Origin of the sequence: Mangrovibacillus sp. Mu-81, from assembly GCF_036867415.1 — a bacterium.
GTDB lineage: Bacteria > Bacillota > Bacilli > Bacillales > Bacillaceae_B > Rossellomorea.
In genome coordinates this window covers 1-57,671 of sequence record NZ_JBAJHU010000011.1, presented here as the reverse complement: position 1 = coordinate 57,671, position 57,671 = coordinate 1, and the positions used below count along the sequence as shown (strand labels likewise).

Here is a 57,671-nt window from a genome sequence, read left to right as displayed (position 1 = left end):
AGAAATGCCATTGAGTGGCTTTGTAGGAATTTCTTTATTAAAAAAGTCGGAAGCCGATGCCAAGTTAATGTTTATAAAGTAATGGTTGTCCCCGATTATCACTTGCCTACTGACACGTATTATTCAAACGAGCAGATTCAACGAGATCGGGTTACAATGAAAAGCACTCAAAATGGTTACTGTGAGTTTCCAATTGAGGTAATGCAAGGATCTATCTTAAGAAATCAGACTAAATGGACAGACAGGAGGGTCAAGCTTTTAGGACAACTTTACCTTTATCACTGGATTGATATATACGGTGGTGTTGATCCAGAGGCTGCTCATTTTAAAAACAATACGATGCATATAAGTGAACTCCTTACCTATACATTAGGTTGTCACACAAATGATATTAAACATATCGTCAAGTGGCTCCAAAGAGAAGGTTATTTAACTAGAGTTAAAACCGTATATAGAGAAAATCAAAATTCTTGTCATAAAGAATTACAATTTATTGGTGATGCAATAAAGACTAATCAGCAACCTGGTGATTTTCTTATAGATGTAATTAGACTCACCTGTATCCCCGACTTAAAACTGAACGATGCACAAAACAGGACAGGAGGAAAGCTTGCAGTATGAAACAGGCAAACCCGTTACACCCACCAGAGTTAAAGATAAAAGAAAATCAAGCGGGAATGATTATGCAGTTAATACACGAGCCAAAAACACTAGAAAGGCCGTCTACAAATGATAAATTGATCCAATATCATTCCATGATGTATTTTCAACAGTTAATAATGAAAAAGGCACGTGCAGCACTTAGAGCAAAATCCCTCTCTATATTCAAAAATGACATAGCAGTAGAAATAGAAATTGTATCTGTTCAGTCACCTAATTCACTCAAACTAGAGTTAGTCTTGAAGTCGATCTTCGATGCATTAAATAAAAGCGTAATAACAGATGATCATTTAATATCAAACGCTCAAGTATGGCTATATAGCGGGCAGAAGCGCTATCCTAAAACTAAAATTCATGTAAGAGTTGAAGATTTAGCTACTAGGGACTACTTTCACTTTTCTTGTGAGATACCTGCTATTGAGAAAAGAGAAGCAGTTACATATAACATTGCTTCGACCATGCATCGCCACGCCTCGAGTGCAGCGGAGATAAAATTGATCGAGCAAGCTTTTTCTAATCTGCAAACGGGCTCTACCAAACAACATGAAATATGTCATATGCTCTTCCTGACAAGCGATCCTAAAAAGGATGTCGATAATATGCTTCTCATGTATATAGATGTATTACGTAGACAAGGCTACTTGAGTCGTGCTGATAACATCGGAATTGGCATGTACAAAAGACATGTAGACAAGAGTGATGAGCGGGTACATATTAACCTTGTATCCAAGTGAAATGCGTATAGAAAGAACCTATATGTACCAAGTGATAAAAGAAGATTTTACACTGTACATTGGGCAAGGAATGACAGAGTGTGTATAGATCAAAAATGAGCTATTGTTTTGAAGGTAAGTAAAAAAATCTTTCAATTCAATGTTACAATTTCGATGTGTAAGGGATTAATACATAGTAAAACAGTATTTTGAACAACTAGATTTATTTGTATTGCAAAGGTTATTTACAAGGAAACCTGTTATATCAACGTTTAGGCATGGTTTAATGGTGGGGTTAACAGAGAAAAACGCCACTATCTTTAAAGTTAGCCCATTAAGCAAAAGATAAGAGACAGCAACAATCACTGTCTCTATCTGATATATCTTATAAATATCCTTTTTCCTTTAAGGATACATATGACTGGGCACCTACGATGATATGATCTAAGACATCAATTCCAAGAATTTTCCCAGCCTCACTTAACCTTTTAGTTACTTCGATATCTTCACGACTAGGATCCGGCTGGCCTGATGGATGGTTATGTGCGACGATGGCACTTGCGCAGCTGCGACGGATTAAGTGTTTAAATGTTTCGCGCGGATGTACAATGGATGCATTCAATGATCCAATAAAGACAGTCTCTTTGAAGATGATCTCATTTTTTGTATTTAATCCTAGAACCACAAAATGCTCTTGGCTAAGGTACTTCATTTCATTAAGGTAATTATAAGCATCTTCAGGTGAGCGAATGGTAAAACGGCTTTCAACAGGACATGGATTCATACGTGCGAGCTTTAACGCAGATAAGATTTGTTTAGCTTTTACTTTGCCGATACCATCGATTTGTAGTAACTCCTCCTCTGTAACATCAAGTAATTCCTGAATAGAAGGATACCTAGTGAAGATTTCGTTTACGACATAGCCATCTTCCTTTTCACGAATAGTTGAGGCCAGCAATAGTTTAAAAGTAACTTTATCAAATATGTTGTTCATTATATGTTCCTCCAATTAGTTTAGTAGAAATAAAAAAGGAGAGACGATGATCGTCCCTCCAATTGAGTGAATGCTTTTGATGCGATATACTGTTGTTAAGAATTCTAGTTGTAGATGAGTTCATTGGCGGGTGAATTCATCTATTTTTGTGCAATAAAAAAGCCCATCGACTGCAGATGCAATCCATGAGCTTCATTTATTATATTGTTGCTTATCCAATTCTTTTAGCTCCTTAGAGACATCCTTTAACTGAAGTAAGTCTTGAATGAAACTAGATGCCTGCTTTTTTGTTAGTTTTGTGCTGTGATCGACTTGGTACATCATCTGCATCATCTCTTTTGCAACTTCGGGACGCATATTGAGTTCAGCGACGATGCGGAAAATTGTCTGTAACTGGTACTTTGTTGCTAGTTCGTCACCTCCTTTAATTGATAGTTGTTTTGGAAAATCTTCGATGTCTTGTGTGAAGATACCACTAGAACGAGTTGCTGATAATACTGCATCAATCAATGCCCGTTTCTTTGCCATCTTCAAAACGGTGTTGACGATGGTAAATGGATTCTGCTGTTGGAAGGCAGCTTCTTTGCTATTGCATGATCCAAGTCCTTCAGCCTCGATAATGCCATTATCTTTTCGTGTAAGTGTCATCTTTACTTCATAAGCAAAAATACCAGTATCCCATTGTTCGATGCGGTTGACCACGTCAACGGACTTTGAAAACCCAAAAACATCACAAAGCTTTTCAGCACCAGGCTTTAACAATGTTGGCTTTGAGAAGCCATCTATTAAACCATAGTCGATACCCTTAACCATTACCTCTTCAACAAATTTTCCTAGCTCCTCAATTCGACGTTTGGACTCTGATGATGATACAACCACGTTTGGCAACGAAGATGTGCTAGAGTATTCACTAGTAGCAAATGGAACTACATTATTAATCGATGAATGAATCTTTGGTTTCATATGAATGTTTTCACCTCCTTTCAATTGATTAAGATCTTTTTTGAATGATAGTAGCCAATCTTGATAAGCCTTCAGATGTTTTATTAATAAGTAATCTGCCGGCATCATGACTTAGTTGGTTTCCTTTGCTAATAGTTTTATTAGAGAGGGCTGTTGCAATTGTTATTATAGTGTGTGTTGAGTCATTTAATTTTTCTAGATTGCTGGTTACCTTAAACAACATGTCTTCGCCTTTAGATTCCATCTTCTTAGCAGCATCCTTCAGTGCATTACTAATACGATGATACGTTTGAACTTGTTTATTAAACTCTGACTGGTAAGCTGACTCAATCTCATTTATTGCTGTTTCAATCTTGGATCTAGTAACAAGTAAATGAGCAAGTTTCACATAATCGTTTTGTTCCACTACATCTGCTATTTCATTCGAAATGTCTGCATGTTGGTTTAATAGATTCTGGTGTATTTCCTTTACCTCAATAAGTGATATGCTTCGCTCATTAGATGATCCACGATGGTATTGCTTTACACGTGTCATATTTTTCTCCATAGTGATTTTCCTCCTAATAAAGTTTTGATGGTTTCCAATTACTTTTGATTAAAGAAGTGATAGCCTTTTAAAGTTAACTTTAGTAGTAAGCCATCTGATTTACTTCTCTTGGTAAGAATGAGGTAAGATTCCTCAAGTTCTAATAGATTTACACTCTGGATGTCATACTTTACTAGTAACCTGGCTGGAACCCATTTGTTTAGCTCCTTTGCATTGACTAAAATTGTTACTAATGTTGGATTCATCTTTCTTCTCCTTTCCTTATGCGCTCCTCTCACCACGCATGTCTTCTCTGTAAAATAAAACAACCGCTATCTATCCAAATGGATAAACAACGGTCTAAATAAAAAGGGGTGGGGCATGAAACGGGAGGGTACCCCTTATGTATAAGGAACTGTGGTGCTGGGAGAAAATTCACTATATTTTTTTGATTGTATAAACCATTACAAAAAATGGAATAGGTCATCTGGCATAATATTCTTTGTAGAGTTTCCAGGAATCCATTTAAAAGAATTGACTAATACTGTAAAATAGGTTAATAGACATATAGCGTAAAGAGGTGTGAAAAATGAGCCTTCGTGAGCAATTAGAAACAAATATTGAAGCTATAAAAGGGCAAAGGCATCAATTTATACTATTAAGTTTTCAAGCTAACAATGAATCGAAAATCATTGATGTTCTTAAAGAAGTAGGAATAACTACTTTTAACGTAAATTTGCTGTTAGCAAATAAACTCAAGGAGTTACCTGTTTCTAAAAGAAAAAGAGCTGTAAAGGACATACTAAGAGAAGCACTAAATGAAGTGAAGGACGAAATTGTTTACTTAGAGAGAATAGAGTATTTATTTGATGAAGAATTAAATCAAGATCCACTAAAACTTTTTGAGTATTTAAGTGGCAACAAAGTATTGTTAATAAAATGGCCTGGCGATGTGAGGGGTAATGGGATGAGTTATGCTACTCCAGACCATCCAGAATATTACCAAGTTGATGGTTATCAAGATCATTTAGTAGTTATATAGGAGGAGTGAAGAGATATGAAATATGGTGAGTTAATTCAATTTGATCCAGTAGAAACAATTGTGCAATTAAAAGAAGCTTCTGATTTGGATAAGGCATTTCAGTTGGTGGATACATATGTTATTTCTGATCGTATGGCAGAGGTTATTAACGATACAATTATTGAGCAGCTCCAATTTGAGCGTCCAGCTGATAATAAAGGTCTATTGGTAGTAGGTAATTATGGAACCGGTAAATCTCATTTAATGAGTGTCATTTCAACAATTGCTGAACTTGATAATTCTGCTCAACGAGTAAATCATCCGCAAGTATCAGAAAAGGCAAAAGAAATTCAAGGGAAATTTAAAGTCCTCCGAACAGAATTAGACGGAATTCGCATGTCTCTGCAAGAGTTTGTTTATGAGGAGATAACAGAATACTTACACTCGATTGGAGTTGATTATGAGCTACCTGATATTGAGAAAATTAGAAGTAACAAGGACGAGCTATCTAAGATTATGGCTGCTTTTGAAGCTGAATATCCGGGGCAAGGTTTTCTGCTAATCATAGATGAGTTACTTGATTTCTTGCGTTCCAGAAAAGAACAGGAGTTAATGCTAGACCTCAACTTTCTACGTGCAATGGGAGAAGTATGTCGTACATCACGGTTTCGTTTTATCACAGGTATTCAGGAAATGTTATTTGATAATCCGAAATTTGCATTTGTTGCAGAGCAATTAAATCGGGTGAAAGAACGTACGGAACAAGCGGTAATAGTTCGTGAAGACATTGAGTATGTAGTTTCGAGACGCTTGTTAAGAAAAGACGACAAACAGAAGGCTACAATTCGTGAGCACTTAAAAAAGTTTACTAATTTTTATGGCAAACTTAATGAACAGTTAGAAAAGTATGTCGAGTTGTATCCAATTCATCCGGCTTATTTAGCGACATTTGAAAAAGTAACGGTTGCTGAGAAACGTGTGATATTAAAGACTTTAAGCCGTGAAATGAGACAATTGTTAAATGAGGAAGTCCCTAATGATCAGCCTGGCTTCCTATCATATGATAGCTATTGGCCGTATATAGAAGGAGACAAGGCGCTAAAGTCTAATCCTAGTGTTAAAGAAGTTATGTCTAAAGCATCTACTTTACTAGACAGAATTGATAACGCGTTTACTCGTCCAACTTACCGTCCAATGGCAAGACGAATTGTTCAAGCATTATCTGTATTCCGTCTGACAACTGATAATATTTACTCAAAAGTGGGCGTGACGGCAGATGAGCTAAGAGATCATTTATTTCTATACCATCCTGGATTTGAGGGAGAAGATAGTAAGTTTATCAGCAGTAGTATAGATTCGGTGTTAAAGGCTATACTTAAGACCGTTAGTTACCAGTACATCTCAGTAAATCAAGAAAATGGCCAATATTATCTAGATTTACAAAAGGATATTGATGTCGATAGCTTAATTGAACAAAAAGCTGAGGTTTTAAGTAATGATCAACTAGATCGTTATTATTTTGAGTTTCTAGCATTAGCAACAGAGACTACTTCAAACACTTATAAAACGGGTTACCGCATTTGGCAGCATGAGCTTCCTTGGTACGATCGTAAGGTTACACGTCCGGGATATTTATTTTTTGGAGCACCTAATGAGCGTTCGACTGCACAGCCAGAACGAGATTTCTATATCTATATGCTACCAGCTTTTGAGAAAAAATCTTTTAAGGATGAACAAAAGCCTGATGAAGTATTCTTCGTTCTTGATACAAAGGATGAAGAGTTTTACCGTTATATGAGTTTGTATGCTGGTGCTAAAGAGATGTCTATCTCTGCTTCAAGTGGTTCTCGAAATTTATATGAAGATAAGGCTAGCGAATACTTGAAGAAACTAACTGCTTGGATGAAGGTAAATATGCCTACAGCATATAAAATGACATACAAAGGAGAAACAAAAAAGATAGCGGAATGGAGTTTCTCTGCACAAGCTAATGAAACTATAAGGGAGATTATAGACGCAGCTTCGGATGATTGCTTAACATCTTGGTTTAATGAGAAATACCCGGACTATCCAACATTCCGAAATGTAAAAACCCCTATTACACGTGAAAGTATGAGAACAACGTATATTCCTGAGGCTTTACGTAATATTAAAAAGCCTACGACTAAGAATGGAATTACTATTTTGGACGGTCTGGTACTACTAGATGAAAATAATAAGTTAAACGTTCGAAAATCCGGTTATGCAAGATGGGTATTAGAGGAACTAGAATCAAAGTCTGAAGGACAAGTTGTTAATGCTTCTGAATTGCTTGATATCATTCAAACTTATAACAAAAATGAAGAAGTAAAACGTACAACAAACTTTGATTTAGAGCCTGAGTTATTTTCTGTGCTTCTTGCTGCATTAGTATTTAGTGGTGATATTGTAATCACGATCAATAATGTCACTTATGATGGAATGAAGTTTGATGAATTAATAAAACTATCTGCTGAGCAAATTGCAGATTTCACTCATATAAAGAAACCAAGTGACTTGCCTTTAGCTGCTCTTGGAGAGCTCTTTGATCTGTTTGAAATAGGTAGAGGATTATTGCAGACAAATGCTTTACAAACTGCAGTAGGGCAATTAAATAAAGAGTCAAGAACACTTCTCGATCAAGTTGTACGTTTAGAACATGAAATTAAAGACGGTATACCAATTTGGGAGGGTACCCTTTTTAATGTAGATCAAGTTAGTGAACTAAGAGATGAGCTAGGGATGTTGAAAACATTCTTAAACGATTTACAAATTTATGATACTGCGGCTAAACTTAAAAATTTCAAGTTTACCGTGGAGCAAGTACAAAATCAAGCAGAGCGCATCAAACTATCCAATAAACTTATGGATCAGAAAAAGCTTGCACTGGAGCTGTCACAAGAAGCAGCGTATCTTGTGAATGCTCAGAATCATTTACCAATCTCATATAATTGGCATGCCAAAGTAGAAGGTGCGTTAGAAGATCTGCTTCATGCTTTAAGAAAGAATGAAGATTGTCAAATAGAACGGAATGAACTGAAGAAATTAAAAGGTGAATATCAAACCATTTATTTAAGTCTGCATGATAAGACCAGGTTGAATGCTACGGAAGATAATAAAAGAAATGCTTTACTAAGTGATGGTAGATTAGATGCGTTAAGAAAACTTTCTAGTATTGATTTATTGACCGTTCAAACAGTAGATCGTTGGCAGGAAGACATAAATAAGAAGAAAGCATGTTGGAACCTTACAAAAGAAAAGCTTGAACATTCACCAATTTGTACAGACTGTCGTTTTCGTCCAAAAGATGAATCGTTTGTTCAGAGTAAAACATTAGAAGAACTAGATCAGGAATTAGAAGCACTTCTTGCTAATTGGACTGAAACACTGTTAACTAACTTTAATGATCCAGATATTAAAAATAATATTGAGTATTTGCGAGAAGAACACAAATCACTTATTGAAGATTTCATTACTAGAAAAGAGATTTCTCTTCCAGTTAATTTAAAGCTTATTGATGCTATTAACGAATTGTTACAAGGAATTGAAAAGGTTTCTATATCTGTTCATGATCTAGAGCAAATGATGAATAACGGAAGTCCTCTAACGATTGATGAGTTAAAACGTAGATTTGATCAACTATTGCGGGAGAAGGTTGGATCTCAACCTAAAGGGAATGTTAGAGTACTGCTAAATAAATAAATGGAGGAGAGGAATTATGTCTGCAAAAACAGATCAAACATCATTGTTTACTGAAGATGATATAACAGGCCCAGTAACTTGTCTGGGCCTTACCTTTAAAACCGATAGTGAACGAAGGGAATACTTTCGAGAAGAACTTAGAAAAAAACTCCCGGAATTAAAAACAATTGAAGGATTCCCAATTGGAAGTGATGAAGATATTATTGCACTTTCTGATCCTCCTTACTATACATTTTGCCCAAACCCCTGGTTAAATGATTTTATTCATTACTGGGATAACGGTGACAATAATAAAATTGATAATAAAGAACCGTTTACAGCTGATGTGAGTGAAGGGAAAAATGAACCTATTTATTCTGCTCATACTTACCATACAAAAGTCCCTTATAAAGCGATTATGAGGTATATTTTACATTATACTGATCCTGGAGATGTAATATTAGATGGATTCGCTGGAACTGGGATGGTTGGGGTAGCAGCTAATATGTGCGGAGTAGATAATGCCTTAAAGGAACTAGGATATTTAGTAGACGGTTCAAGAATAATCGATAACAACAAAAATATTATTTCCACAAAAGGATCAAGAAAAGTAATATTAAATGATTTATCACCAGCTGCAACATTAATTTCAAAGCATTACAATACACCAATCCAGAAAGGAAAATTATTAAATGATTTTGAAGAAATTATCAACAAGGTTGAAAAAGAGATTGGATGGGTTTATAAAACAAAACATACAGTAGGTAGCAATAAATTGTATGGAAGAATAAATTATGTTATTTGGAGTGACGTTTATACTTGTCCAAACTGTACGAAAGATATTATTTTCTATAAAGAGGCAGTGGATCAAGAAGGAAATAAAGTAAAAGATGATTTTAATTGTAAAAACTGTGGAATAAATTTATCGAAAAATAATCTTGAGAGAGTATTCGAAACTAAATTTGATGACGTATTGCAGGTTAATGTTAAGCACGCAAAACAAATTCCCGTTAAAATTAACTATATATATAATAACAAATACTTTACAAAAGAATTAGATGATGTTGATTTAGATTTAATAAATAGTATCAATGATTACAAAATTACATCGGAGATACCTTTAAATGCTATCCCAGACGGTTTAAATACTTCTCAGCCAATGAATAGTCATGGAATCACACATGTCCATCAGTTCTATTTTAAGAGAGCGTTGATAGTTCTATCAAAATTGTATGGGGAAGTAAATCAAAGAAAAAACAATGCAAGTATGAAGTTAATATTACAATCTATAGTTGGAACTCTAGTATCCAAGTTAGTTAGATATAATATGGGTAATAGGGGTAATGGTGTATTAAACGGAACATTATACGTTGCTTCAATGGTTGCAGAACCAGATGTTCTTAAAGTTTTAAAAGGAAAGCTAAGAGATTTAACAAAAGTTTTATTTGTGGAGAATTATAATGTAATAAGTGGTGTTCAGTCGACCAATAGCCTTCAACTGAACGAAAATTCCGTTGATTATATATTTACTGATCCACCTTTTGGAGCTAATATTAATTACTCTGAACTAAACTACATTTGGGAATCTTGGATTAATCTTCATACAAACACAAAAAATGAAGCCATCATAAACTCAAAACAAGAAAAAGGTATAGTTGAATATCAACGATTATTGGAATCATGCTTTAAAAAATATTATGAAGTATTAAAATCAGGAAAATGGATGACAGTCGAGTTTAGTAACTCAAAGGCTTCGATTTGGAACGCTATACGTGAGGCCATTGAAAAGGCTGGATTTGTAATAGCGAATGTATCCGCACTAGATAAAAAACAAGGAAGTTTTAAAGCAGTTACGACAACTACAGCAGTAAAACAAGACCTAGTAATTACTGCTTATAAGCCATTGCAGGAGAATATTGAAAAAATGCGTAACCACCAAAATACTCCTGAATCAGCGTGGGTATTTATTACGCAACATTTGTCAAAATTACCTGTGGTTATGGATAATAATGAAAACTTAGGTATGATTGTTGAAAGGACTCCGAGAATACTCTTTGATAGAATGATTGCCTATCATGTTCAGAACGGATTACCTGTTCCAATTTCATCTGCTGAATTCCAGAATGTTTTGGCAGAAAAGTTCTCAATGAGAGATGGAATGGTATTTTTAGATGAGCAAGTGATTGGTTATGATAAGAAAAAAATCTCAAAAAAAGAGTTTATACAAATGAGTTGGTTAATTACGGATGAAACAAGTGCAATTGAATGGATAAGACAACAATTACTAAATAAACCTCAGACTAGACAAGATTTACATCCTAATTTCATGAAAGAGATACAACATATTGCAAAGCACGAAATCCTCCCGGAGTTAGATGCATTGCTAGAACAAAACTTCCTAATTTATGAAGGAAAAGAGGAAGTCCCAAGTCAAATTCATGGTTACTTAAGTTCAAATTATAAGGATCTTCGAGGATTACAAAAAACTGATTCTAAGCTAAAGGAAAAGGCTAAAAATCGTTGGTATGTTCCAGATCCAAATAAGCAAGCAGACCTAGAAAGGTTACGTGAAAAATCGTTGCTGCGTGAATTTGATAGTTATAAGACAGAAATTGAAGGTAACAAGAAAAAGCTTAAACAATTCCGAACTGAAGCGATTCGCACAGGATTTAAGAAAGCATGGAGCGAAAAAGATTACGAAGCAATTGTTAATATTGGTGAGCGGCTCCCAGAGAAAGTATTACAAGAAGACGATAAGTTGTTAATGTACTTTGACAATGCACAAATTCGGTTAGGAGTTTAAGACAGGGGTTGGGTTTATATGGATGGATGGCGTAAAAAAATTATTGATCAACTTCCTTTTTCTTATCACTCTGCGATTTTTCTAAAAGATGTGGATAATTTATTATCAGATGAAGATATTATCCTGTTTTTGCAGATGGAGAATATTTCTCTTGTTCAAGTTGATGATCGAGCAGAATTGAGAAGAATATATGAAGGTAATCGAGATGAAAAAGGGAATTGGATTTACCGTGTTACAGGTAATAAAGATTTTACATTTCCGTTTGATATGCTACAACAAGGATATTATGTAGAATTAAATATTCATGATATTATGCCTTCCTTTTCCGCCCAAATTATACGACAACTAGATTCCGAAGTGTTAGATGCCTTGTATGCTGTTTCTTCACAGCAGCAAGGCTCTCTTTCTAATAAGGACACTTGTAATTTTATATTAAAGCGAATATATAAGCTTGCTTATGATTTGGTTGAAACAGAAGAGGAATGGATGAATTTGCTTATAAAGATACATGAGAGTAGATATCCATTAGCTCCTATTTTAAAGGACTATATAAAAGAGACAATTGAGAGAAAAGGAATTTCAAAAGAAAAATTATCACTTATTGAAAGTAAAGGTATTTTTTATCAGTATCTTCAGAGTCAATGGGAAGAATTCGTTAAGCAAAATATAAATAATGATATTTCGGTTAAAGATGGCTATCTAGATACATATCATAAGGAACATTTTCTGCAGTCAGAGCATATTCAAAGAGCTATTCAGCATCTATTCATTGAGGGAAGATTACAAGCAGTGGAAATAGATGTTGAAAGGAACATTCCTTTATGGGCACAAAACGGAGTGAAGCAGAGGTCGTATAATCCTTTGAAAGACATCCAGTATCTTGTTGATAAAGTTGATTCGAAATTATCAATTGAAAAAAAACATCATAAAGACTGGATAGAAATAATAGACACATTTAGTCAGATAAAGGACTTACAACTTCATTACAATACGGAAAAAGAAACAGTGGACTCGTTAACTAGTCAGGTAGACGCACAATTTAAAGAATGGATGTTAACAGACTACAAAGCATTAGCAGGTCTATCACCATATATTAAACCAGCTATGGTACATCATATCCTACCTCACCTTCAATTGAAGGATGAAAAGAAACAAGCATTAATAATAATGGATGGGATGAGTTTTATTCAATGGAAACAAATTAAGCGTGCACTAGAGTCAAACTTTACATTTGAGGAATATGGAGTCTTTGCTTGGGTACCTACTATAACAGAAATAAGTCGAATGTCTATCTTTCAAGCAACTATTCCTAGATTACAAGAATCAATCAGAGAAGAAAAAGCGTGGAAGCAGTTCTGGAATAAAGAGTCTATCTCTGATATGCATATCACTTTTGAAAATATTCTTGCACAAGGAGATTTCAGTTCAAAAGAACTTTCAGCATTAGAAAGAAGTAATAACAAAAAGGCTGCAATTATCTTGAGAAATATAGATAAACTTACACATGGTGCTATCCAAGGATTAGAAGGAATGTATGCTGAAATAGTCGTATGGTTAAAGACCAACTATCTTCAAGATCTTCTCCGTCATCTAAAAGAATCAGGATACTCTACGTATATCACATCAGATCATGGAAATAAAGAGAGTGTAGGGATTGGAAAAGTAAAACAAGGGTCTCTAGTTGAAACCAAAGGGGAACGTGCTAGAATATATTCAGACCTTGTTTTTAGAGATGATGCGGCAACACAATATTCTTCAGTAAAATGGCCCAATTATGGTTTCTCTGATGATCAACATTTTTTAGTTGCTGAAAGCGGAGAAGCGTTTGTAACGAAAGGCCAGCATATCGTTAGTCATGGTGGTATTAGTATTGAAGAAGTGATTGTGCCGTTTATTAAGGTGTATTAATGATAGAGGATTGATAATTATGAAAAAAGCTGTTGGATTTGATCAAAAAATTCTCCTTCATCAGTTAGATTTTATGGCTAGAGAGATTCCAAGAAGCGAAACTAGACAAGAACTATATGAAAAAGCGGATGAATTTTTAACTGCTGATATAGCAGGATATAAGTCTCGAATGAATGCACGAACCATCCTATTTAAAATTTGGTATCTTGTTGACGATGACTATAAACATTTACAGCAAGAAGCTCTTCGATTAATGGATGAGGTCTCACAAAACGAGAGAATTGTTATCCATTGGGGTATGACAATGCTGGCATATCCATTTTTTAAAGATTTAATTAATGAGATGGGTATGTTGTTTAAACTTCAACAAGAAGTGTCATCTGATCAAATTTCACGTAAAATAAAGGCACTGTATGGAGACCGAAGAAGAGTAGAAGTGTCAATTAGTGCCTCATTAACAAGTCTGAGGGCATGGGGAGTTATTGTAACAGAAAAAAGGAACATGCAAGAAATTACGAAAGAAAAGATTTCTATTCAATCTAATGCCTTAAAGCAGTGGATAGCGGAAGTTTTAATTCATGTTTTAAGTGTTGATGCATTGCCGATTGAATATTATAGGAATAATTCACTATTGTTCCCATTTAACTTAGACTTATCAACAGATGATCTTGAGAAACAACGTTTTAATGTAATTAGACAAGGTGTAGACATGAGAATGGTAAGTCTACAGAAATAAATATAATGTCACGCGAATCTAGACCTTTTACTTCACATAAAAGGTCTTTTTTTGTCGAAAAACACAATAAACTGGTGTCTTTTAATATAATTATAGAAAACGAGATAGTAAGGTGGTTTTATGATAAAAGTAGGAGATATTGTTTTTGGCACGCATTTTCCGGAAACTGTAGAAGTAATAAAAGTAGAGAGTTTTGGAGACGAATATTTCTCTGTAGCTGCAACAGGGAGAGAATCTCATACATACTATGAACGAATGCTTGATCATCAAGAAATAGAGTCCTTAACAAAAGTCACTAATAAGTCTATTAGTAAGGAAGAAATGGATGCTAGAGATATTCAACATATCCTTCAATACTATTCATTACAAGTAGAGCAAAGATATTCTAAAGGGAGGTCACTAGGAAACAAAAATCTTATGCCTCTCCCTCATCAAATTGAAGCAGTATATAGCCGAATGCTTCAAGTACCTCAAGCCCGTTTCCTTTTAGCCGATGATCCGGGTGCGGGTAAAACGATTATGTCTGGAATGCTAATTAAGGAGTTAAAAGCACGAGAAAGTGTAAAAAGAATTTTGATCTTAGTACCTCCACTCGTCTTAAAACAATGGCAGGAAGAATTACATGAGAAGTTTGAAGAACATTTCTTTATTATTAATCGATCAGTAATGCGGCAATATGGTGGGAAGAATCCATTTATTGAACACGATCTTTGTTTAACATCCTTATACTGGGCTTCTAGGGATGATATTAAATCATATTTGCAAGAAGTTGACTTCGATTTAATAATTGTGGATGAAGCACATAAAATGGCAGCATATACACATGGAGCCATTAAAAAGAAGACAAGCAAAACAAAGTTATACCATCTTGGAGAATCACTCCTAAGAAAAGTGCCACATTGTGTTTTATTAACAGCGACTCCACATAAAGGTGATATGGAAAACTTTCGCCACCTTATGAGATTAATTGACAACGATATATTCTCTAGTGTCACAGTTAATGAATCGTTAAAGGAAAAGTCTAACCCTTTTATTATTAGACGATTGAAGGAGAGTCTTACAAATTTTGATGGTACTCCACTTTTCCCTAAGAGGACGACTAAATCGTTACAATTTGACTTGACTGAAAAAGAGTTGGAACTTTATGAGTCTGTTACTGAATATGTTCGTAACCATTTTAATAGAGCCATGAATAACGGAAATAATAGTACAGCATTTGCCATGATGCTTCTACAACGTCGTTTATCTTCGTCCATTGAAGCAATACATCTTTCACTTATACGTAGAAAAGCCCGTTTAGAGATACTCCTTAATGAAACCGAACAAGAACGTAAGAAGATATTTAAGAAGATGAGTAAATTAGAATTTGATGAGTATGATGAAGAAAGTATAGAAGAACAACAAAGACTCGAAGAATCGCTTGAATATGCGGTAGACCTAATCGATACAGAAGAGTTAAAGATTGAAATTAAAGAACTCGACAAACTAATCATCCAAACCTCTTACCTTCGGGCAAATATGATTGAGAGAAAATATGATGAACTGGAACGTACATTATTTGGAACTAATGGATTGCTTGAAAAAGGCGAAAAGATATTAATATTTACAGAATCAACAGATACGTTGAATTATTTAGAACAACGTTTAAAAGACCGTGTTACACAGATCGCAAAGATTGTAGGACGTTATTCAATGGATGAAAGGAGAAGGCAAGTAGAGCTTTTCCGAAATGAATGTCAGATTATGCTTGCAACAGATGCAGGAGGAGAATCGATTAATCTTCAATTTTGTAACCAGATGATTAATTATGATATCCCTTGGAACCCTAATAAGCTTGAACAGAGAATGGGTCGTATTCATCGAATTGGTCAAAAGAACGAAGTAGATATCTTTAACCTTATTGCTGCAAATACTCGTGAAGGCGATGTAATGATTCGTCTATTAGAGAAAATGGAGAGAATGAGAGATGATTTAGGATCAGACCTTGTTTACGATTTTATTGGCGAAGTATTGGATGATGAATACGGTAACCTGGCTAATTTAATGGAAGCAGCAATTTTAAATCGGGAAAACTTGGACGATATTATTGCAAACATGGATAAACGTATGTCGGATGAACATAAACGATTATTAAGATTCTTTGAAGAAGAAAGATTAGCTGAACAGTCTTTTGATTTACCTACAATGAGAAGAGAGCAAAATGATTTAGCAGTTCAGAGGCTTCCTCAACGTATATATGCACCATTTGTAGAGCATATCTTTAAGAAACATAATATACGAATTTATGATAGCCAAGAAGGCAAAACACAACGTATTGATCGCTTTCCGAAGTTTATTAGGGAAGAGTCTAGAAAATTAAACCTGGGGATTGAGAGTATAGTAGACTCAGTAAAATTTACAGGTTATGCAGATTATGAATCAGATGAGGTAGTTCGCTTAAATAGTGACCACAATCTAACAAAGCTCGCCATGTATCTAACTAAACGTGAGGTAGACCAACAAGCAACTAATAGATATTCTGTTTCTTATCCTACATCTGAAATACTATCAGTTGGAGTATATTCTTCAATTATTAACGATGGAACGGGAGAAGAATTAAGAAAAGAGATAATCTTTTTAGCTGAACGGGAAAATGGTGAAGTAATCGAGTTGGATTCATATTGGCTGTATCAACGGTTTACAGGGAGTGTAATGACCTTTGACGAAAAAATTTACCATTCTATTCAAGTTAAAGCCGTTAAGAAAACAATAGAATTACGTAAGCTCATTAAGAATAAAAGGGAACAGCAGCTGGATAAAGTATCTGGTTACTTACAAAGGACATTTAAAAAGCAAATCAACGAGATTATCGATAAACGCCAACAATACGAGTTAGAGAATGTTGAAAATAAAAATAGTGCCCTAATTAATCAAATGAACGCCAACTTAATTGATACAGAAGTTCGAAGAGACGAACGCTTAATGCTTGTAGAACGCCAGAGAAACATCGGAATGGAACCACCAAAGTTACTTATGCAACTAGAATTATCACCAAATGGTCAAATGAGTAGACTTGTATCAACAGACTTTAAGGAGATTGTTGAGCAGTATGAAAAGGAAAATGGCAGAAGTAATTTCAAAGTGTACAAGCCGTTTGCACTTGTAGATTTCTATAGTGAGCGTTTTAATGGTGAGCCAAGGTTTATTATTGTGACTAATCAACATCATTATTCACTTAGTGAAGACCATATTGAAGATTTAGGGGATATTCTGGATAAGGTTTATATATATGTTGTCGAAAACGGTGATGTAATAGTGGAGCGAGCGTTGGCAGAAGAAGTATTTACTTTTAAACAGTAATAGGAGAGGACAAAAGCAGAATAAGGAGCGTGAACAGATGAAGAACCAAAGAGAAACTATTAGGAGAATGGTTGGATATTTAAATAATGAAGAAAAGGATGGTGGCTTCTGGCTGCCCAATATTCAAAGACCATTTGTTTGGAAAGAGGAGCAAACAGAGCGTCTCTTTGATTCAATACTTAGAGAGTATCCCATAAGTACATTGCTTGTGTGGAAGACTAAGAGCAGTATTAAGCGTCGAGAATTCATCCAAAATTATAAAAAGAAACAGAAGTTGTCGGACTTTTACGTATTAGAGGATACAAAAATAAAGATGTTAGTACTAGATGGGCAACAACGCTTACAAAGTTTGTTTATTGGCTTAAAAGGTAGTTACGAGGGAAAAGAATTATATTTGGATATTTTAAGTGGCGATTTAACACAACCAGATGATATTAGATACAAATTCAAGTTCATGGAAAAGGAAAAGGTTAAATTTCCTTGGATAAAGTTCAAAGATATTGTGTTTAGTAATGGAGAATATGATGAAATTAGTGAAAGGCTAATTGATAGATCAGGTATTCATTTAACTAGAGAACAGGAAAGACGCATAAGAAGAAACGTTTCTAAAATAATAAGGATTTTCACTTCAGATGAAACATTGATTTATCAAGAATTAGATAGTGTTGATAATGAGGAAGCATATACCGAAGATGATGTTGTCGAAATTTTTATTAGAGCTAATTCTGGAGGAACTGTATTAGGAAAATCAGACCTATTGTTCTCTCTATTATCTGCTAGTTGGTCAGAATCTGATGAGAAGATGGAAGAATTACTAGAGGATATTAATAACACAGGTTACAAATTCAATCGTGACTTCGTGTTAAAAACATGTTTATCACTGCTTGATAAAGGTGCAGCTTATAATGTATCGAAATTTAGAGATGAAACTACGCGAGAAGCAATTTCAGATAAATGGGATGATATTGCCAATGCAATCAAGGATGTAAAGGACTTTTTATATGGTAAGACGTATTTAAGGTCAGATAAAGCATTAACATCTTATCTGGGGTTAATACCAGTCATTTATTTTAGATATCATTTTAAAAACCAGTGGAATAGCGTTAAAAAGCTAGATGAATATATATTAAGGACATTACTAACTGGAGCTTTTAGCGGAAGTCCTGATACAGTTATAGATCGTTGTATTGATGCGATAAAAAAATCACAAGATTTTAAAGTAGATGATCTATTTGACGCTATTCGAAGAAGCGGCCGAAACTTACAAATTGGTGAAGAAACAATTCTTGAACTGTCTTATGGATCTAAAAACATCCATTTAATTTTTAACCTTTGGTATAAGGACTTTTCATACCATCCTGCATTTGTAAATAATCAACCACAAGTTGATCACATCTTCCCGCAGAGTGCATTAAAAACAATAAAAAATGTAAATTCGACTACAGGAAGGAAAGTTTTAGCATATAGAGCAGAAGATCGGGATCAGATTGCAAATTGTATGTTATTAACACAGCAGGAGAATGGCTCAGGCGGTAAGAGTGCTACTCTTCCAGAAGAATGGTTTAACGGTAAGTCAGATGACTATTTAGATATGCACTTAATACCTAGAGATAAAAACCTTTGGAAGTTGGAAAACTATTCTCAATTCATAGAAGAAAGAAAAAGGCTTATATTGGATAAGTTTAAAGAATTAATCTACTAATCTTTGTAGAGGGTTAATTACCATGAAGTTTAGGGAACAAGGGGGAAATTATATGGATGAAATACCTGTTAAAAGAAAGATTATAATATCAAATACTGATATTGTTCACAAAGAAATGACAGTTAGCGAAGAAGTATATTTCTTTAATAATAAAAAATTCGAGAAAAAAATTCCCGAAGGTAAAACAGAACTAGAAATTGCAGAGGAAAAAGTAGTTGAAATTGTAAATGGTTTCTTAAATAGGCAATACGACAATACAATCGTATTAACTGGTGCTGGTAGTTCTATACTACGTGAAGATGATATTGAAGAAGATATAACTGAGGGATTTGATATTCTAGATCATTCTGGAAAAACAGTGTATGAACTAAAACAAGCAATCGAAGAACATTTAGATCAGCTTCAAGTTTGGTATTCATTAAATGAATTAGCAGAAAGAGTTAAATATACCCCAGATTCTAATGGTTTTAATATTGAAGATTTGTTATCAAAAGTAGAAACTGCAAGAGATTATATTTCAGATAATGAGAAAGAAAAGTTTGACCTTACAGTAACCGAAATAGAGAAAAAAATACGAAGTCTTTGTGATATTAGTATGTGTCAGTACCATAAGCATCGAGAATTTATAAATAAACTGGCAACAAAAAGAAGGTCACATAATAGAATGAAAATATTTACAACCAACTACGATACTTTATTTGAGCAGGCACTACAGGAGGAAGAATATATATTGGTTGATGGTTTCTCTTATGAGTTTCCACGCAAGTTTAACTCGAGATATTTTGATTACGACTTTATTATACGTGGAGAAAATAAAATAATGGATGAACCTGAATACATTGAGAAAGTAGTTCATTTACTCAAAATTCATGGTTCTATTGATTGGAAAAAGAGTGATCGAGGTGAAGTAATAAAAAGTTCAGTAAGAGATGAGCAGAATCAATCATTAATGATTTATCCTAAGAGAGCTAAGTTCGAACAGTCATACGAAAATCCCTATTTCGACCTTTTTTCAAGGTTTCAGACGGAACTTAGAAAAAAGAATACACTTCTAATTGTTATAGGTTTTAGTTTTGCAGATAAGCATATTAAATCAATAGTTAAAAATGCAATGTTAAATAATGTGAGTTTAAATATATTAATAGTTTCTCCTGATATTGAAAAAGAGGAGTATACCGACTTTATTGATAGAGCAAAGAGATATGAAAACATAATGCTTTATGGCGGAACGTTTAATAAATTTGTAAGTATTTATCGGAAACAAGCTGCATATAGTGATGAATTATTTATTGATACTGGTGACGGAAATGAATAAGAATATTTTTCAGCAGCAGTTATTCTTAGGATTTGTAAATAAAGTAAATACAAATATAGTGACAACACATATACCTTCTTCGAAATATTTAAGTAAGTTTTATAACAACGGGGAAGAATTTCATGGTGGATTAATAAATAGCTTTGTAATAATCGAAGGAGAAAATTTAGGGTTTCTAGGAAAGGTAGTTTCCGCAGAATTACCTGAAAAAGAGCGGATAAATATTACATCTGAAGCATTAAAGGAAAAGGATTTCCACCCTTTATTAAAAATTGAAGTTATGTCTATGTTCGATTATTTTAGTATTGCTTTTAATAAATCCATTTGTGAATTCCCCAATGTTGGAGCCAAGGTATTCATCGCTAGAAAACAGGTTATCGATTTATATATTAAACAAATTGAAGTTAATAACCATACTCTAAGGACAAGTGAATTTGCTCATCTTGTTAACAATTATCAAGCAAAAGTAGATTTTTCTCTACAAACAATATTTAGTCGTCATGCTGCAATTGTTGGAACAACCGGGAGTGGAAAAAGTTGGACAACTTCGAATTTAATCGAAAATATAATAGCAAATAACCAGAAAGCAATATTAATTGATGCTACAGGGGAGTATAAAAGTCTTGCAGAAGCAAATGGAAATAAGACTAAAATGGTGATTTTGGGGGAGCAGCACCATTTTTCTTATAAGAAATTAACAATTGACGATTTATTCTATCTTGTAAAACCGTCTCCGAATTCACAAATACCGAAATTAAGAGAAGCCATAAAGTCTTTAAAATTGATAGAAAATGCTCATGAAGAATTAACTCATTATATTGAAGATCATCCTCTTGGGATTAAAACATTAAAAAAGAGGAATCAGCCGAAAGAACCTTTTCTACAGATACTAAATAATAACATTAATGAGCTATCTAAGGACAATCTGAATTTTGATATTAGAAGTCTAGCATTTCAAATAGAAAATGAATGTATCTGGGAGAATTCTCAAAGAAATAGTGCGGTATTTGGAGATACCGAAAATAATAGCCTTGGATTCTGTGCAACTTTGATTACTAGAATTAACACTTTATTACATGAGCTACAATTTAATAGGGTCTTTAATTTTACGGGAGATACGGGAACAATTGATGCATATGAAATGTTAGATCAATTTGTAAGCCAAAACACCCATAACCTTTTTTATATTGACTTAAGTGATTTGCCATTTGCTTTTAATATTAGAGAGGTAGTTGCGAATTCAATAGGCAAAATAATGCTTTCTTATGCTAGAGAAAGCAAATTTAGAAGAAAGCCCGTTGTGCTAATAGTTGATGAAGCTCACCAATTCCTGAATAAATCAGTAAGTAATGATTTTGAGTCATTCAAACTAGAAGCTTTTGATAATATATCCAAAGAGGGTAGAAAGTATGGTTTGTTTTTGTGTATAACTACTCAGCTTCCAAGAGATATTCCTATAGGAACATTAAGTCAGATAGGGACTTTTCTTATACATCGACTAATTAATCAGAGAGATAAGGAAATTGTTATGAATGCAATGCCATCAGCTAATAGTGAAATGATTAATTACCTATCGGAATTAGGACAAGGGGAGGTTATATTATCAAGTACAGAAATTAAAACACCACTACTTTTGAAAATTAATGAGCCGAAGGCTGAACCTGATTCGAATACACCGATTTTTATAAATTAACGAGAGATATATAATATACAAAATGGGAAGGCGAGAAGTAACTAAAAATTGTTGGAGGGATAAAGTGCTAATCAACTTTACAACTTATGATGAATTTGTTGAAGAATATAAAAATTATCATTATCATGAATGTCTGGTTTGCGGTGATGTTAGGGAATTAACTATTAATGATCTAGATGTTTCAATAGAAAATCGCAGAATGCACTTTAAAGATTTTTTAATCTTAACTTGTATAAATTGCGGTAACAGTTGTCTACCTCAACATTCTAAACAAATGATTGATGGTTGTTATAAAGTAATGGTAAAAGAAGGTCACTTTGAGGGGATACAAACTTACAATGGGTATAAGAAAAAATTTAGATATTGCGTAGACCAAGACTTTAAGTATGATCACAGGGATTATTATAATATTCCTGGATTATGCTTTGATGAGGAGCATTCTGAAGAAGGATTTCTTACACCAGTTTATTTTACTAAAAAAGTTTTGCTTTATTTTATGCAGGATCCTGATTATAAAATGGATTTATTCTCGGAATCGTATGGACATATTAGTTTTAAAGATGAATGGAACATTCCTTTTGGAATAAATAGAAATGGTCTAGTAATTTTTTGGCTTGGAGATTTAAGTTATATCGATTCTACTAGTTTAAGTATAATGAAACCTCATAACATCGAATCAGATCATCAAATTATTGATTCGGAGTATTATGCAGCTCAGCTTGGTTGTGTTTGGAGTGAACCTAACAAAGAAGTTAGAGTGTGCTATAAAAAGAAAGAGCTTTTTGATCAAGTTAACATCAGATATAATATTGATTTGTCTCATTTGAATGATGAAATAAAGGATCATATGAGGGATTTTAGAAAACCAGTATTAATTACTAAGAAGTCAATTGAGCCAGCAGTCAACATGTTGCATAAGGTATTGATTGAAGGTGTAAACATTAATTCCTTTAGAACATTGTATCTTGAATTGTATCCCAAACCTCAAAAAGGGTATAAAGAGTGGAAATCAATAAAATTTTATCAAGCATTACTAGAGAGGGTAATCTCAGAGAATGATGATATATATGAGATTATAGCCCCACTCTATTTGCTTAATGACTTAAGACAATATTATGATCATTTATTATCAAAAGAGAAAAGAGAACATATAGAAAATAATGTTATAAAATCGTTGGGAATTGAATCTTTTAATGATATAGATATGGTTTATGAAGGGTTAATCAATAGATTAAACATCCTCTTTCAATATTTAGTCGTTGGTTACTCTGAAGAATAAACCTCTCTTTATAAAGGCAACGTTCTTATGAGTTAGTTTACCCTATCCAACGTTACGGTGAACCTTACCATAAGTAAATGAGGTTTTTTCTACTGGGAAAAAGGCTAAAATAATTTTTTATTTCAACTGGGATAAAAGGTAGAACCGTCTGTGGGAAAGAAGCACACACGGTCCATTGAGGGAAGGGTCAGTTATTAAACGGTCTAGTCTATCCCGATAAATCTGAAGTGAATTACTCCTGAACGATTATACTAGCTCGCTGGCGGATTTTGCGCCTATACCGCGCAACCACTCAATCAGTTCTTTTGCGTTACTACGTAGCGCTGAATCGAGGGGAGTAAGATCGTCGTAGCCAATCCAATTGAGGTCCGCTCCCTGTTGGAGGAGGTACTTAGCTACCCTCTGCTGCCCACCGTGACTCGCTAGCCAGAAGGCCTCGGTGATCTCGATTTGGGTGGGTAACGGGTTGCCTGCGAAGCGTTCTTTGACGCAATCCATTAGCCCGAGTGCAGCTTCGTTCCAGAGCTTGGTCTTCGCCCCACTTTCTACTAGCAGGCGTGCTGCATTCCACTGCCCGAATGCTACCGCATCGTCTAATGGCGTACCACCTCCGATAACTGCTCCTGATGCCTCAATGTCGCCGCCGGCATCGAGAAGTGCATTAAGCACTTCGATATCGTCACTGCTAGCAGCCCAATGAAGAGGTGTCTCGGTGTGTGGCCCTGTGAAACGAGCATTCACATCAGCGCCCGCCTCAACCAATATACCCACTGTCAACGCACCGTTGGGGAAGTGACCAGGCCCGTCGGTTACCACATGGAGTAATGTACGCGACATTCCCAAGCTATTGCACTTTTCATCATTATCTCTTCTAATAATTCTAGCTGTAGCCAGACCCGGATATTCAGTAAGCAGGCGTTTCAACGATAGAACATCACCAGTGTGAATCGCCTTGACAACGGCGACGGTTAGCGTCTCATCTTCGAAAATAAAGTTCATGTCTATCTCTCCTCACCTTTTATTAAACAATACTGCCGATTACTGCCACAATATCACATATTCATGTATCCTAATAGGAACCTTAGTAAAAAATTTCCTATTTTTCAAAAGATGATAACATAGAAAACTTATAGTATTAGTTGCATTCTTGATGTTAATTTTATGATAGGTCCGGTTTAAAAATAGATTTTCAAGAATTGATATTTATAAGCAAATATTTTTAACCTCTTTTTGATTTGTAACGGTGAACAGTACCATAAGTAAATGAAGTTTTTAGAAAATACAAGCCAAAAATCAAACAAGTCTAAAATTAAATTTGTATATTTTTGGCTTGTTCTATTTTTGGTTAAGAAAGAATACGTTTTTCCGTTACGATTGTTTTTTCTATACACCGTGTATTTTCAACATTATATGTATAAGCTAAATACATATAAATAAAGTTGGTGACTACTATGAAAACGGTGTTGGTTTTTCTTATTTTAGCGATATTATCCTTTATTTCCTTATACATCTTGATGAAGAAAATGAACGTAATCAACGTCTTGGGCTGTTATTTTTTATCCAATATTCTTCTTACAAATACAGGTGTAATCATTAATATGAATTTAAAATTAACAAAGCAAGATCCAACGAGTGAATTAATTTTTTGGACACAAAAAATTCCTGAGTGGTCACTCAAGCCAACTTTACTTTTATGGTTGATTTACATTTTGTTCTCTAATAGAACGATTTTAAATAAACTTATTCAACTCTCACTCTTCTTAACAGCACTTGTTTCCATTGAACTGTATTTCGTTCACATACAATATCTGGAGTGGGTGAATTGGAATGTATTTTATTCCTATATGAGATACATTTTCATTATTTTATTAATGGCTATTTACTCCTTTTATTTAGATAGACTTATTTATAAAGACAAAGAGGTGAATATGTAATGATTTTACCTCTCCCTGAGAAATTTGATGAAAATGAACTGTTTATTATCTTTTCCACAGTGATTACTTGGGCACTTATGTTTATATTACCCAGACGCTTGTCTGCTGTTACTATCACGGTTATTTGGACATTCAATGTCTTTCTTGCTTTGTTGGCGGATATTACCATCGGTGTAAAACCATATGAGCTTTACTTTACAATCGATCATAAAACGCATGAATTATTTGATGTTTTATTGCACTTTGTCACTTACCCAACTCTTTCTTATTTTGTAGTAAGCTGCTATCAATATTACAAACCTAAAGGTCTAAAGCATCTGTTTTTTCTTATTTTTTGGGCTGGGGTAGCGATCGTGATAGAATGGATTTCAGTGAAATTCAATGTTTTTACATATACCGGCTGGAAATTATACTTATCCTTTATTGTTTATTTGGTTGTATTTGCTGCTACTATTTGGCTTACGAAATTTACTGAAAAGAAACACCCTTACAAACGGCCTTCCACTGGTTGAATCAATTAAATAACCGGGTGCATCAGATTTTTTTTCGATAGTTCACATTAAATAAGTTTAGAAAGCAGTTTGTTCCCAATGGATGCGACCTGTGATAAACATTAGTTATCAGAATTTTCCAAATGAAAAGCGATATTCATTATCGTGCTGGATTGCTGAATAATCAGTGTTGATATTCCGCAAGGAGGTTATAGATGAAAAGAAAGGTAATTATTTTCACTGTTGTAGCCTTATTTTGTTTGTTATGTTACTCAATGTTCTTTAATGGATTTATTGGAGTCAAAAGCATTACTATTCAGGAAAGTGATAAATCATTTGAAGATGGTAAAAAGACTGCTGATAAAGAGATAATCGGAACAGTTAGTGGAATACTCAATAGGTCAAATAAAATTACGAATACACATTATTCACTTGCAATTGATTCAACGTACAAAATTCAGCTTGTATATAAAGATAACGATAAAGAAGTTTTATATTTTTATGAAGGTTTTGACACAAATGAAACCCTCATTGCTAGTGATATTAGCAATGATTATTATAAAATAAATGAGAAACAAACGAAAAAAATAATCCAACTGTTATTAAATTGAAGAGAGCTTTTATGAACAAGGCACCGAATCAATTACAGAGCCCTTTTCTTTATTTTTAAAACCCTTTAAAGCAAATGAAAAAAAGGTCATCCCCCCAATAAGTGAACGCTCACTGGGGGGATGACCCTTTTATATAGAACTAAACTTTACTTCGAAACCGAAAATCCTTCCTCTTCCTGCACTCCATCTGCATACTCATCAAGCAACGCACGTACTTCATCGGAAGTTTGAGTCTCCATCAGACGATTTCTGAGTTCGCTCGCGCCGCGGAATCCGCGGACGTAAATCTTAAAGAAGCGGCGGAGCGGTTTGAACGGCCGGGGCTCAAGTTCATCGTTATACTGATCATGAAGATCCAGCTGCAGCCTTAGGAGATCCAGCAGTTCTTCACTCGTATGTTCTTTCTTTTCTTTTTCGAAGGCGAACGGATTTTGGAAGATCCCGCGTCCGATCATGATGCCGTCTATGCCGTATTTCTCTGCGAGTTCCAGTCCTTTCTGGCGGTCAGGGATGTCTCCGTTGATCGTCAGTAAGGTGTGAGGAGCGATTTCGTCACGGAGTTTCTTGATCTCAGGGATCAGCTCCCAGTGGGCATCGACGTCACTCATTTCCTTCTTTGTACGGAGGTGGATGGACAGATTGACAATGTCCTGTTCCAGCAGGTGCTTCAGCCAGTCATGCCATTCCTCCACTTTGGTGTAGCCGAGGCGGGTCTTCACGCTGACGGGAAGTCCTCCCGCTTTGGCTGCCTGGATGAGTTCTGCTGCCACTTCCGGACGGCGGATCAGGCCCGAGCCTTTTCCGTTTGCTGCGACGTTATGGACAGGGCAGCCCATATTGATATCGATTCCCTTGAAGCCCATTTCCGCCATCCCGATACTCATTTGGCGGAAGTATTCAGGCTTGTCCCCCCAGATATGGGCGACGAGAGGCTGTTCATCTTCCGTGAATGTCAGACGCCCGCGCACGCTGTCTTTCCCTTTCGGATGACAGTAGCTTTCTGTATTCGTAAACTCTGTAAAAAACACGTCAGGTCTCGCCGCTTCACTCACGACGTGGCGGAACACGACATCGGTCACGGCTTCCATCGGTGCCAACACAAAGAACGGCCGAGGCAACTCATGCCAAAAATTATTCTTCATAATATATTTAAACCCTTTCCTTCAGGGAAACACGTTCCCAAAATTAAAAAGTAAGATGATTTAGTTTAATCCGTTCCCAGTCAGGATGGATTTCTACCAGTATATACTTTAATAGTATTAACCGAAAAGTGCAAGGGGACTCCCTTGCACCAATTAATACCAAAAGGAGACCTCCCGTAAAAGATGGCCTCCATTCGTTTCTTATACTTGTTCCTCACTCATGAATGCATGTGTATTCCCTTCTGTATCTTTGAAAAATACCATCCACGTCTCCGTGAGCTCCATTTTTGCGACCACATGCGGTTCACCTATAAAGCGGACTCCTTTTCCAGATAAATGCTCGTATGTTTCTTGTATATTCTTTACCTGGAAATAAAGTACTGAGCTGGAATGGGCGAATTCTTCTTTTTCTGGAAGTGATAACATGAGCCGCAGCCCTCCTGTTTCAAGAAATGCCATGCGATCTGTGTTAAACAGCAGGGTGAGCCCAAGCGTTTCCTTGTAATAATTCAAAGCCCTGTCCAGGTCTTTCACCGGTATTCCGATTTGTCCCACTTTCTCTATCAGTGCTGTGTCCATCCATCATTACTCCTCTCGTCTGTCTTTACTCTATAATAATAAAAAATTCAGGTTATCTTGTCTTATCCAATCTCACCTTTTTTCGAAAGTCAGCGGGAGAAATGCCTGCAAATTGTTTAAACATTTTACTGAAGGATACAGGGTTTTGAAGTCCCAGTAAAAAAGTGATTTCTGTCATCGTGTCATCTGTTTCCGATAGAAGCTGCTTAGCTTTGTGGATCCTGAATTCGGTCATATGCTGATGGGGGGATCTTCTGTAAATCTGCTGATACGACCTTAATAAATGGTTTGGGGATAGGCAGGCAGCCCTTGCAATATCATCGAGTTTGATGGGCAGGTCAAAATAAGCCCGTATATATTCATGAGCTATGTTTACCCTTCTATATAATTCTTCACGTGTTGATTTACGCACTGCTTTTACTGATTCAATCTCTTGATAGGTCTGGAGCTGATCGTGTATAAGTGTTTGCATGATCTGATGAAATTGTTCTTCGCGGCCAATGGATTCGCGATCACTGCCTGACAGTGCCTGTTTAAAAGCGTGCAGCTGGGCAGATAAAGTTACATTTTTGGGATAGGTCTTTTCAAAAAAGCCGATGGGACTCTTATCCTTGAATGGATCGGTCAAAAGCCTGTCATTCGTTTCTGATATGGAGTGAAAAACTTCTTCTGCGAATCCGTTTTGAAAGAAAATGCAGAATGACTCCACCTCTCTTGGTTCGTCAATGGAGATGGTGTAAGGGCCGGCATTCAGCAGGAGGTACCTGCTCTCTTCGATGGCAAAAAAGCCCCGTTTCGTCTGATAACGGGCTTTACCGTTCGAGAACGTTTTGATGGACAATTGCCCGTTACCTTCCCAATAAAATTGATTACTTTTGGCGTGCAATATGTAATTGGCAGAATCATGTTTTGGCATTATTCATTCCTCATTAGTGGTGGCAAGTTTCTTAGTTATATTATACATAATTTTCAAGTTCAGAAATTAAATCTTGAAACATGCAGTTTACAGCTTTAAAAAACATGGTTTCGCACCACTATCTATTGTAAATTTATTTTGACATAGAAAAAACGATTCAATTTTTCAATTTCTGAAGAATTGGATCAGTGCGGTTATTATCATTTATCCCGAACCAACCCTATATAACGCTACTTACCTTTTTTCCATCTCTTTCTTATGCAGCTGCTTGCTCCACGGCCAAGTACTAGCGTTCGTGCAACCAGGGGCAAAATGAATATAATATAAAAAAGCTGCTGAGATTTAATTGGAGATGGGTGGAATATCTTTAATCAGGAAAAATTTATTCAGAGTAAAAAATATAAACCAAATCTGTAAAAAATTGTTATAATGTTTCTTATAGCAGCAGTGAAGTCACTGCATTTTGAATGACAGTAAAGGGGAGCGGCGAATGTCTGATTTAAATGAAAGCCCATTAATGAAGAGTGATGAGAAGAAGCCAAAGATCAAGGTGGAAAGAAAAGAAGGGGAACCCACTTCCGCATTTAAAGGAGCGAGCTGGGCAGCTTTGGTGATTGGGGTATCCGCTTATCTGATCGGCCTGTTCAATGCCGGAATGGAACTGAATGAGAAGGGGTATTACTTCGCTGTACTCGTATTTGGTTTGTATGCAGCTGTATCCCTGCAAAAAGCGGTGAGGGACAAGGAAGAGGACATCCCGGTTTCGGGAATCTATTTCGGGCTCAGCTGGTTTGCCGTCGTTGTTGCGATTTCCTTAATGGCGATCGGGCTTTATAATGCAGGCAGTATCATCCTGAGTGAAAAAGGATTTTATGGTATGTCATTTGTTCTCAGCCTTTTTGCAGCAATCACGATTCAGAAAAATATCCGGGATACGCAGGTGGCCAGGGATAGAGAGTAATAAAATGGGGCGGTACTGATTGCTGTACCGCCCTTTGTCGTTCTACTTTTCTTTATCCGTTGCTTTTGAAGAATCGTAGAATAAACTGAGTGTGCATAGTGTCAGGATAACCGCATTTAAATTGATTTCAGAGTCTAGCATCAAACTATATAGAAAAGCTGCAGCTTCATATAGAGCTGCGCACCCTGTGATTATCTTTACTGCCTTTTTTGCTTAAGGGTAAGAATCAAATGATTCAGCTTCCTTTCTCGTTCAAGTGCCGAGCTTACTTTTCAACCGGCACAGGATACTTCCGTGCATTCTTCACCATTTTCTCTTCAATGATCTCTTTCACATCCAAATCAAGTTTGGAACTTAGCATTAAAGAGTAGATCAAGACATCTGCGATTTCTTCACGGATGTTCTCTTCATTCTTTTCCAGGGCTTCTTCGCTGCTGATCCATTGGAAGTCTTCGAGCAGTTCGGCCGCTTCGATGGAAATGGAGATGGCGAGGTCTTTGGGGGTTTGGTAGGGTCCCCAGTTTCGTTCGTCTATGAATTGGTTGAGTTTGGTCATTAGGTTTTGGATTTCGCTCATTTATTGTTTCTCCTTTCAAGATATTAAACTTAAACCACAATGAAGAGTTCATTAGGTATATTTTAGCATTAACTAATGATTGGAAGAGATAAATACAAGAATACGTAAATCAATAAAATTCCCTCTAGAACCTATCCCCTATTCATAAATATATTTAAATGACGTTTCAGCAGGTAAGTTTAAAACAGAGTCGAAAATAAGTAGTGAGGTGAGAATGAGTATGGACAATATAGAAATAAAAATAATAAGTTCAGATAATTGGAGAGATGCACTTGCACTATCAGTATACGATGAACAGCAGAAATTTGTTGCCTCTGTTCATCCTCCCGCCGCTATTGCCCTTGCTAAAGCATACATAAGACCAGGCGGGAAAATGGTTGAGCCGTATGGAATTTATAATCAGAAGAAGATGGTTGGATTTTTCAATTTGCATTATACACCAGGCAGTGAGGAGGATTATTGGCTGTTTCATTTTTTCATTGATAAAAGGTTTCAAAGAAACGGATGGGGTTCAAAGGCATTGAATGAATTAATCCTATATATTAAACAGAATAATCCTTCTAGTAAACGCCTGCGTTTAACTGTTCATCCAGAAAATGAAGCGGGGAGATTGTTTTATTTGAAGTTCGGTTTTTCAGAAGACAATATACTGACATTTGATGAACCTGCTTTTTCTATATCCATATAGGTATCATATAGAGCAGGGAAGCAAGGGAAAGACCCTTGCTTCTTTTAAATGAATAAAGATTAACCAATCACGGACTTCCCGTGATACCACTCATAAAACCCCCCAGCTTCCTCCTTCGACACCCCATACAACAAACTCTCATGTGCAGGATCTGCCCGATTCGAGAACATAATCGTCGCGACCCCGAATTTCCGCTGGATCCATGAGTGCTTTACGGTCACTTGCTGGATGCGGTGGAGGTGGGTGACGAAGGTTTCGTTCAGCCATCCTCCCTTCCGGATCTGGACGGTGTGTCCGTGGCGGATGTAGCTTGTGAACCGGTAGTCGATGATTCTCAGCAGAACGGATAGCGCGAAGACGATCGCTGCCGTCCAGAGCCATTCCTTTTTGAAAATCCATAATCCGATCAGGGTTGCAATCGTGAGATAATATGGATGCAGCAGCTTCAGCCAAAGGACTTTGATGGGGAAGCGTTCCATCTTTTCTTGTATGTGATAGTGGGGCAGGATGGTGTGGAGCATGTCATAGGCTTCATGCTTCGGCATGAACGGATAGAGGGAGCTGATGTCCTCTTCCCCTTCAGACGTCCCTGCGCTGATCAGCTTGATCGATACGAGGCCGAACATCCTTTTTACGAGGGTCTGTTCCACTTTTACCGCCTGCACTTTATTCTTTGCGATCGAGAAGCTCATTTCGTTCCCGATGCCTTTCTCGATATAGATCCGCTCCCTTTCGTCACTGATGACATAGTTTCCGTATTTGATGGTCGTCTTAATGAAGCCGATTCCAATCGACAGGATCATGGCAGCGGCAAAGAGGATGATCAAGATCCATACATGATCCAGCAAGTAGGACCAGGCGCTTTCCGCTGATTTCTCGATGGAAAAGAAATCGGCGAGGTTGAAATAGATGGCACTCAGTAGCGGGAAGATGGCCAGGAAACTGAGTGATGTGAAAGATGCTTTTATCAGATCTTTCCTGGTTGCCCGGAAATGAACAGTGCGCTCCGGCTTCGGCTGATGATCTTCCGGCTCCATCCCCGCCGACTTGTCTTCCAGATGTGACAGGATCCGGTCTTTCTCTGCCTGGGTGATGACCGGGAATTCAAATTCGGCATTTTCACCGCTCGTACCCGTTTCCAGGGTCAATGAGGTCAGGCTGAACCAGCGGTGGATGAAGGTCGTGCTGGACCGGTGGCTGTGGACACGGTCCCATGCGGCGGTCTTTTGTTTTTTAACGAACATTCCTTCTTTGAAGATGATGGACTGCACACCTAATTCATAGCGGTTGAACGCCCATTTGGAAAGGATGAACAGGACCGACATCAGTGTGGCGGCCAAGAGGGCGTAACGACCCCATACCACCCATCCGGCTGTTGAGTTGGCTTTCAGCAGGAACAGGAAGAGATAGAACCAAGCCTGACTCTTCAGGGAAGCGAACAGTTCGACTGCGATGTACGCTGGATGATAGCGTTTGGCAGGCTGCGTCATGCTCCAATCTCTCCTTCGTCCGGATCTTTGTCGGTGATTTTTGCAAAAGTGGCAATCTGAGCTTTCAATGTTCTTGCCGTATCCGCCGGGATGGCCGGGATCTTGTGGCTGGAGGTCGTTGTTCCGACTTCCAGATCGTACAGGTCATAACGGCGCATGATTGGCCCCTGCTCCGTGCGGACGTACTCCACTTTCTCCATCGGGATCAGGATGTGCTGCTGTTCCCATTTTCCGAATTTAAGCTGAACGAGTTCTTTGTCCACCTGGTAGCGCCAAGTCCTTTGTACGTAAACGGGTTCAATGATGATCGAGTAGATGGCGGAGATCACAAACAGCCCGCCGAGAACGTAAAGAATGATCCCGATCCAGTTGTACCAATTGAATCTATCCGTACAAAAAAGTAAAACGCCAATGATGATCAGGACGATCGTGTGACCGATTGTGTTGGAGATCCGCCATACTTTCGTTGCGTTCCTGGATATGGTTTCCGTTGGTTCATCTATGTGTATGTACATGTTTTTTCACCTCTGCCTGTACATACGCTGGAAAAGGAAGAAAAGTTTCATAGGTATATTCATTTTGTAAAATTTCCTCAAATATATCTTGCATTACAAGATAGTGATGAATATAATAAATCTATATCTTGCATTACAAGGTAATGGAAGGAGACATTCGATGGCAGATACAACTCAGATGTTAAAGGGAATATTGGACGGATGTCTATTGTCCATCATCAAGGACGGGGAAATCTACGGCTACGAATTGGCAGCGAGGCTGGAGTCTTATGGATTCACCTCTTTTAGTGAAGGTACCATTTATCCTTTATTGCTGCGGATGCAGAAGGAAGGGTTGGTCAGTGCCACTTTACGAAAGTCGACGGCCGGACCGAAGAGAAAATATTATTCCCTGACCGAAAAAGGGGAAGGGGAACTGGTGTCATTTATTAAGCGCTGGGAACAGTTGAGTTTCTCGGTTAATAATGTGTTGGATAAAAGGGGGATGTGAGAAGATGCTTACTAAAGAATCGGAACAGTTTTTGATTGAACTTCGCATGCATTTGATTTCGAAAGGAAAAAACGACAAAGAGATTAATGAAATCACAGACGAATTGGAAGACCATTTACTTCAGGCCGAAGCAGAGGGGAAAGATGTCACGCACATCATCGGGGAGAGTCCGAAGCAATATATGAAAAGCATCGGGGAATCAATGAAGACGGACTATCGCCAGATGATCGGGCTTGTACCGTTGATGATCCTGTTACTGGCAGCCTATTTCAGCCTTGCACCTGCCATTGAAGGCAAGTTCTCGTTATCAGGAGGCATGATCATGGTCGCCTCGATTGGCTCCGTCGTCGGGGTGCTGATCTATGCTGTCCTGCTATTCAAAGTGCTGCCTGGATACATTCAGTCAAAAAAGGGCTACCTCCTGATGTTTGGGACCATGCTTCTCGTCACCGGATTAGGGGTTGCCGTCTTATTCTGGTACAATGCGCAGGATTTTCAACCGGTGTTTACTGCGACGCCTTTACAAAATAATCTGATTCTTGCTGCGTGTATAGTGATTTTCATTGCTGCGGCCATTTATACAAAAACGTGGTTTACCATCATCATCCCGCTGTTTCTATCGCTCGGGCCGATCGCGGGCCGTTTTATTCCCGAGGACGTCAATGAAGATCCAACCCTGATCCTATATACAATCATCTTGTTAGTAGTCATTTCTGCAATTGCCATCTTCTTATTGATCAGAAAAAAGAAAAAGCAGAAGCAGCCTACGGTATAACGTTGTTTCAGAAGCACAGGAACCTCCCTGCGCTTCTTTTTGCTTCCTTGATCCAGAATCTGTTTCATTCCGACCATAAGCGCAAGAATAAGGAGGAATTGTCCGCTGACGACTTGATAAAATGGGGGAAGAGAGAAATGATAGGAAGATAAGTTGGAAAGAAGGTGTATGCCGATGACCGCGATCAACCTCACGTTCGAAGAGATGTGGGAAAAGATTATGGCTTGTGACCAGAAGTATGACGGGTTGTTTTTTACGGCTGTGAAGACCACCAAGATTTATTGCCGCCCATCTTGCCGGTCCAGGAAACCGAAGAAAGTGAATGTGGACTTCTATTTTGACATAAATGAAGTGGAGAATGCAGGTTACCGTGCCTGTAAAAGGTGTCAGCCTGAAGTGGAGTATTCCCCGAATATCGAGCTTGTCAGAAACGTCATCAGCTATTTAGTCAATCATACGGGTTCACCATTGGTACTGAAGGATATTGCGGATCATGCCGGGTTAAGCCCTTATTATCTTGAGCGCATGTTTAAACAAGAAACCGGGGATACACCGCGTACCTATTTAGAGAAAATACGCGTTGACAAAGCGGCTCATCTGCTTATGTCTACTGATCAGACAAACCTTGAGATAGGCTATGAAGCCGGCTTTCAAAGTCCATCCAATTTTTACAGGGTGTTCAGGCTTTTGAAAGGCTGCTCACCAAGCGAGTATCGAAAAAAGGTTGAAGGGGGCTTCCAGTAATGAACTGGGTTGACGCTCAATCAGAGATCAGGATTTATCCTCCTGAGGAATTCAGCTTTGATGAGTGCCTGCTGTTCTTAGGCAGGTCTGAGCTTGAAATCCTTCACGAAATAAAAGACGGATGTGTATATAAACTAATTGTAGTGAACGGGGAATTTATTCTATTTAAAATTGAATCTATCCGTGATTTTATGAAGGTTGAATTTCTGAACGGCATCCCATCTGAAGACGCACGGCAGCAAGTGGCGGAGTATATATGGGAGTGGTTTGAATTGGATATGGATCTGAGGGTGTTTTACGAATGGGCGGATGACGACCCCATCTTATCGAAACTCACCCGGAACTATTTCGGATTGCGCATGATCTGTATTCATGACCTGTTCGAAGCGCTCGTTTGGGCGATCTTGGGTCAGCAAATCAACTTATCCTTTGCATACACATTAAAGAAGCGGTTTGTGGAGCAATTTGGGAAAAGTCTGGCAGTGGATGGAGATCGATATTGGCTATTTCCTTCATTTGAAGAAATTGCTTCTTTAAATGTGGAGGATCTCCGAAAACTTCAAATCACAGGCAGAAAAGCTGAATACATCCTTGGAATTGCAAATGCTATGAGTAAGGGCGGATTGACGAAAGAATCACTGATGAAACAAGATGAAGAACAAGTGAGGAAGTCCCTGTTGCAGTACAAAGGCATAGGAGCATGGACTGCGGATTATGTCATGATGAAATGTCTGCATGTCACCACGTCGTTTCCTATCGGAGACGTCGGTCTTCAAAATGCTTTAAAGGTTTTATTGGGTTATGATCGTAAGCCGACCCGGGAAGAAATGGAAGAGTTTTCGGCAAAATGGGAAGGGTGGCAAGGGTATGCCGCCTTTTATCTTTGGAGGTCTTTGTATGACGAAACTATACAAACAGCTATACCAATCGCCAATAGGCACAATCGAAATACTGGGCACTGATGAACACATCACATCGATCCTTTTCGTAGACGAAGAGTATCAGGCAAATGATGAATGCCCTCGGGTCTTAGAAGACTGCAAAGTCCAGCTTGATGAATATTTTCAAGGCAAGCGCAGTGAGTTTACATTCTCATACCTATTTGGCGGAACAGATTTTCAAAAGAAAGTATGGGGTGCATTAACAGAAATACCCTATGCAGAAACAGCTTCTTACAAAGAAATCGCCCTTTCTATCGGGAATGATAGGTCCTCCCGTGGAGTAGGCAGTGCTAACGGCAAAAACCGCTTAAGCATCGTCATCCCATGTCACCGTGTCATCGGATCGAATGGTAAGCTGACGGGCTATGCGGGAGGTTTATGGAGGAAGGAATGGCTTCTTCGGCATGAGCGGTCTTTAAGTAAGACGGGGGTTCATTATGATATCTTTTGAGGAACCCATATCAGCGTTGAAGTTGTGCAGTGGTTTTAAAGAGAACTTTTCTGCCTATTAAAAACCAACCTCTAAAATAGTTGGAGGTTGGTCAGCAAACTTCTATTTGTTTAAAGTAATCCACCGAATATTATTTTTCACTTGCGATCTCTTTTCTATTAGGAGCAAGAGGTGGTTGTTCTAACCAATTATTCTTTACCATTAAATTAAACCACTTCTTTGTAACCATAAGATTTTTTAGAATTGTTCCCTCATAAGCAGTAACAAGATCTGTACGCATTGCCGATGCCAGACCTGTGCCATGATAATTTTGTGCTGCTTGAAATAAGAATCCAATATGATACAGCATCAATTTATCAGAAAAAGGAGAGTCTGTTGACGTTGTTACTTCTGTTTCCCAAGATTTAGGAACAGGTAAGTTATCTGCCTGCATGATTTTAGATAATGCTTTGATTTGCCCATCTGCTGTTTTCTCAGAATCGGCTAAGAATTTTCTTACTTCTTTTGATTGAGCCACTTGACTGAATGCAATGGAGAGTGTTTTAGCCATAATACTTTTTTTCAGGTTAAAGGAGATACTAATGATTTCTGTTGCCGCTAATTTTCTGCCTTTTCCAAAAAAACCATCGGTGAAGTCTTTACTTGAAATATATTCAGGGTTTTCACCAGGATAGAATATAGGGTCACGTTGAAAACTACCTTTTTCAAGCAATAGTTCTATCGTTTGGTGATACATCTTTTTTGCAGCATCATCACATGAATCGTAAAAAAGCCTTAAGTCTTTTCTTACGGATACAGCTAACGAAGTACTGTGGCCCAGCAAACCATGTAATATCATTATATGTAGGTAATTCAGGCAAAAAATATCCGTGAATAATCTTTGTTTCCCTTTAAATAGGTCAGATTCAGAAAATCCGATTGGGACTGGAAAGCCCTCGTTCTGCAAAAATGAACTAATTTGTTCTTTTTGTCCTTTAAATGTTTCTATAGCATCTGAGAAAACCGCTTTTATTTGCTCATCCTCAATAATAGAAACCATATATTTATTTACAACATCAACCATCGTACCATTTACAAACTCCCCCCATAGCGAACCTATTTCAGAAGATGTAAGTTTTAACTGATCTCTTTCCAACATAGTCACCTCAATGTTTAAAGATATGGAATTATAAAATAGTGTATCCAAACTTTAAAATTCAATGTATCATGCATGTTGCTTATTCATTACATTCACATATCTCCCATTACGAATTTCACTAACCTGAAGCATACTGAGAATAGGGAGATATCGATATGGGAGAAGATATTTAGGATACAAGATGGCATTTGATTTTATCCTGCTGTATATATTTGCTATTTGGAATTGTTATCGTACGACAGTAGATATGAATAATGTGTACATATTAGCAGACATGAAAATCATCCTTTTAATACATTTAGTATTGGAGCGATGGAAATTAATTACCTTGATAAAAGGAATCCTATTTTATCTTTTCTGTGGTCGCTTTATGCCAAACTCTAAGAATCCGCTGGCAACAATTAGCCAGCGGATTCTTGATTCTTTTAAACTATTTTAAGAATTTCTCCAATAGCTGCAATTCCTGGTGGGTATATGATTTCCCGCCGTAACGGACCTTTTCATAAATCGGTATGATTCCAATCGGTCCTTTTATCCGTCTGAACCATTCCTGGATGGTTTCGTGACTCCTTTTTTTGTTTAGAAAGTTTAAATGACTTTCCCAGTCGATCAACATTTGGCGGATTTCGTTCAGTTTTACTTCTGATAGGGTATATGGTCTGTCCTCTTCTTGTATGGCATAGGATTTAACAGCATGCCGGTTGAGATCTGTGTCCGGCAATCGTTCTTCTTTTTCTTTCCGCTTTTTCTTCATGTACCGGAGATACCAGAAAAGGAAAACAACCGCCAGAATCATGAAAACCCCGTACTTTTTTACGGTATCCACGAAGCCCTTGCCATTTCCAATTTCGCCCGAAAAAGGGTCCACAAACCATGGTAAATATTCATCCACAACAATTGGCTCATCGAGGCGCCTTTCCGAAATAGTCCTCCCTTCACGCGGGGGACCCAAATAGAGATCACTCTCTCCGCCGGGGTCCTCTACATGATAAAAACCCTTCACCTTTACAGCTGCTTCACTGCATACATTCATCAATACCAGGCTGGTGCCTGCACAGATGAGGATAAAAAGGATTGTTATCCCTGCTTTTTTCAACATTGTGACCTCCTCTCATTCCTCTTTACCGCTTGATGTGCAGAAGCGGTTCACGGGTGGTGAGTTCTGGCGGTGTTCCGATGATCAAGCCAAGTGACTTGTTGTCTTTTGCCCTTAGTGAATGTTGATAGAAGAGTTCGGTTGGGAAGAATCTCCCGTTGGGATTGACGAGTGCCAGCGTCTCGATCAACTTCCTCAATTGCGAACGGTCGAGGTCGTTCTTGAGACGCATGATGTCCTGGTGTTCTGTCGCATAATTCACCCAAAGCTCCACCTTGCATCCCTCTTTTATCAGGTACAGGCAGACCGACACGGTGTATTCGATCAGTTCCTCCATATCCTTCCTGAGGTGAAACTGCCCTGCTCCTACCATGTTGAGGAATATGGAATACAGGTCGCCGTGGACTTTCTGATATTTTTTTGCGAGGAGTTTGTTCTCTTTGGCTGTTGCGAGCCAGTGGATATGCCTGAAGCTTTCATTCTCATAATCTTTGGTCCCGATGATGCTCGTCTCATCCAGAAACAAGGAGTAATTCGTCTGTTTGTAGCCCTGAAGCATGGATTTCAGCTTCAAGTCATGAATTTTCCCGATACGTGGAAGGACTTTGAATGAGGGGAGCATCTCTTGGCCGCTTTCCACTCGATAGATTTGGAGGGACAGCGGATCCTTCAGCAGGAATTCTAGATTGCTCCACCGATGAATTCCCCGGCCTTTCCCCTTTAAGGTGACGGTGATCGTCTTTTGTGATTTTGCCGGGAGGTCCAGGGACAGTGAGCAGATGCTGCTTTCCTCATCCCCGCCGGTAAATACGAGTTCATGATCGCTCCTGCTTTCTATGTTCATTTTCAGGCGATACACGGGTAGTGCGGAATCGTTCCGGATCTCGATCTGGCAGGTGACCGTTTCATCGATGCTTGAGGCGTCATGGTATTTTCTGATACTCCAGGAAATCTTCTTATATTGCATGTTTAGATAGATTCTCGATAATAGTGCCAAGGAAAGAATCATAGAGAATAGAAGGGCAGGAACGGAATACCCTGCGAAACTGCTGATGATGAGCAGGATCATGTTCAAGATCAAGACCAGCGGCGTAAAGATGAAGGGTGGTTCCTTATAGATCTTCATGGTGTTTCGACCGGAACGGAGATGCTGTCAAGAACTTCGTGTATGACCGCTTCCTTCGATGTCTTTACCTCTCCTTCCACATTCAACGAGATCCTGTGTGCCAAGAGCGGAAGTGCCAGTTCTTTTACATCATCCGGAGTACTGAAATCCCTCCCGTACAGGAAAGCCCTTGATTGGGTTGCTCTCATGTATGAAAGTGATCCGCGGGGACTTACCCCGATATCCACATATGGATGTTGTCTTGTCGCCTGGACGATTTCCATCAAATAATCCTCGACCTCTTCTGAAACAAGGACATCCTTTACTTTCTGCTTCAACTGAATGATGTCTTCTATGGAGATGACACTCTCGATGTTCTCGAGCGGATTGGATGAACGGAACCGCCTCAGCATCATTTTTTCTTTTGCAGGAGACGGGTAACCCTGCCTGATAGTAAGCAGGAAGCGGTCGAGCTGGGCATCCGGCAATGGGAATGTGCCGATTGAGTCATGTGGATTCTGCGTGGCGATGACACAAAACGGTTTTGGTAAATGATGTGTCACGCCGCCGAGAGTGACATGCTTCTCTTCCATCAGCTCAAGAAGGGCGGACTGGGTCCTCGGAACGGCTCGATTGATTTCATCGATGAGGAGAACATTATTAAAAACGGGACCTTTCCGAATTTTAAAGTCACTCGTTTTCACATCAAAGTATTCCTGTCCCACAATATCCGAGGGAAGCGTATCGGGGGTGAACTGAAGCCGGTTGAACGACCCGTCGATGCTTCTCGAAAAACATTTCGCCATCGTCGTTTTCCCTGTGCCGGGCACATCTTCAAGCAGTATATGCCCGTCACTCAACAGGGCAATAATCATCAGCTCAATTTCTTTCTCCTTATCGATCATGACTTTCGCTACATTCTCTTTTATATGCTGCAGCATTTCCTCACCCCTTTTATTTAGTCTGAACATTCCAATTATAACATTTTTTTACATTTAAGGTGTTTCAAATCAAGAAAGTTTGTTCCGAACGTATCCAGTTTACAAACGAATCTATATATAAAAGGATGAAGGATACTAAAGGGGGAGATTACATGTTGAAAGAATGCATGAAATGGAACAGATCGAATACAGGGATGAATTCAATGCTATATTTTTTTGTGATTTAGACTTGAATCAGAGTTGAGGCAAGCTCGATACAGAATCGAAAACAAAAAGAAGAATGTAAAGAATGTAGAGAAAGAAAAGAAAACACTCACCACCTAATCTATACTTTGGCAGATAATACAGCGTGCGAGCGGGATATTGCCAACGGGGTGAAACCGAATTCCATAGCGGGATTGCTGGAAAAGAGATACAATTTACTAGAATTCAATTTTTATGAAAATGTTGGAGGAACTATGAAAAAGTTTAAGAGAATCATGAAAAGAGTATTGATTGTGTTCGCTGTTTTGGCAGCTTTCATGTATGTAAACAACACGTCCCTGTTTACGAAGACGGCAGGGGAGGAACCTTTGTTATTGGCGCACAGGGGGATGGCTCAGACCTTTCCGATGGAGGGGATCAAGAGCGATACCTGCACAGCCGGGAGGATCTTTGAGCCGGAACATCCTTACCTGGAAAACACGATTCCGTCCATGGAAGCAGCTTTTGAAGCCGGCGCGGACGTTGTCGAGTTTGATGTGCAGCCGACGAAGGACGGCAAGTTTGCGATTTTCCATGACTGGACATTGGAGTGCCGGACGGACGGCAAAGGGGTGACGAGGGAGCACACGATGGAGGAATTGAAGCAGTTGGATATCGGGTATGGGTATACGGCCGATGACGGGAAGACCTATCCATTTCGGGGGAAAGGGGTCGGACTGATGCCGTCACTTGATGAAGTGCTGTCCCATTTTCCGGAAGGATCATTCTTGATCCATATCAAGAGCGATGATCCGGAAGAGGGAAATCAGCTTGCCGACCATCTCTCTCAACTTCCGAAAGAGAGGTTAAGTGAACTTACAGTTTATGGTGGTGACCGTCCGATTGCAGCGTTAAAAGAAAAGCTTCCGGAAATTCGCGTCATGTCGATCGCCACGATGAAGAGCTGCATGCTGCCTTATATTGCGGCAGGATGGACAGGTTATGTTCCTTCTGCCTGCCGCAATACGCAGATCCACATACCGGAGACCTATGCGAAATGGATGTGGGGCTGGCCGGATAAATTCATCAAGCGCATGGAAGAGGCAGGTACGCGCGTGATCCTGGTCGCAGGGGACGGCGGATGGTCGGAAGGCTTTGATACGCCTGAGGATCTCAAACGGCTGCCTTCCGATTATTCCGGCGGGATTTGGACAAACCGGATTGATGAAGCTGCTCCGATTTTGCAAGAATGAGAGCGCAGCTGAAAGCCTGATTTCTCATTATAAGTTGGAAATCAGGCTTTTCTTTTTTTAACCATTGGGGATCCTGCACGGAATCAGGCAGCGTGGTTTAACGGTTCCTACCCGTTCACCACCAGTCCATCGCTCATTTTCACAACATGGTCAGCATACGTAAGCATGTCTTCGTCATGTGTGACCATCAGGGTTGTGATATCAAGCGTTCTGGTCAGTTCCCGGATTAACCTCATCACATCCCTTGACCTCTTAGAATCCAGGCTTGCAGTTGGTTCATCTGCGAACAGAACGCTCGGTTGATGGATGAGGGCACGTGCCAGGGCAATCCGTTGTTTTTCCCCGCCTGATAAAGAAGCAGGGTAGGCATGTTTCCTGTGATCCATTCCGACCAGCTTTAGAATGCGGTCGATTTCCTTTGTCTGTTCATGTTTCTTCAATGTCGTTTCGGATGCATCGAACATTAAGAGCAGTTGTTCTTCGACTGTGAGGAAAGGGACCAGATGGGCAAATTGAAAGACGAAGCCGAATCTGCACGCCCGTATTTTCCGGATTTGTTCAGCGTTCATTTCCGTCATGTTTTTGCCTTCAAACAGCACCTGCCCCCCTGATGCAGGCTGCAGGCCGGCTGCTATCGTCAGCAGCGTACTTTTCCCGGATCCCGATGCGCCGACGAGTGCGGTGATTTCCCCTTCATGAAGGGTGAGGTTGATGCCTTTCAGGACCTCTTCCTTCACTTCGCCGTTTGTGAATGTCTTCTTGACGTCTTCCATCGTGAATATGGCCATCTTACACCTCTCCTTGTTGAATCGCTTGTAATGGTTCCACCTTCTTGATCCCGATGCCTGATAGGGTGGCGCCGGTAAAGCCGATCACCAGGAAGACAAGCGACAATTGGATGGTTGCTTGAGCGGTCAGGCTGAACGGCATTCCCTCAGGCGCCATCAACGTGAACAATTGACTGCAGGTGACGGATAGAAGAAGGGCCGTCATGGTGATCATGAGCATTTGTGTCCACATCATCTTAAATAACGTGCCCGTTTTCACCCCGATGGCTTTCAGGATACCGTAGAGCCCGATTTTCTGAACGTTCATCATGTAGAAGAAGATGGCAAATAACATCCCGCTGATGACAACCAGGAACCAGACCATCATGTTCAAAGACAGTTGTTCTGCACTGTAACTTGGAATCGTTTGGAGAAACTCTTCTTTTGAAAAAGAGTGCATCCCGGTGATGTCAGTTGAATGGTCCTCTTCAGGCAGGAACAGCAGCTGCATTTCTTCAACGTTGAATATGTCTTTGTAGTCCTCCATATTGATATATGCAGCTGGTGCGTGGCTGAATTTCTTCCCGTCGGCAAAGCCTTTCACGGTAAATGTGCCGCTGTATTGAGCGGTGGTCAAGGTATCCCCGACCTTGATCCCTTCCTCCTCCAATGAACCGTCAAGGACAATTTCCCCACTCTTTACATCGGTAAAGAACGGGGAAGCGGTAGAAGTGACAAACGCGGCACTTCTCCGATTCCCGGAATCATCACTCAAAAAGCTCATCTGGATGGAAATGGCGGCAGCGTCCTTACGGGTGTGTAGAAATTCCGCCTGGACCCTCTTGTCTATCCTCGAGAAGCTATAAGTTTCATCCGCATCTTCATCCAGATAGAATTGTCCGTCCGGCAAGGCTTTGATGAGTGAAGCATTATCCTGCGAAAGTCCATTGGCCAGGCCGGAAATAAGAAAGGTCAACAAACTGACCAGAAAAATGATCGAACCGAGAATCATAAATCTTACTTTATTCTTTTTCATTTCTTTCCATGCAAGGTTCATATCAAGTCCTCCATCTCTTCAGATTGACTATATCCTTAATCTACAACCTCAATATGAACGGAAGATGAACAATGGATGACAAAAAAGTGTTATGCCCTCCCCGGGATTTTTCCAGGGAACACATAACACGTTTAATTGGATTTTGATTTGGCAGGCAGCTCGACAATGAAAGACGTTCCTTCATTTTCTGTGCTTTTTACATGGATCCGGCCTCCATGCAGGTTGATGATGGTGGCAGCGATCGACAGCCCCAGTCCTGTTCCTTCGACGGAACGTGAGCGGGCTGTATCCACCCGGTAAAAGCGGTCAAAGATTCTTTCCTTCTCGCCCTCATTCATCCCTATGCCCGTATCTTCAAAGGTTATGAAAATCGATTCGTCCCTTTCCTCTATCCGGACTTCAATGCTGCCGTCGGGCTTGTTGTATTTTACCGCGTTTGTTAACAGGTTCTCCCAGACGGTGTGAAGCAGTGACGGGTCCCCGGTGATGTCCGTATCGGGCAGGGAATAACCGAGCATGATGCCCTTTTCGCTTATCTGCCACTGATAGTTCCGGATCAATTCCTTGATCTGCTTTCCGGCATTGAAGATTTCCGTGTTCATCATCTCTTCATTCCGGTCTAACGAGGCCAGGAGCAAGAGCTGCTTCGTCAATATCGACAGCCGATCGATTTCACTATTGATGACAGAGACATATACCTTCTTATCTTCCGGATTGATTGAGTCCTTCTCTAACAAATTTGTGTACCCCTTTATATTGGAGAGCGGGGATTGGATATCATGGGAAATATTTGAGATAAATTCCTTCCTCATGTCATCCATTTGTTCCAACTTTCGGGCCATTCGCAGAAAGCTTCGGGAAAGTTCACCAATTTCATCATGCCGTTCCCGATCGACTTCAACATGGAAATCCCCGTCCGAAAGCGATTTGGTGGCTTTCGTGAGCTTTGCTATCGGCTTAACTAAATAATGGGTGCTGAAGATGACGAGCAGGATGCTTAACAGGATCGTTAAGACAAGCAGCCAGGCGAAAAGGAAGTGCATTTCATTAAACAGAAGTTTGATATCAGGCCTGAGGAATAGTGCGTACCGTTCGCCGTTATGCTCAAGCGGCACGCCGATCGAGTTCTGTAATTCGTTCGCAAAAAAACCGGTAACGAATGTTTTCCGAGGAAACTGAAGGATCCCGTGGAAGACGTGGCCGTTCAAGACCCGTTCCTTGACGGAGTCGGAAAGGGTCTTGTCCTTAAACGGCGAACCGAAGAATGTCCCATCCCCGGATTCATCCACCAGGTAGAACTGATAGCCGACGGCGGAAAGACTTTCTAAGTATGCTTCTAAATCTATGTCGGGATGCCCTTCGGCAAACTCAGCGATGTTCAGTGCGATCGTTGTATTCTTCCGGTCATTATCCGGCTTTAACTTTTGCTGATAATAGGAATTTGACAGCACGAATGCAAGGATCCCGCTTATGATCATGATCCCGATCGTCATTCCGACAAATTTTATATAAAGAGACCTCATACGCGCTTGGTCTCCATTAAGTAACCGACCCCGCGCACCGTCTTTATTTGAACATCATCCGTTAGTGCAGAAAAGCGCTCCCTCAATCTTTTCACGTGAACATCCACCGTCCGTTCATCCCCTTCATAATCCAGCCCCCAGATCCGTTCAATCAAGTGCTCCCGGGAAAACACCTGCATGGGATGGGAAGCGAGGAAATAGAGCAGTTCGAATTCCTTTAAAGGCAAAAGAACGGTCCGGTCCCCGATCCTTACTTCATAATTGTTCTTATTGATCGTCGTCTCGCTGAGCCTGATGGACGATTCATCCGATTGCTTATCATAACGCCGCAACAGGGCACCGATGCGAAACAGTAATTCTTTCGGTTCAAACGGCTTGACCAGATAATCATCCGTCCCGGCCGTGAATCCTTCTTCTTTATCCTCGATCTGATTCCTGGCTGTTAGCAGGATGACCGGGATATCATACTTCCGCCGGATTTCCCTTGTTAATGCATAGCCGTCCATAAAAGGCATCATCACATCCACAACCGCCAAATCACACGCTTCCCGGTGAAGAACGCCCAGTGCTTCCGTGCCGTCTTTTGCCTGGAACACACGATAACCCGCCTCCGATAAGTTGATTGCGACCAGCTGTAAAATATTGATATCGTCATCTGCGATAAGAATCGTTGTCATGTGAAATTCTCCTCTGAATGGTTTTAATGAACATTGAATTTAAACGAGGAAGCATTGAGTTGCACGGCAGCGTGTCCTATTTAGTAAATCTCTTTCTCTTCCTGACAAATAAAACGGCAAACAGTATCAATAGAATGGCTAAAATGGCGTATACCACATTTGAATAAATATCCATATAGCCTGCGATGGTTTCCCATGAGCTTCCCACTGCAGCCCCGATGTTCACGAGGACGGCATTCCAGATAAGTGTCCCTGATGTCGTGAGCAGCAAGAAGGTACCAAAGTTCATACGCGCCATGCCGGCCGGTAAGGAGATTAGACTTCTTATTAATGGGACGAAGCGGCAAAAGAAGACGGTCCAGGCGCCGTATTTCGAGAACCATTCGTCCGCTCTGTGAACATCCTTTTTCTTCAAGCGGAGGAGATATCCCCACTTGTCGACAATCCTCTCCATTTTTTGCAGATCGATAAGCAATCCGATCCCATACAGTATGATGGCGCCTGCGACTGACCCAATTGTTGACACGGCGACGACACCGGGCACACTCAGTGAAGAATCGATCGTCATGAACCCTCCGAACGTAAGAATCACCTCCGAAGGGATGGGAGGAAATAGATTCTCCAGCATAATCAACAGAAATATACCTGTATATCCGAACTGCTCCATTACTTGTGTAATCCAGCTTTCCATTTTGTCCGCTCCTCTATATACCTTTAAACGTTTTCACATGTTCTTGCGGGGTCACCAAAATCGGCCCTGCAGAGTCGTATAGTATTATTCTATTTTATGTTTTCTTTCCTCCTGGAACAAGTAACTTCATTTACGCGGGTGAAGAAGTAACATGCCGTACCGATAGTTGATCAATTCATTTCCTTACGCCTGCAAACCCCCATGATCACCCGGTTTCATGCTTTCTTTCGACCTTGTGGATGGAATTCTCACTTTTTAATATGCTCTAAATAGTTTATAATTATCAGATAACAGTAGATATTTAGACTCATAAATCAGTATAATGAAATATGGTATGTTTAGTATTGTAACGGATAAGGTGTGTTCCCGGAGTGACGCCTTGCTTTGTTGTGAATTCCTGAGCAGGAGCGCCTACTCTTTTTTGAAGGCTCTATTCTAGAGGATTGTTGTTTACGTACATTGTGAAGGAAGCGTAATAAAGTGCGTACACGTGCTCTTTTCGAACGCAAGCTTTAAACAAAGCATTGTTAAAGTAACCGAAAATACCCAAGTTCCGGTATTTTCTCCTGAGTTATACAACAAAGTTTGCGAAAAGAGCCTTTTTGAAAATATAAAGAGTAAGGAAGGTTATCATGAGCAGCATACAGAAAAAGACAGACGTTATATTAATCGGTGCCGGAGTCATGAGCGCGACTTTGGGATCATTGCTGAAAGAATTGTCACCCCAATGGGAAATCAAAGTGTTTGAGAAACTTGCAAACGCAGGGGAAGAAAGCTCAAATGAATGGAATAATGCGGGGACGGGCCATGCTGCATTGTGCGAGCTTAATTACACGTCCGAGAAACCCGATGGAACGATAGATATCACGAAAGCGGTCAACGTCAATGAACAGTTTCAGATTTCAAGGCAGTTCTGGTCTTATCTTGTGAACAGCAATCTGATCCAGAACCCACAGGGCTTCATCAAGTCCCTGCCGCATATGAGTTTAGTGCAAGGAATAGAGAATGTAGCGTTTCTGAAAAAACGAATGGAAGCGCTGTCAGGCAATCCGTTGTTTCAAGGGATGGAATATTCGGAAGATGCCGGGAAACTGAAAGAGTGGATCCCTCTTATCATGGAGGGCCGCACGTCAACCGAACCGATCGCGGCAACGAAGATCGATTCGGGGACGGATGTCAACTTCGGTGAGTTGACACGCATGCTGTTTGACCATTTGAAGAGTAAGGATGTCGAGATCAACTACAAGCACAGCGTGGAGGATCTGAATCGGACGAGCGATGGATCGTGGGAAGTGAAAATCCATGACATCGACAGCGGACGGATCGAAACCCATACGGCTAAATTCGTCTTCATCGGAGGCGGGGGCGGAAGTCTGCATCTGCTGCAAAAAACAGGCATCCCGGAATCGAAGCATATCGGCGGATTCCCTGTCAGCGGATTATTCATGGTGTGCAACAAACCGGAAGTCGCAGCGCAGCATAATGCGAAAGTATACGGGAAAGCCAAGGTCGGAGCCCCTCCGATGTCCGTGCCGCATCTTGACACGAGATTTATCGATGATAAGAAAACGTTGTTATTCGGACCATTCGCCGGCTTTTCTCCTAAGTTCTTAAAGACGGGATCAAATATGGATCTGATCACGTCAGTGAAACCGAACAACGTCTTCACGATGCTCGCGGCAGGGGCGAAGAACATGCCGTTGACGAAATATTTGATCGAGCAGGTCCTGCAGTCGAAAGAACAGCGCATGGAAGAGCTGCGGGAATTCATCCCGAACGCCAAGAGCGAGGACTGGGATATCGTCGTGGCCGGGCAGCGCGTCCAAGTGATCAAGGATACAGAAACCGGCGGCAAGGGGACCCTGCAATTCGGTACGGAAGTGATCAGCGGGGCTGACGGCTCGATCGCTGCCTTATTGGGAGCGTCGCCGGGTGCTTCCACCGCAGTCCACGTCATGCTCGATGTACTCGGCAAGAGCTTCCCTCAGCATATGACAGAATGGGAACCGAAGATCAAACAAATGATTCCTTCTTACGGAATGAAACTATCGGAAAATCCTGAGCTGTTCCGGCAGATTCATGCTTCAACAGCGGAAACGCTTGGATTGAGCGAGAAGGAAGAAGCACTCAGTTAACTTTTTTGTATGTGGTAAGGCCAAAATCAATCCAGTTTGATGGGGTTGGTTTTGGCCTTTGTTTGTGTGGTCATGAATTGTCCTATTTATATAGAAACACCTTGAGGGTATCGTTCCGGTCAAGGGTGGCAAGCAGTACGTTCTTCGGTTCGGTCTGATAGTGTTTTTCGAGCCTTTCTATCACCCAGCGTTCGTCCTTCTGGATGTGAGTCAGCGCGGCTTCATCTATTTTTCCTTCTTTGATAATCGTCCTTGGAAAATCGAAAGGCTCTGTTTCCAGCTGGAGGGCATAAGGGGTAAGCGGTTCATATTTTGGATCGAGGAACACGGAAATCTTCCCGTCCGCCTCCCAAATCGCGAGTGCCACCTTCTTCACATCTTCAATTTTATCCTCCCGCAGCTCCTCCATTAGCACATCCAATGAGATTCTGGCTTTCTTCAGCCCTTTATTGAGTATTTTTCCATTTTGAACAAGCGTAATCGGCGGCGGTGTGAAGAGCTTTCTGAACCATGACCACTTCAGAAGGAGATATACTCCGCCCACATAGAGAACCACCAATACAATGGTCGTGATGATGGAACCTTTCAGTCCAAGGTTTTCATCAGAGAGCGGATGGGCGATGATGTTTCCGATCACCAGGGCAATGGCAAAATCGAGAGGTCTGAGCTGAGAAATCGCCCGCTGTCCCAGTACTTTACTGACTATTAATAAAAAGAAAAAAGCAACGACTGCCCGGAGAATCCACTCTGTGGCCGTAAGCGTTTCCTGGCTTTGAAAGAAATCCATGCATGACACATCCTTTAGTAAGCTGCTCTTTAGTTTTACACGGATGGGTCATTTTTATTTTGGGGATGGTGTGGTACCAAAAATTAAGGTCAATCTCTTTTATTTTCAAAACAAGGTTGTATATTTATACAATTCAATGTTATCTTATTTATATTCAGAAAATTTAAAGGACGATTCACGGTTTTGAATTATACAAATGCACCTGGGAGGGATTTCGTATGCAGGCAGAGAAGCTGCAACATGCTGAGGAGATTACTGGTAGAAAAGAGTTTACAGCGAAGCAATATATGAAGTTCTGGCTGCCTTCGTTGTTCGGGGTATTATTGTTTCTGATCCCGATTTCCATCGACGGAAAGGTGACGATCGGACTGGGCATCCTGGCCGACGGGCTGCAGGCGATAATAGCGGACTACATTCCTGTGATCATGACGGGCATCATCTGTTTATCTGCAATCGCGAGTTTAGCAGTCAGATTCACAACGGTCCAGATGGTTAAAAAGAGTCCGTTCCTGACCGCATTATTCGATGTGACGCCGTTTTGGCTCGTGTTGCGCTGGATCGGTGCGATATTCGCGGTTTTGACGTTTTTTCAGATCGGCCCGGAATACATATGGTCGGAGATTACAGGCGGGGTCGTGCTGTATGATTTGATCCCAGTGCTGATGGTATGGTTTTTATTCGCATGTTTATTCATGCCGCTGCTGCTCGAGTTCGGCCTGATGGATTTCTTTGGCACATTGGTACGGAATGTGATGGTGCCTCTGTTTAAATTGCCGGGACGTTCCTCCATCGATGCATTGGCATCGTGGATGGGAAGCGGGACGGTTGGCGTCCTGTTGACGACACAGCAATATGAAGGCGGGTATTATACGAAACGCGAAGCGGCGGTTGTCGCGACGAACTTCTCGATTGCGTCGATTGCCTTCAGCCTGGTAATTGCCAAGTTTCTAGCGATTGATCATCTGTTTGTCCAATTCTATCTGACGGTGGTCGTGACCGGTGTGATCGCAGCCATCATCTGTCCGAGGATCCCGCCGCTTTCCCTGAAAAAAGAAACGTATTACGAGCCGGTCGGGAAGCAGATCGAAGAGGACGTTCCTGCCGGGGTTTCCAATTTCCGCTGGGGACTTGAGACCGCAGTGGAAAAGGCAGATGGGGTCAAAAGTTTCCGCGGTGTGGCGGCAAGCGGAATCAAAAACGTGGTGGACATCTGGTTCGCGCTGATCCCGCTCGTCATGGCGATCGGGACGGTTGCTCTTGTGATTGCCGAATTCACGCCGATCTTTGATTATTTGTCCTATCCATTCGTCCCGCTGCTTGAGTTATTGCAGATACCGGAGGCAAAAGCCGCTGCACCGGCGATGATCGTCGGCTTTGCGGACATGTTCCTGCCGGCTGTCGTCGGAAGCGGGATCAAGTCGGAACTGACCCGTTTTGTCATCGGGGTCATGTCGTTATCTCAGCTGATCTACATGTCCGAAATCGGGATCCTCTTATTAAAATCAAAGATTCCCATTTCGTTCCTGCAGCTGTTCATCATCTTTTTGCAGCGGACAATCATCACTCTGCCGGTCGCAGCATTGATGGCTCATTTGTTTTTCTTTTAGGCTCTTTTCGCATACTTTGTTGCTTTACAAATAAGAAAACACCGGAACTTGGGTATTTTCGATCGTACGTCCATCATCTATTTAAGCTTGAGTTCGAAAAGAGTACGTTCACGCACTTCATTAAAACTCCTGGATGATGGACGTAAAGCAACAATCTTTTAGAAAACAGCCTTCTTTTAATGAATGTTTCACGTGGAACATCGTCCTCAGCAGGTTTACCAGCCATAAGTTGAACACCGGGTTCCATGTAAAGAAGAGAAAGCATTGGCAGCCGTCAATGCTTTCTCTTTTGTTGAATAGGAATAAGGGTAGAAGCCCCCAGGTTCTTCCTATACAATAAAATTAAACAACGAATGGAAAGGTGTTTGATCGCGTGAATCCTGAATCTTTTTTTTCAAAAGACATTAAACCTGCTTTAAAGAATGATCCGCCTGGTGAATGGATGCCTGTTATTCCTGACGGCTGCATCCGGCTGAGTTCGGGCTACCCAGATCCAGAGCTTATACCGGTGCAGGACCTGAAGAACTCGGTGTTGAAGCTTTTGGAAGAGGAAAAGGATCTGCCGCTTCACTATATTGGGAGCAAGAAAGTAAAGGACCTTAAGGCGACTCTTCAACTTCTGATGTCTGACCGTTCCATGGTGGTCGCGAGTGAGAATATAATGATCACTTCGGGTGCGTGTCAGGCAATCGACCTGATTGCCCGTGTCCTCCTAGACGACGAGACGGTCGTGGCGCTTGAATCCCCGACGTATATGGAGGCGCTCGAAATCTTTCAGAACTACACGAAGCACTTCATCAGTATCGAAGTAGACAAACATGGACTCCGGACCGACATTCTGGAAGAGGCGCTGGAGGAGCGCAGAAAGAATGGTGAAAAGCTCCCGAAAGTGTTGTATACAATCCCTACATTCCAAAATCCGACGGGGACGACGATGACGGAGGAGCGCCGCGAGCATGTCATGAGGCTTGCCGACGAATACGATTTCCTTGTGATTGAGGACGATGCATACGGGGAATTGTACTTTAACCAAGACACGAGCCCATTGAAGGCGAAGATGAGAAGAAATGAATCACGTGTATTGTATATCGGTTCTCTCTCAAAAGTGGTGGCACCCGGGCTTCGAATCGGCTGGGTGGCTGCCGAAAAGGAATTCATCCAGGCACTGTCATGGTTCAAGAAAGATCTTGACCATCCTTTTTCACAGGCAAGCGTAAGTCAGTTTCTGCATGATACGAATTGGGAAGTGCGCTATACCATCTTAAGGAAGGTGTACCGTGCAAAGTGCTCACTTATGCTGGCCGAACTTGAAAAATATATGCCTGATTCTGTTTCATGGTACGTCCCGCAGGGCGGATATTTCGTCTGGGTCAAGGTTCCGGGGACGGATACTTCGAAGCTCTTGGAAAAGGCCGCTGCAGAAGGGGTTTCCTACGTGCCGGGCAAGTATTTCTTCTTGAACCAGGAAGACGGTCTTGAGTATCTGAGGCTTTCGTTCAGTTATGCTAGTGAGAGTGACATTACGGAAGGTGTCAAAAGGCTTGGGAAAGTGATTCAATCGGCTGTTTCGGATTAAGATAGCCCATTCATCTCTTCAGGTAACGGGTTCGGATTTCAAATACAAAAACTAAATTAGCAATCCTATTCGCAACTGAATTAGACTGCTTCTTTTTGTTGGTATAAATCTGCCCTGAAATTCGAACCCCTTTTAACATGGTGTCATACGTTTTTGTCAGCATGAAGTTATACCAATTGATGTGCTGCGAATGCTATTTAACTAGCAGGGGGTGGGTGTTGATCCTTCATTGTAAGTAACCTCTGAATCTTTAAATAAGGGGACTTTTTCCCGTTATCCTGCATAATAGGGCTGGGGTCGGGGGATATAAGGGGAGTATTTCCCTTTAAGGCAAAGTAAAACGGTCCATTTTCATGCTTTTGGAGTAAATAGGGGGGATTTTTCCCTCTATTTACTCTATTTTTCGTGCTATCTCCTCAATAAGAGGAGCTTCTTCCCTTATTTTAGCATCATATTTTCTGCATATGCTAGTTGATTTGGAAATCGCTAACCAGTGCTTATCTTGGGATGAAAAAATGCTTGGAGACATATGTCTCCAAGCATTTTTCTTTATGATTTTCCTACAAATTTGCATTTAATGTTGGTGCGAATTACTATACGAAAAGCAAGGTTAATTCATATTTTGTACTTCAAAACAGAACCCATTACTCTTCAGGATAAATGCCTTTTTTTGCGGCGCAGTTTCAAGAACCTTACGCCCGCTTCTCCAAATCCTTTGCCGTCTCGCTCAGTTCTACGTCTTTCTCATCTTTCAGCGTCCCGAATAGCACATCGACAAACGGGGTGGACACGCCGTACCAATAGTTCTCGTTCTTGTAATGGTGCAGGACGTGGGTCTTTTTCAGCCATCTTCCGAACTTTGTCATTGGCTTCAGGGGGCGGTGGGCGATGTAGTGCTTCCACTCGTATAGAAAGAACATGACCAGGATACCTGTACTGAATGCCAGTGTGGCCGGGGCGGAACCTGACAGGAAATGAAAAATGAGACTCAGCGCCAATAAGCTCGGGGCGCTGTACCAGATCGGCAGGAATAGCAGCTTCAGGTCATTAGGTTTCTTGTGATGATCATAGTGCAGCCGTTTGATCAGCTTGAACAGGATTGTATTCTTCGGTGCTTTGATGTGAAAGAGGAAACGGTGGGTGAGATACTCGCTGAACATATAGGTGATGATCCCGACCATAATGAATAGAGGGGTGAAAATGGTCAGCTTCATAGTAAACAGGGAGGTGAGTACGGCAGCGAAAATGCACGCCATGATCAGAATGTCGATATGCAGGAAAAAGTCTCTGTAGATCCCTTTATTTTTCATTTTCATCTTCTCCAGTCCGTTTTTTCTACGTGTTCCCATTATATGTATAAAAAAGGCGGACTTGCAATCTTGTTTTCAGAAAATTTAAATAGATTCCTGGGAAATATTCTTGTTTTACTTATATATTTCTTTTTCTGCTAACTTTTGTATAATTTAACATAGGTGAGAAGAGGTTTTTCTAATTTGAAATTAAATGAGGTTGTTGTGTTATGTTCACTTTGCCTTAATCAGATGGAATACATATTCTTCATGGGGATAAGGATTCAGCATTGCTGAGGGCAATCATCACATTATGCTCTTCCTTGAAGCTGAAGGTGGTCATCGAAGGAGTCGAATCCCGGGAGCAGATCGATTTCATCAGTTCGATGATCGAGGTGCCTCATATACAAGGCTATTATTTCTCACCTCCATTACGGGAAGGGCCGTTTGCTGACTGGCTCATTGGAAGGGAATTGGTGAAGAATGCGTAAGGTGAAGGGGTTTAACGTTGAGAATACTGCTCTATTAGTATTGTTTTGATCATTTCGCGGGGACCTCAGGGCAGTCTGTCAGCCCCCTCTATGCACCTTGGGCGTCTTCAAGAATACTATGGGGTAAAAAGTGCAGAGGATGATCAAGATGCCCGTATCATTACCTGTAAGCATCCAAACGAGGATGATCAGCAGCGGACCGAAGCAGACGGTCTATTACCCGAAAGCCGCAGACATGCATAATCGGAATTTTCAACGAATCATTAACCGTACCATCGTCCATGAAACCCAGAAGCTGATTCATGAACAGGTCGGGAATATACCTTCGACCGTCGAAGAAATGCAGGGGTCTTTTGAAATCAAGAACAACCAGCGAGAGGTATTGAGTCTATCACTCTCCAACTATACGTATCACTACCATGCAGCGCACGGGATGACATTCATCAGGTCGCTGACGTTCGATCTCGAGAAAGAGAAGCTTTGCAGTCTGAAAGATTTATTCAAGCCAGGCAGCAATTATGTGAAGAGGATCTCCGACCTGGTGGCCTTGCAGATCAAACAGCGGGACATCCCGCTCCTCGGCGAGTTCACAGGCATCCGCCCCGACCAGGACTTTTACATCGCAGACAAGACGCTAGTAATCTATTTTCAACTCTATGAAATTACGCCTTATGTCGTCGGATTCCCGATGTTCCCGATCTCTGTGTATGATCTGCAGGATATCATCGAGGAAAGCGGACCCCTCGGGCGGATGGCAGTCAATAATTAAGCCGGGGATGCAGCATGATCCCCGGCTTCTTTTTTTATATTAAAAAATGGAAATCAACTTCGTCACCGCAAGGATCGCGAACAGCAGGATACACGCAGCGAAAACGATGTTTGCCAATGGGCTGTTCCGGTAGTCCTTGTCCACTTTTTTCGAATTCAAAAGCCAGATCAGGCTGAATGACAAGAACGGCATGAACAGCGCACCCAATGCTCCGTAGAGGATGATCAATTGGACCGGTTTACCGAAAAACAACAGCAAGAGAGGCGGGAACGTGAGCCATGCAAGGAAGAGTCGGTACGCCGGATCTTTCTCTGTCACGGGACGGTCAGTCCGTTTCTTGACGACCCTTACAAAGTCGGCGAACAGATATGGTACCCCGTTCCATACCCCTAACAGGGAAGAGAACGCCGCAGACCAGAAGCCGATCAGAAACATCCATGAGACGAATCCGCCATATTTATCCCCAAGCAGACCGGTCAGCTCGAACAGTCCTTGTTCCCCTTCCAGCTCAATACCTGTCCCATATAAAAATTGGCTGCCGACGATGAGTAAGGCAAGGGTGAAGATGGCCGTCATCGTGTAGGCTGCCTTCGAGTCCAGACGCATGGTCGGAACCCACTCCTTGCCGCTCCATCCCTTCTCCTTCAACCAATATCCGTACGAGGTCATCGTGATCGTTCCGCCGACACCACCCACCAAACCGAGCGCAAGCAGGAAGGAACCTTCCGGAATGGTCGGGACAAAGCCTTTCAGGAAATCACCCAGGTTAGGCAGGAATAAGGCTGCAGAGCCGACGACCGTCACGAACATCAATCCGATCAGAAACATCATGACCTTTTCAAACAGCAGATAGCGGCCGGTCCACACGAGCAGGAAACCGGCGATCGCATGGATGACGGCCCACGCCCAGAACGGCATGACCGGAAACATGGTCGTCATTGCAAGGGCACAGGCAGAGGCTGCGGCAGCGCCGTAGACAAAACCCCAGATGACCGCATAAATGCCAAAGTAACCCGTTGCCCATTTCCCCATCTCCTGCCAGCCTTCAAGGATTGTTTTCCCGGTGGCGAGATGCCAGCGGCCGACCCCTTCATTCAGGAAATGCTTGAGAATCGACCCGACGATAATCGCCCAGACGAACACCAGGCCGAAACCGGCCCCGGCTACCAGTGCAGCAACGAGATCCCCCGTACCGACACCGGTTGCAGCAGCGACGAATCCAGGTCCGATGAGTGCGATCCTCTTTTTGAAAGATTTAGGTGCTTTGAGATTTGTGTTCGTGTTCACTTCCATTGACATAGTGTTGCTCCTTTCCTGATGTAAGCGACTACATTTTTATGTAAGTTCTTTTTCGCATTCGTTGTTGCTGTCCACAATATTTCGATTGAACCATTGGAGTCCCGGTGCGAAAAGAGCATGTTCACGGGTTGGATATAGACTCCTTAACCAAAGTATTTATTCTTTGTGCAAAAAATTTAGAATATTAGTACTTTACTATGGTAAACGTTTTTGTTCAATCGATGCAACCTCTCGTTTGTTGGTGAGGGGCTGGTGCTTTTGAGGGATATGGGAAGCTGTTGATTCATTTTTCTTAGAAAAACAGGCTGTTTTCTTCCTGGATTGTTTTCGTTTTTGTTACTTTACGCTCATTTGGGGTGGTTCTGTTCATTCGAAAGTAATGTTTTAGCTGGGGACTGCAACTTTTTAAGATGTTCAGTTTGAAACCGAGCTGAAAAGAGGCTGGGACACAAGTGTTTTAGTCTGAATAAAACCCGAACTAATTTGAAATCAAAGTTCAAGTAAGTTCGGGTTTTTATTAGCTTTGTTCAAATGTCCATTTTGTATATAGCTTGTTCGAGCGGTTGATTGGAGTGCAAGACGAAGACTCCTGCGGGAAAAGTAGCTTATGTGAGACCCCGCAGGAGCGAAC

At 40.3% G+C, this 57,671-nt stretch carries 50 protein-coding genes (1 of these 50 running past the window's edge); 27 read left to right on the top strand and 23 right to left on the bottom strand.

What is annotated here, in order from left to right:
• Positions 1–621: the 3' portion of a hypothetical protein gene (locus tag V6B33_RS18180; protein ID WP_334219108.1), read on the top strand. 195 nt of this gene lie to the left of the window's left edge; 621 of the gene's 816 nt are visible here — the last part of the coding sequence; its start codon lies beyond the left edge, outside the window; the stop codon is at positions 619–621.
• On the top strand, positions 618–1,394 hold the full coding sequence (locus V6B33_RS18175) for a hypothetical protein (protein WP_048718280.1): 777 nt from the start codon (positions 618–620) through the stop codon (positions 1,392–1,394). The genes V6B33_RS18180 and V6B33_RS18175 overlap by 4 nt, the downstream gene beginning before the upstream one ends.
• A 364-nt stretch (positions 1,395–1,758) precedes the next feature.
• On the opposite strand, the gene radC is transcribed toward V6B33_RS18175, so the two are convergent.
• The 4 genes from radC to V6B33_RS18155 all read right to left on the bottom strand — a co-directional run bounded on the left by radC (position 1,759) and on the right by V6B33_RS18155 (position 4,122).
• Positions 1,759–2,367, bottom strand: a complete 609-nt coding sequence (gene radC, locus V6B33_RS18170) for a RadC family protein (protein WP_152910834.1) — start codon at positions 2,365–2,367, stop codon at positions 1,759–1,761.
• 192 nt (positions 2,368–2,559) lie between these two features.
• Positions 2,560–3,330 (bottom strand): hypothetical protein, encoded by a 771-nt coding sequence (locus tag V6B33_RS18165; RefSeq protein ID WP_334219107.1) that lies wholly within the window; start codon positions 3,328–3,330, stop codon positions 2,560–2,562.
• Between the two features lie 28 nt (positions 3,331–3,358).
• Positions 3,359–3,877, bottom strand: a complete 519-nt coding sequence (locus tag V6B33_RS18160) for a hypothetical protein (RefSeq protein WP_334219106.1) — start codon at positions 3,875–3,877, stop codon at positions 3,359–3,361.
• A gap of 38 nt (positions 3,878–3,915) precedes the next feature.
• Entirely contained in the window at positions 3,916–4,122 is a 207-nt protein-coding gene (locus V6B33_RS18155; protein ID WP_334219105.1) for a hypothetical protein, read from the bottom strand.
• A 323-nt stretch (positions 4,123–4,445) separates the two neighbouring features.
• Here V6B33_RS18155 and brxF point away from each other — a divergent pair, with 323 nt between their 5' ends.
• From brxF to V6B33_RS18105, 10 genes are all read left to right on the top strand, one after another.
• On the top strand, positions 4,446–4,898 hold the full coding sequence (gene brxF, locus V6B33_RS18150) for a BREX-3 system P-loop-containing protein BrxF (protein WP_334219104.1): 453 nt from the start codon (positions 4,446–4,448) through the stop codon (positions 4,896–4,898).
• Between the two features lie 15 nt (positions 4,899–4,913).
• Entirely contained in the window at positions 4,914–8,597 is a 3,684-nt protein-coding gene (locus V6B33_RS18145; RefSeq protein WP_334219103.1) for a DUF6079 family protein, read from the top strand.
• A 16-nt stretch (positions 8,598–8,613) separates the two neighbouring features.
• Entirely contained in the window at positions 8,614–11,379 is a 2,766-nt protein-coding gene (locus V6B33_RS18140) for a DNA methyltransferase (RefSeq protein WP_334219102.1), read from the top strand.
• A gap of 18 nt (positions 11,380–11,397) precedes the next feature.
• Positions 11,398–13,287 (top strand): BREX-3 system phosphatase PglZ, encoded by a 1,890-nt coding sequence (gene pglZ / locus V6B33_RS18135; RefSeq protein ID WP_334219101.1) that lies wholly within the window; start codon positions 11,398–11,400, stop codon positions 13,285–13,287.
• 19 nt (positions 13,288–13,306) lie between these two features.
• Positions 13,307–14,023, top strand: coding sequence for a hypothetical protein (locus V6B33_RS18130; protein WP_334219100.1), 717 nt, complete (start codon positions 13,307–13,309; stop codon positions 14,021–14,023).
• Between the two features lie 120 nt (positions 14,024–14,143).
• Positions 14,144–17,362 (top strand): DEAD/DEAH box helicase, encoded by a 3,219-nt coding sequence (locus tag V6B33_RS18125; RefSeq protein ID WP_334219099.1) that lies wholly within the window; start codon positions 14,144–14,146, stop codon positions 17,360–17,362.
• A gap of 37 nt (positions 17,363–17,399) precedes the next feature.
• Positions 17,400–19,064 (top strand): DUF262 domain-containing protein, encoded by a 1,665-nt coding sequence (locus tag V6B33_RS18120; RefSeq protein ID WP_334219098.1) that lies wholly within the window; start codon positions 17,400–17,402, stop codon positions 19,062–19,064.
• A gap of 52 nt (positions 19,065–19,116) precedes the next feature.
• Complete coding sequence (locus V6B33_RS18115) at positions 19,117–20,379, top strand: SIR2 family protein (protein WP_334219097.1); 1,263 nt, start codon at positions 19,117–19,119, stop codon at positions 20,377–20,379.
• Positions 20,372–22,072, top strand: coding sequence for an ATP-binding protein (locus V6B33_RS18110; RefSeq protein WP_334219096.1), 1,701 nt, complete (start codon positions 20,372–20,374; stop codon positions 22,070–22,072). Before V6B33_RS18115 ends, V6B33_RS18110 begins: the two co-directional genes overlap by 8 nt.
• Before the next feature lie 64 nt (positions 22,073–22,136).
• Positions 22,137–23,351 carry a hypothetical protein gene (locus V6B33_RS18105; protein ID WP_334219095.1) on the top strand — a complete coding sequence of 405 codons (1,215 nt, stop codon included), beginning with the start codon at positions 22,137–22,139 and terminating at the stop codon, positions 23,349–23,351.
• A 246-nt stretch (positions 23,352–23,597) separates the two neighbouring features.
• Here the strand turns inward: V6B33_RS18105 and V6B33_RS18100 are convergent, their stop codons facing one another.
• Positions 23,598–24,350 (bottom strand): ankyrin repeat domain-containing protein, encoded by a 753-nt coding sequence (locus tag V6B33_RS18100; RefSeq protein WP_334219094.1) that lies wholly within the window; start codon positions 24,348–24,350, stop codon positions 23,598–23,600.
• 934 nt (positions 24,351–25,284) lie between these two features.
• Here V6B33_RS18100 and V6B33_RS18095 point away from each other — a divergent pair.
• Together V6B33_RS18095 and V6B33_RS18090 are read left to right on the top strand one after the other, a co-directional pair.
• Positions 25,285–25,797, top strand: a complete 513-nt coding sequence (locus V6B33_RS18095) for a hypothetical protein (protein WP_334219093.1) — start codon at positions 25,285–25,287, stop codon at positions 25,795–25,797.
• 194 nt (positions 25,798–25,991) lie between these two features.
• Positions 25,992–26,387, top strand: a complete 396-nt coding sequence (locus V6B33_RS18090) for a hypothetical protein (protein ID WP_334219092.1) — start codon at positions 25,992–25,994, stop codon at positions 26,385–26,387.
• Between the two features lie 146 nt (positions 26,388–26,533).
• On the opposite strand, the gene V6B33_RS18085 is transcribed toward V6B33_RS18090, so the two are convergent.
• From V6B33_RS18085 to V6B33_RS18075, 3 genes are all read right to left on the bottom strand, one after another.
• Positions 26,534–27,529: a tRNA dihydrouridine synthase gene (locus V6B33_RS18085; RefSeq protein WP_334219091.1), complete on the bottom strand. Its 996-nt coding sequence runs from the start codon at positions 27,527–27,529 to the stop codon at positions 26,534–26,536.
• Between the two features lie 201 nt (positions 27,530–27,730).
• Positions 27,731–28,108 carry a VOC family protein gene (locus tag V6B33_RS18080; RefSeq protein ID WP_334219090.1) on the bottom strand — a complete coding sequence of 126 codons (378 nt, stop codon included), beginning with the start codon at positions 28,106–28,108 and terminating at the stop codon, positions 27,731–27,733.
• Between the two features lie 52 nt (positions 28,109–28,160).
• Entirely contained in the window at positions 28,161–29,024 is an 864-nt protein-coding gene (locus V6B33_RS18075) for an AraC family transcriptional regulator (protein ID WP_334219089.1), read from the bottom strand.
• Between the two features lie 490 nt (positions 29,025–29,514).
• Between V6B33_RS18075 and yiaA the strand changes: the two genes are divergently transcribed.
• Positions 29,515–29,985, top strand: coding sequence for an inner membrane protein YiaA (gene yiaA, locus V6B33_RS18070; RefSeq protein ID WP_334219088.1), 471 nt, complete (start codon positions 29,515–29,517; stop codon positions 29,983–29,985).
• Between the two features lie 265 nt (positions 29,986–30,250).
• On the opposite strand, the gene V6B33_RS18065 is transcribed toward yiaA, so the two are convergent.
• Entirely contained in the window at positions 30,251–30,562 is a 312-nt protein-coding gene (locus V6B33_RS18065) for a nucleotide pyrophosphohydrolase (RefSeq protein WP_334219087.1), read from the bottom strand.
• A 220-nt stretch (positions 30,563–30,782) separates the two neighbouring features.
• On the opposite strand from V6B33_RS18065, the gene V6B33_RS18060 reads away from it, so the two are divergent.
• Positions 30,783–31,250, top strand: coding sequence for a GNAT family N-acetyltransferase (locus V6B33_RS18060; protein ID WP_334219086.1), 468 nt, complete (start codon positions 30,783–30,785; stop codon positions 31,248–31,250).
• 59 nt (positions 31,251–31,309) lie between these two features.
• Here the strand turns inward: V6B33_RS18060 and V6B33_RS18055 are convergent, their stop codons facing one another.
• Positions 31,310–32,740 (bottom strand): PH domain-containing protein, encoded by a 1,431-nt coding sequence (locus V6B33_RS18055; protein ID WP_334219085.1) that lies wholly within the window; start codon positions 32,738–32,740, stop codon positions 31,310–31,312.
• Positions 32,737–33,255, bottom strand: a complete 519-nt coding sequence (locus tag V6B33_RS18050) for a PH domain-containing protein (RefSeq protein WP_334219084.1) — start codon at positions 33,253–33,255, stop codon at positions 32,737–32,739. The genes V6B33_RS18055 and V6B33_RS18050 overlap by 4 nt, the downstream gene beginning before the upstream one ends.
• A 160-nt stretch (positions 33,256–33,415) precedes the next feature.
• On the opposite strand from V6B33_RS18050, the gene V6B33_RS18045 reads away from it, so the two are divergent.
• The 5 genes from V6B33_RS18045 to V6B33_RS18025 all read left to right on the top strand — a co-directional run bounded on the left by V6B33_RS18045 (position 33,416) and on the right by V6B33_RS18025 (position 36,656).
• Positions 33,416–33,745: a PadR family transcriptional regulator gene (locus V6B33_RS18045; RefSeq protein WP_334219083.1), complete on the top strand. Its 330-nt coding sequence runs from the start codon at positions 33,416–33,418 to the stop codon at positions 33,743–33,745.
• Between the two features lie 4 nt (positions 33,746–33,749).
• A complete protein-coding gene (locus V6B33_RS18040) occupies positions 33,750–34,520 on the top strand; it encodes a DUF1129 family protein (RefSeq protein ID WP_334219082.1) in 771 nt (256 codons plus the stop codon).
• A gap of 174 nt (positions 34,521–34,694) precedes the next feature.
• A complete protein-coding gene (locus tag V6B33_RS18035) occupies positions 34,695–35,264 on the top strand; it encodes a bifunctional transcriptional activator/DNA repair enzyme AdaA (RefSeq protein WP_334219081.1) in 570 nt (189 codons plus the stop codon).
• A complete protein-coding gene (locus V6B33_RS18030; RefSeq protein WP_334219080.1) occupies positions 35,264–36,226 on the top strand; it encodes a DNA-3-methyladenine glycosylase family protein in 963 nt (320 codons plus the stop codon). Before V6B33_RS18035 ends, V6B33_RS18030 begins: the two co-directional genes overlap by 1 nt.
• On the top strand, positions 36,162–36,656 hold the full coding sequence (locus V6B33_RS18025; RefSeq protein WP_334219079.1) for a methylated-DNA--[protein]-cysteine S-methyltransferase: 495 nt from the start codon (positions 36,162–36,164) through the stop codon (positions 36,654–36,656). Before V6B33_RS18030 ends, V6B33_RS18025 begins: the two co-directional genes overlap by 65 nt.
• 130 nt (positions 36,657–36,786) lie before the next feature.
• Here the strand turns inward: V6B33_RS18025 and V6B33_RS18020 are convergent, their stop codons facing one another.
• The 4 genes from V6B33_RS18020 to V6B33_RS18005 form a co-directional block, all read right to left on the bottom strand.
• On the bottom strand, positions 36,787–37,794 hold the full coding sequence (locus V6B33_RS18020; protein WP_442915558.1) for a DUF3231 family protein: 1,008 nt from the start codon (positions 37,792–37,794) through the stop codon (positions 36,787–36,789).
• A gap of 430 nt (positions 37,795–38,224) precedes the next feature.
• Positions 38,225–38,893, bottom strand: a complete 669-nt coding sequence (locus V6B33_RS18015) for a hypothetical protein (protein WP_334219078.1) — start codon at positions 38,891–38,893, stop codon at positions 38,225–38,227.
• A gap of 22 nt (positions 38,894–38,915) precedes the next feature.
• Positions 38,916–40,016, bottom strand: coding sequence for a DUF58 domain-containing protein (locus tag V6B33_RS18010; RefSeq protein ID WP_334219077.1), 1,101 nt, complete (start codon positions 40,014–40,016; stop codon positions 38,916–38,918).
• Positions 40,013–40,936 (bottom strand): AAA family ATPase, encoded by a 924-nt coding sequence (locus V6B33_RS18005; RefSeq protein ID WP_334219076.1) that lies wholly within the window; start codon positions 40,934–40,936, stop codon positions 40,013–40,015. The genes V6B33_RS18010 and V6B33_RS18005 overlap by 4 nt, the downstream gene beginning before the upstream one ends.
• A gap of 458 nt (positions 40,937–41,394) precedes the next feature.
• On the opposite strand from V6B33_RS18005, the gene V6B33_RS18000 reads away from it, so the two are divergent.
• Positions 41,395–42,372, top strand: a complete 978-nt coding sequence (locus tag V6B33_RS18000; RefSeq protein WP_334219075.1) for a glycerophosphodiester phosphodiesterase family protein — start codon at positions 41,395–41,397, stop codon at positions 42,370–42,372.
• A 107-nt stretch (positions 42,373–42,479) separates the two neighbouring features.
• Here the strand turns inward: V6B33_RS18000 and V6B33_RS17995 are convergent, their stop codons facing one another.
• The 5 genes from V6B33_RS17995 to V6B33_RS17975 form a co-directional block, all read right to left on the bottom strand.
• Positions 42,480–43,160: an ABC transporter ATP-binding protein gene (locus V6B33_RS17995; protein ID WP_334219074.1), complete on the bottom strand. Its 681-nt coding sequence runs from the start codon at positions 43,158–43,160 to the stop codon at positions 42,480–42,482.
• Between the two features lies 1 nt (position 43,161).
• Positions 43,162–44,196, bottom strand: a complete 1,035-nt coding sequence (locus V6B33_RS17990; protein WP_334219073.1) for an ABC transporter permease — start codon at positions 44,194–44,196, stop codon at positions 43,162–43,164.
• Between the two features lie 131 nt (positions 44,197–44,327).
• On the bottom strand, positions 44,328–45,719 hold the full coding sequence (locus tag V6B33_RS17985; RefSeq protein WP_334219072.1) for a sensor histidine kinase: 1,392 nt from the start codon (positions 45,717–45,719) through the stop codon (positions 44,328–44,330).
• Positions 45,716–46,396, bottom strand: a complete 681-nt coding sequence (locus tag V6B33_RS17980) for a response regulator transcription factor (RefSeq protein WP_334219071.1) — start codon at positions 46,394–46,396, stop codon at positions 45,716–45,718. The genes V6B33_RS17985 and V6B33_RS17980 overlap by 4 nt, the downstream gene beginning before the upstream one ends.
• 76 nt (positions 46,397–46,472) lie before the next feature.
• Complete coding sequence (locus V6B33_RS17975; RefSeq protein ID WP_334219070.1) at positions 46,473–47,087, bottom strand: DedA family protein; 615 nt, start codon at positions 47,085–47,087, stop codon at positions 46,473–46,475.
• Between the two features lie 632 nt (positions 47,088–47,719).
• On the opposite strand from V6B33_RS17975, the gene V6B33_RS17970 reads away from it, so the two are divergent.
• Positions 47,720–49,222 (top strand): malate:quinone oxidoreductase, encoded by a 1,503-nt coding sequence (locus V6B33_RS17970; protein ID WP_334219069.1) that lies wholly within the window; start codon positions 47,720–47,722, stop codon positions 49,220–49,222.
• A gap of 82 nt (positions 49,223–49,304) precedes the next feature.
• Here the strand turns inward: V6B33_RS17970 and V6B33_RS17965 are convergent, their stop codons facing one another.
• Positions 49,305–50,009: a DUF421 domain-containing protein gene (locus V6B33_RS17965; RefSeq protein WP_334219068.1), complete on the bottom strand. Its 705-nt coding sequence runs from the start codon at positions 50,007–50,009 to the stop codon at positions 49,305–49,307.
• Positions 50,010–50,227: 218 nt separating this feature from the next.
• Here V6B33_RS17965 and V6B33_RS17960 point away from each other — a divergent pair, with 218 nt between their 5' ends.
• Together V6B33_RS17960 and V6B33_RS17955 are read left to right on the top strand one after the other, a co-directional pair.
• Positions 50,228–51,616, top strand: coding sequence for a YjiH family protein (locus V6B33_RS17960; protein ID WP_334219067.1), 1,389 nt, complete (start codon positions 50,228–50,230; stop codon positions 51,614–51,616).
• Between the two features lie 373 nt (positions 51,617–51,989).
• A complete protein-coding gene (locus V6B33_RS17955) occupies positions 51,990–53,192 on the top strand; it encodes an aminotransferase-like domain-containing protein (RefSeq protein WP_334219066.1) in 1,203 nt (400 codons plus the stop codon).
• Positions 53,193–53,884: 692 nt separating this feature from the next.
• On the opposite strand, the gene V6B33_RS17950 is transcribed toward V6B33_RS17955, so the two are convergent.
• Complete coding sequence (locus V6B33_RS17950) at positions 53,885–54,502, bottom strand: sterol desaturase family protein (protein WP_334219065.1); 618 nt, start codon at positions 54,500–54,502, stop codon at positions 53,885–53,887.
• Positions 54,503–54,738: 236 nt separating this feature from the next.
• Here V6B33_RS17950 and V6B33_RS17945 point away from each other — a divergent pair, with 236 nt between their 5' ends.
• Positions 54,739–54,972, top strand: a complete 234-nt coding sequence (locus V6B33_RS17945) for an EAL domain-containing protein (RefSeq protein ID WP_334219151.1) — start codon at positions 54,739–54,741, stop codon at positions 54,970–54,972.
• 148 nt (positions 54,973–55,120) lie between these two features.
• Entirely contained in the window at positions 55,121–55,741 is a 621-nt protein-coding gene (locus tag V6B33_RS17940) for a DUF3298 and DUF4163 domain-containing protein (protein ID WP_334219064.1), read from the top strand.
• Positions 55,742–55,780: 39 nt separating this feature from the next.
• Here the strand turns inward: V6B33_RS17940 and V6B33_RS17935 are convergent, their stop codons facing one another.
• A complete protein-coding gene (locus V6B33_RS17935) occupies positions 55,781–57,040 on the bottom strand; it encodes an Nramp family divalent metal transporter (RefSeq protein ID WP_334219063.1) in 1,260 nt (419 codons plus the stop codon).
• Positions 57,041–57,671: the final 631 nt, after the last annotated feature.

Coding starts and splice junctions, on each gene's coding strand:
- V6B33_RS18175 (WP_048718280.1), top strand. CDS start 618: ATGAAACAGGCAAACCCGTTACACCCACCAGAGTTAAAGATAAAAGAA.
- radC (WP_152910834.1), bottom strand. CDS start 2,367: ATGAACAACATATTTGATAAAGTTACTTTTAAACTATTGCTGGCCTCA.
- V6B33_RS18165 (WP_334219107.1), bottom strand. CDS start 3,330: ATGAAACCAAAGATTCATTCATCGATTAATAATGTAGTTCCATTTGCT.
- V6B33_RS18160 (WP_334219106.1), bottom strand. CDS start 3,877: ATGGAGAAAAATATGACACGTGTAAAGCAATACCATCGTGGATCATCT.
- V6B33_RS18155 (WP_334219105.1), bottom strand. CDS start 4,122: ATGAATCCAACATTAGTAACAATTTTAGTCAATGCAAAGGAGCTAAAC.
- brxF (WP_334219104.1), top strand. CDS start 4,446: ATGAGCCTTCGTGAGCAATTAGAAACAAATATTGAAGCTATAAAAGGG.
- V6B33_RS18145 (WP_334219103.1), top strand. CDS start 4,914: ATGAAATATGGTGAGTTAATTCAATTTGATCCAGTAGAAACAATTGTG.
- V6B33_RS18140 (WP_334219102.1), top strand. CDS start 8,614: ATGTCTGCAAAAACAGATCAAACATCATTGTTTACTGAAGATGATATA.
- pglZ (WP_334219101.1), top strand. CDS start 11,398: ATGGATGGATGGCGTAAAAAAATTATTGATCAACTTCCTTTTTCTTAT.
- V6B33_RS18130 (WP_334219100.1), top strand. CDS start 13,307: ATGAAAAAAGCTGTTGGATTTGATCAAAAAATTCTCCTTCATCAGTTA.
- V6B33_RS18125 (WP_334219099.1), top strand. CDS start 14,144: ATGATAAAAGTAGGAGATATTGTTTTTGGCACGCATTTTCCGGAAACT.
- V6B33_RS18120 (WP_334219098.1), top strand. CDS start 17,400: ATGAAGAACCAAAGAGAAACTATTAGGAGAATGGTTGGATATTTAAAT.
- V6B33_RS18115 (WP_334219097.1), top strand. CDS start 19,117: ATGGATGAAATACCTGTTAAAAGAAAGATTATAATATCAAATACTGAT.
- V6B33_RS18110 (WP_334219096.1), top strand. CDS start 20,372: ATGAATAAGAATATTTTTCAGCAGCAGTTATTCTTAGGATTTGTAAAT.
- V6B33_RS18100 (WP_334219094.1), bottom strand. CDS start 24,350: ATGAACTTTATTTTCGAAGATGAGACGCTAACCGTCGCCGTTGTCAAG.
- V6B33_RS18095 (WP_334219093.1), top strand. CDS start 25,285: ATGATTTTACCTCTCCCTGAGAAATTTGATGAAAATGAACTGTTTATT.
- V6B33_RS18090 (WP_334219092.1), top strand. CDS start 25,992: ATGAAAAGAAAGGTAATTATTTTCACTGTTGTAGCCTTATTTTGTTTG.
- V6B33_RS18085 (WP_334219091.1), bottom strand. CDS start 27,529: ATGAAGAATAATTTTTGGCATGAGTTGCCTCGGCCGTTCTTTGTGTTG.
- V6B33_RS18080 (WP_334219090.1), bottom strand. CDS start 28,108: ATGGACACAGCACTGATAGAGAAAGTGGGACAAATCGGAATACCGGTG.
- V6B33_RS18075 (WP_334219089.1), bottom strand. CDS start 29,024: ATGCCAAAACATGATTCTGCCAATTACATATTGCACGCCAAAAGTAAT.
- yiaA (WP_334219088.1), top strand. CDS start 29,515: ATGTCTGATTTAAATGAAAGCCCATTAATGAAGAGTGATGAGAAGAAG.
- V6B33_RS18065 (WP_334219087.1), bottom strand. CDS start 30,562: ATGAGCGAAATCCAAAACCTAATGACCAAACTCAACCAATTCATAGAC.
- V6B33_RS18060 (WP_334219086.1), top strand. CDS start 30,783: ATGGACAATATAGAAATAAAAATAATAAGTTCAGATAATTGGAGAGAT.
- V6B33_RS18055 (WP_334219085.1), bottom strand. CDS start 32,740: ATGACGCAGCCTGCCAAACGCTATCATCCAGCGTACATCGCAGTCGAA.
- V6B33_RS18050 (WP_334219084.1), bottom strand. CDS start 33,255: ATGTACATACACATAGATGAACCAACGGAAACCATATCCAGGAACGCA.
- V6B33_RS18045 (WP_334219083.1), top strand. CDS start 33,416: ATGGCAGATACAACTCAGATGTTAAAGGGAATATTGGACGGATGTCTA.
- V6B33_RS18040 (WP_334219082.1), top strand. CDS start 33,750: ATGCTTACTAAAGAATCGGAACAGTTTTTGATTGAACTTCGCATGCAT.
- V6B33_RS18035 (WP_334219081.1), top strand. CDS start 34,695: ATGACCGCGATCAACCTCACGTTCGAAGAGATGTGGGAAAAGATTATG.
- V6B33_RS18030 (WP_334219080.1), top strand. CDS start 35,264: ATGAACTGGGTTGACGCTCAATCAGAGATCAGGATTTATCCTCCTGAG.
- V6B33_RS18025 (WP_334219079.1), top strand. CDS start 36,162: ATGACGAAACTATACAAACAGCTATACCAATCGCCAATAGGCACAATC.
- V6B33_RS18020 (WP_442915558.1), bottom strand. CDS start 37,794: ATGTTGGAAAGAGATCAGTTAAAACTTACATCTTCTGAAATAGGTTCG.
- V6B33_RS18015 (WP_334219078.1), bottom strand. CDS start 38,893: ATGTTGAAAAAAGCAGGGATAACAATCCTTTTTATCCTCATCTGTGCA.
- V6B33_RS18010 (WP_334219077.1), bottom strand. CDS start 40,016: ATGAAGATCTATAAGGAACCACCCTTCATCTTTACGCCGCTGGTCTTG.
- V6B33_RS18005 (WP_334219076.1), bottom strand. CDS start 40,936: ATGCTGCAGCATATAAAAGAGAATGTAGCGAAAGTCATGATCGATAAG.
- V6B33_RS18000 (WP_334219075.1), top strand. CDS start 41,395: ATGAAAAAGTTTAAGAGAATCATGAAAAGAGTATTGATTGTGTTCGCT.
- V6B33_RS17995 (WP_334219074.1), bottom strand. CDS start 43,160: ATGGCCATATTCACGATGGAAGACGTCAAGAAGACATTCACAAACGGC.
- V6B33_RS17990 (WP_334219073.1), bottom strand. CDS start 44,196: ATGAACCTTGCATGGAAAGAAATGAAAAAGAATAAAGTAAGATTTATG.
- V6B33_RS17985 (WP_334219072.1), bottom strand. CDS start 45,719: ATGAGGTCTCTTTATATAAAATTTGTCGGAATGACGATCGGGATCATG.
- V6B33_RS17980 (WP_334219071.1), bottom strand. CDS start 46,396: ATGACAACGATTCTTATCGCAGATGACGATATCAATATTTTACAGCTG.
- V6B33_RS17975 (WP_334219070.1), bottom strand. CDS start 47,087: ATGGAAAGCTGGATTACACAAGTAATGGAGCAGTTCGGATATACAGGT.
- V6B33_RS17970 (WP_334219069.1), top strand. CDS start 47,720: ATGAGCAGCATACAGAAAAAGACAGACGTTATATTAATCGGTGCCGGA.
- V6B33_RS17965 (WP_334219068.1), bottom strand. CDS start 50,009: ATGGATTTCTTTCAAAGCCAGGAAACGCTTACGGCCACAGAGTGGATT.
- V6B33_RS17960 (WP_334219067.1), top strand. CDS start 50,228: ATGCAGGCAGAGAAGCTGCAACATGCTGAGGAGATTACTGGTAGAAAA.
- V6B33_RS17950 (WP_334219065.1), bottom strand. CDS start 54,502: ATGAAAAATAAAGGGATCTACAGAGACTTTTTCCTGCATATCGACATT.
- V6B33_RS17940 (WP_334219064.1), top strand. CDS start 55,121: ATGCCCGTATCATTACCTGTAAGCATCCAAACGAGGATGATCAGCAGC.
- V6B33_RS17935 (WP_334219063.1), bottom strand. CDS start 57,040: ATGTCAATGGAAGTGAACACGAACACAAATCTCAAAGCACCTAAATCT.